The 57,671-nt window shown below is 50.3% G+C and carries 47 protein-coding genes (2 of these 47 cut by a window edge); 19 read left to right on the top strand and 28 right to left on the bottom strand.

The window, feature by feature from the left end; genetic code table 11:
- Together AC07OI_RS20205 and AC07OI_RS20200 are read left to right on the top strand one after the other, a co-directional pair.
- On the top strand, window positions 1-405 hold the end of the coding sequence (locus AC07OI_RS20205) for a nitrate reductase (RefSeq protein ID WP_495258500.1). Its footprint begins 2,358 nt before the window's first position; the window shows 405 of its 2,763 coding nt (coding positions 2,359-2,763); its start codon lies off the left edge, out of view; the stop codon is at window positions 403-405.
- 6 nt (window positions 406-411) lie between these two features.
- Window positions 412-882, top strand: coding sequence for a GNAT family N-acetyltransferase (locus AC07OI_RS20200; protein ID WP_495258499.1), 471 nt, complete (start codon window positions 412-414; stop codon window positions 880-882).
- A 12-nt stretch (window positions 883-894) separates the two neighbouring features.
- Here the strand turns inward: AC07OI_RS20200 and AC07OI_RS20195 are convergent, their stop codons facing one another.
- Both AC07OI_RS20195 and AC07OI_RS20190 read right to left on the bottom strand, forming a co-directional pair.
- Window positions 895-1,536 (bottom strand): LysE family translocator, encoded by a 642-nt coding sequence (locus AC07OI_RS20195; RefSeq protein WP_492706660.1) that lies wholly within the window; start codon window positions 1,534-1,536, stop codon window positions 895-897.
- Window positions 1,537-1,569: 33 nt separating this feature from the next.
- Window positions 1,570-1,941: a GFA family protein gene (locus AC07OI_RS20190; RefSeq protein WP_495258498.1), complete on the bottom strand. Its 372-nt coding sequence runs from the start codon at window positions 1,939-1,941 to the stop codon at window positions 1,570-1,572.
- A gap of 428 nt (window positions 1,942-2,369) precedes the next feature.
- Here AC07OI_RS20190 and AC07OI_RS20185 point away from each other — a divergent pair, with 428 nt between their 5' ends.
- The 5 genes from AC07OI_RS20185 to AC07OI_RS20165 are packed head-to-tail and all read left to right on the top strand — an operon-like array spanning window position 2,370 to window position 12,137.
- Entirely contained in the window at window positions 2,370-3,890 is a 1,521-nt protein-coding gene (locus AC07OI_RS20185) for a ShlB/FhaC/HecB family hemolysin secretion/activation protein (protein WP_495258497.1), read from the top strand.
- Window positions 3,891-3,901: 11 nt separating this feature from the next.
- The gene (locus tag AC07OI_RS20180) at window positions 3,902-6,211 is read left to right on the top strand and encodes a CHAT domain-containing protein (RefSeq protein WP_495258496.1); all 2,310 of its coding nucleotides are present in this window, start codon (window positions 3,902-3,904) and stop codon (window positions 6,209-6,211) included.
- A gap of 56 nt (window positions 6,212-6,267) precedes the next feature.
- Window positions 6,268-9,396, top strand: coding sequence for a beta strand repeat-containing protein (locus AC07OI_RS20175; RefSeq protein ID WP_495258495.1), 3,129 nt, complete (start codon window positions 6,268-6,270; stop codon window positions 9,394-9,396).
- Window positions 9,397-9,402: 6 nt separating this feature from the next.
- Window positions 9,403-11,241: a CHASE2 domain-containing protein gene (locus AC07OI_RS20170; protein WP_495258494.1), complete on the top strand. Its 1,839-nt coding sequence runs from the start codon at window positions 9,403-9,405 to the stop codon at window positions 11,239-11,241.
- A 41-nt stretch (window positions 11,242-11,282) separates the two neighbouring features.
- Entirely contained in the window at window positions 11,283-12,137 is an 855-nt protein-coding gene (locus tag AC07OI_RS20165) for a hypothetical protein (RefSeq protein WP_495258493.1), read from the top strand.
- Between the two features lie 53 nt (window positions 12,138-12,190).
- On the opposite strand, the gene AC07OI_RS20160 is transcribed toward AC07OI_RS20165, so the two are convergent.
- The 6 genes from AC07OI_RS20160 to AC07OI_RS20135 all read right to left on the bottom strand — a co-directional run bounded on the left by AC07OI_RS20160 (window position 12,191) and on the right by AC07OI_RS20135 (window position 17,946).
- Window positions 12,191-13,486, bottom strand: a complete 1,296-nt coding sequence (locus AC07OI_RS20160) for a GAF domain-containing protein (RefSeq protein WP_492706673.1) — start codon at window positions 13,484-13,486, stop codon at window positions 12,191-12,193.
- 199 nt (window positions 13,487-13,685) lie between these two features.
- Entirely contained in the window at window positions 13,686-15,761 is a 2,076-nt protein-coding gene (locus AC07OI_RS20155; protein WP_495258492.1) for a M13 family metallopeptidase, read from the bottom strand.
- A 123-nt stretch (window positions 15,762-15,884) separates the two neighbouring features.
- Window positions 15,885-16,253 carry a hypothetical protein gene (locus AC07OI_RS20150; RefSeq protein WP_492706677.1) on the bottom strand — a complete coding sequence of 123 codons (369 nt, stop codon included), beginning with the start codon at window positions 16,251-16,253 and terminating at the stop codon, window positions 15,885-15,887.
- A gap of 93 nt (window positions 16,254-16,346) precedes the next feature.
- Window positions 16,347-16,808 (bottom strand): GNAT family N-acetyltransferase, encoded by a 462-nt coding sequence (locus AC07OI_RS20145; RefSeq protein WP_492706679.1) that lies wholly within the window; start codon window positions 16,806-16,808, stop codon window positions 16,347-16,349.
- 22 nt (window positions 16,809-16,830) lie between these two features.
- On the bottom strand, window positions 16,831-17,481 hold the full coding sequence (locus tag AC07OI_RS20140; RefSeq protein ID WP_495258491.1) for an FMN-binding negative transcriptional regulator: 651 nt from the start codon (window positions 17,479-17,481) through the stop codon (window positions 16,831-16,833).
- A 3-nt stretch (window positions 17,482-17,484) separates the two neighbouring features.
- Window positions 17,485-17,946, bottom strand: coding sequence for an OsmC family protein (locus AC07OI_RS20135; RefSeq protein ID WP_492706682.1), 462 nt, complete (start codon window positions 17,944-17,946; stop codon window positions 17,485-17,487).
- A gap of 103 nt (window positions 17,947-18,049) precedes the next feature.
- On the opposite strand from AC07OI_RS20135, the gene pdxR reads away from it, so the two are divergent.
- Window positions 18,050-19,549 carry a MocR-like pyridoxine biosynthesis transcription factor PdxR gene (pdxR, locus tag AC07OI_RS20130; RefSeq protein WP_495258490.1) on the top strand — a complete coding sequence of 500 codons (1,500 nt, stop codon included), beginning with the start codon at window positions 18,050-18,052 and terminating at the stop codon, window positions 19,547-19,549.
- Between the two features lie 3 nt (window positions 19,550-19,552).
- Here the strand turns inward: pdxR and leuA are convergent, their stop codons facing one another.
- From leuA to AC07OI_RS20100, 6 genes are all read right to left on the bottom strand, one after another.
- Window positions 19,553-21,265, bottom strand: coding sequence for a 2-isopropylmalate synthase (gene leuA, locus AC07OI_RS20125; RefSeq protein WP_492706835.1), 1,713 nt, complete (start codon window positions 21,263-21,265; stop codon window positions 19,553-19,555).
- Window positions 21,266-21,855: 590 nt separating this feature from the next.
- Complete coding sequence (locus tag AC07OI_RS20120; RefSeq protein ID WP_495258489.1) at window positions 21,856-22,602, bottom strand: substrate-binding periplasmic protein; 747 nt, start codon at window positions 22,600-22,602, stop codon at window positions 21,856-21,858.
- 91 nt (window positions 22,603-22,693) lie between these two features.
- Entirely contained in the window at window positions 22,694-23,716 is a 1,023-nt protein-coding gene (locus AC07OI_RS20115; RefSeq protein ID WP_495258488.1) for a BMP family ABC transporter substrate-binding protein, read from the bottom strand.
- A gap of 238 nt (window positions 23,717-23,954) precedes the next feature.
- Entirely contained in the window at window positions 23,955-24,752 is a 798-nt protein-coding gene (gene lgt / locus AC07OI_RS20110; RefSeq protein WP_495258487.1) for a prolipoprotein diacylglyceryl transferase, read from the bottom strand.
- Between the two features lie 11 nt (window positions 24,753-24,763).
- Window positions 24,764-25,663: a LysR family transcriptional regulator gene (locus tag AC07OI_RS20105; protein ID WP_495258486.1), complete on the bottom strand. Its 900-nt coding sequence runs from the start codon at window positions 25,661-25,663 to the stop codon at window positions 24,764-24,766.
- Window positions 25,664-25,749: 86 nt separating this feature from the next.
- The gene (locus tag AC07OI_RS20100) at window positions 25,750-25,983 is read right to left on the bottom strand and encodes a TIGR04438 family Trp-rich protein (RefSeq protein ID WP_492706692.1); all 234 of its coding nucleotides are present in this window, start codon (window positions 25,981-25,983) and stop codon (window positions 25,750-25,752) included.
- A gap of 152 nt (window positions 25,984-26,135) precedes the next feature.
- On the opposite strand from AC07OI_RS20100, the gene AC07OI_RS20095 reads away from it, so the two are divergent.
- Window positions 26,136-26,444: a c-type cytochrome gene (locus AC07OI_RS20095; RefSeq protein ID WP_495258485.1), complete on the top strand. Its 309-nt coding sequence runs from the start codon at window positions 26,136-26,138 to the stop codon at window positions 26,442-26,444.
- Window positions 26,445-26,643: 199 nt separating this feature from the next.
- On the opposite strand, the gene AC07OI_RS20090 is transcribed toward AC07OI_RS20095, so the two are convergent.
- Window positions 26,644-27,789 (bottom strand): branched-chain amino acid ABC transporter substrate-binding protein, encoded by a 1,146-nt coding sequence (locus AC07OI_RS20090; protein ID WP_492706696.1) that lies wholly within the window; start codon window positions 27,787-27,789, stop codon window positions 26,644-26,646.
- Between the two features lie 145 nt (window positions 27,790-27,934).
- Between AC07OI_RS20090 and AC07OI_RS20085 the strand changes: the two genes are divergently transcribed.
- The gene (locus AC07OI_RS20085; protein WP_492706698.1) at window positions 27,935-28,453 is read left to right on the top strand and encodes an Lrp/AsnC family transcriptional regulator; all 519 of its coding nucleotides are present in this window, start codon (window positions 27,935-27,937) and stop codon (window positions 28,451-28,453) included.
- A gap of 211 nt (window positions 28,454-28,664) precedes the next feature.
- On the opposite strand, the gene AC07OI_RS20080 is transcribed toward AC07OI_RS20085, so the two are convergent.
- From AC07OI_RS20080 to folD, 6 genes are all read right to left on the bottom strand, one after another.
- A complete protein-coding gene (locus AC07OI_RS20080; RefSeq protein ID WP_492706700.1) occupies window positions 28,665-29,969 on the bottom strand; it encodes a D-amino acid dehydrogenase in 1,305 nt (434 codons plus the stop codon).
- A 154-nt stretch (window positions 29,970-30,123) separates the two neighbouring features.
- Entirely contained in the window at window positions 30,124-30,525 is a 402-nt protein-coding gene (locus AC07OI_RS20075; protein WP_492706702.1) for a DUF2486 family protein, read from the bottom strand.
- A gap of 1 nt (window position 30,526) precedes the next feature.
- Window positions 30,527-30,946 (bottom strand): DNA polymerase III subunit chi, encoded by a 420-nt coding sequence (locus AC07OI_RS20070; protein WP_495258484.1) that lies wholly within the window; start codon window positions 30,944-30,946, stop codon window positions 30,527-30,529.
- Window positions 30,947-30,952: 6 nt separating this feature from the next.
- Window positions 30,953-31,558, bottom strand: coding sequence for a DUF4124 domain-containing protein (locus tag AC07OI_RS20065; RefSeq protein ID WP_495258483.1), 606 nt, complete (start codon window positions 31,556-31,558; stop codon window positions 30,953-30,955).
- Window positions 31,559-31,575: 17 nt separating this feature from the next.
- On the bottom strand, window positions 31,576-33,639 hold the full coding sequence (locus tag AC07OI_RS20060; RefSeq protein WP_495258482.1) for a M3 family metallopeptidase: 2,064 nt from the start codon (window positions 33,637-33,639) through the stop codon (window positions 31,576-31,578).
- Between the two features lies 1 nt (window position 33,640).
- A complete protein-coding gene (folD, locus tag AC07OI_RS20055; RefSeq protein ID WP_495258481.1) occupies window positions 33,641-34,486 on the bottom strand; it encodes a bifunctional methylenetetrahydrofolate dehydrogenase/methenyltetrahydrofolate cyclohydrolase FolD in 846 nt (281 codons plus the stop codon).
- A 370-nt stretch (window positions 34,487-34,856) separates the two neighbouring features.
- Here folD and AC07OI_RS20050 point away from each other — a divergent pair, with 370 nt between their 5' ends.
- The 6 genes from AC07OI_RS20050 (at window position 34,857) to AC07OI_RS20025 (ending at window position 48,202) form a co-directional block, all read left to right on the top strand.
- The gene (locus tag AC07OI_RS20050; protein WP_492706711.1) at window positions 34,857-37,646 is read left to right on the top strand and encodes a TonB-dependent receptor; all 2,790 of its coding nucleotides are present in this window, start codon (window positions 34,857-34,859) and stop codon (window positions 37,644-37,646) included.
- 263 nt (window positions 37,647-37,909) lie between these two features.
- Window positions 37,910-38,380 carry a DUF4265 domain-containing protein gene (locus tag AC07OI_RS20045; RefSeq protein ID WP_492706713.1) on the top strand — a complete coding sequence of 157 codons (471 nt, stop codon included), beginning with the start codon at window positions 37,910-37,912 and terminating at the stop codon, window positions 38,378-38,380.
- Between the two features lie 452 nt (window positions 38,381-38,832).
- Complete coding sequence (aceE, locus tag AC07OI_RS20040) at window positions 38,833-41,529, top strand: pyruvate dehydrogenase (acetyl-transferring), homodimeric type (RefSeq protein WP_495258480.1); 2,697 nt, start codon at window positions 38,833-38,835, stop codon at window positions 41,527-41,529.
- A gap of 123 nt (window positions 41,530-41,652) precedes the next feature.
- A complete protein-coding gene (gene aceF, locus AC07OI_RS20035; protein ID WP_495258479.1) occupies window positions 41,653-42,990 on the top strand; it encodes a dihydrolipoyllysine-residue acetyltransferase in 1,338 nt (445 codons plus the stop codon).
- Between the two features lie 14 nt (window positions 42,991-43,004).
- The gene (gene lpdA / locus AC07OI_RS20030; protein ID WP_495258478.1) at window positions 43,005-45,107 is read left to right on the top strand and encodes a dihydrolipoyl dehydrogenase; all 2,103 of its coding nucleotides are present in this window, start codon (window positions 43,005-43,007) and stop codon (window positions 45,105-45,107) included.
- A gap of 206 nt (window positions 45,108-45,313) precedes the next feature.
- Window positions 45,314-48,202 carry a M16 family metallopeptidase gene (locus AC07OI_RS20025; protein WP_495258477.1) on the top strand — a complete coding sequence of 963 codons (2,889 nt, stop codon included), beginning with the start codon at window positions 45,314-45,316 and terminating at the stop codon, window positions 48,200-48,202.
- A gap of 83 nt (window positions 48,203-48,285) precedes the next feature.
- Here the strand turns inward: AC07OI_RS20025 and AC07OI_RS20020 are convergent, their stop codons facing one another.
- The gene (locus AC07OI_RS20020) at window positions 48,286-49,341 is read right to left on the bottom strand and encodes an SAM-dependent methyltransferase (RefSeq protein ID WP_495258476.1); all 1,056 of its coding nucleotides are present in this window, start codon (window positions 49,339-49,341) and stop codon (window positions 48,286-48,288) included.
- A gap of 286 nt (window positions 49,342-49,627) precedes the next feature.
- On the opposite strand from AC07OI_RS20020, the gene AC07OI_RS20015 reads away from it, so the two are divergent.
- The 3 genes from AC07OI_RS20015 to AC07OI_RS20005 all read left to right on the top strand — a co-directional run bounded on the left by AC07OI_RS20015 (window position 49,628) and on the right by AC07OI_RS20005 (window position 52,494).
- Window positions 49,628-50,734, top strand: coding sequence for an HD-GYP domain-containing protein (locus AC07OI_RS20015; RefSeq protein ID WP_495258475.1), 1,107 nt, complete (start codon window positions 49,628-49,630; stop codon window positions 50,732-50,734).
- Window positions 50,735-50,755: 21 nt separating this feature from the next.
- The gene (locus AC07OI_RS20010; protein ID WP_495258474.1) at window positions 50,756-51,304 is read left to right on the top strand and encodes a GNAT family N-acetyltransferase; all 549 of its coding nucleotides are present in this window, start codon (window positions 50,756-50,758) and stop codon (window positions 51,302-51,304) included.
- 212 nt (window positions 51,305-51,516) lie between these two features.
- Window positions 51,517-52,494: a GGDEF domain-containing protein gene (locus AC07OI_RS20005; RefSeq protein WP_495258473.1), complete on the top strand. Its 978-nt coding sequence runs from the start codon at window positions 51,517-51,519 to the stop codon at window positions 52,492-52,494.
- Here the strand turns inward: AC07OI_RS20005 and AC07OI_RS20000 are convergent, their stop codons facing one another.
- The 6 genes from AC07OI_RS20000 to AC07OI_RS19975 form a co-directional block, all read right to left on the bottom strand.
- Window positions 52,495-53,115, bottom strand: a complete 621-nt coding sequence (locus AC07OI_RS20000) for a hypothetical protein (RefSeq protein WP_495258472.1) — start codon at window positions 53,113-53,115, stop codon at window positions 52,495-52,497.
- Window positions 53,116-53,200: 85 nt separating this feature from the next.
- On the bottom strand, window positions 53,201-54,463 hold the full coding sequence (locus AC07OI_RS19995; protein ID WP_495258471.1) for a hypothetical protein: 1,263 nt from the start codon (window positions 54,461-54,463) through the stop codon (window positions 53,201-53,203).
- A 2-nt stretch (window positions 54,464-54,465) separates the two neighbouring features.
- Window positions 54,466-55,206 (bottom strand): outer membrane lipoprotein-sorting protein, encoded by a 741-nt coding sequence (locus tag AC07OI_RS19990; RefSeq protein ID WP_492706733.1) that lies wholly within the window; start codon window positions 55,204-55,206, stop codon window positions 54,466-54,468.
- A gap of 13 nt (window positions 55,207-55,219) precedes the next feature.
- On the bottom strand, window positions 55,220-56,437 hold the full coding sequence (locus tag AC07OI_RS19985; protein WP_495258470.1) for an ABC transporter permease: 1,218 nt from the start codon (window positions 56,435-56,437) through the stop codon (window positions 55,220-55,222).
- Window positions 56,434-57,111 (bottom strand): ABC transporter ATP-binding protein, encoded by a 678-nt coding sequence (locus tag AC07OI_RS19980; RefSeq protein ID WP_495258469.1) that lies wholly within the window; start codon window positions 57,109-57,111, stop codon window positions 56,434-56,436. The genes AC07OI_RS19985 and AC07OI_RS19980 overlap by 4 nt, the downstream gene beginning before the upstream one ends.
- On the bottom strand, window positions 57,108-57,671 hold the 3' portion of the coding sequence (locus tag AC07OI_RS19975; protein WP_495258468.1) for a hypothetical protein. 84 nt of this gene lie beyond the right edge of the window; the window shows 564 of its 648 coding nt (coding positions 85-648); its start codon lies off the right edge, out of view; its stop codon occupies window positions 57,108-57,110. The genes AC07OI_RS19980 and AC07OI_RS19975 overlap by 4 nt, the downstream gene beginning before the upstream one ends.

Below are 57,671 nucleotides of genomic sequence, written 5' to 3'. Positions count from 1 at the left end.
GGCGCGGATGTCTTGCGTTATGACGATAAGCGCCGCAGTGTTTCGCGCCATATCCTGGTGAAAGGCGGCAGTCTTGCTGCTGTGGCGCTGGCAGGGGACGTTTCTGCCGAAAGCTGGCTCAAGGACTTCCTGCAGGCACAGGAGCCAGTCGCCAGACTGGGCCGTCTCTTGCTCATGCCAAGTAACACCGCACCGCAGGGTTTTGCCGCGCGCGGCAAAGTGGTTTGCAGCTGCCTGAATGTGACTGATACCGAAATCAATAAGGCGCTTGGTAACATGGATGGTTTGCCAGCCGATATCCTGACTGGTTTGCAGGCTAAACTCAAATGCGGTACGAATTGCGGATCTTGTGTACCTGAGCTCAAAAAAATGATCAGCCTCAACATGCAAGAGAAAGTAGCATAAAAGAACATGAAGATAGAAAGAATAGATCCAGCTTCAGAGGCCGCAGGCAGATTGATAGCCATGTCTGATGCTTATATGGCTGCATTGTATCCAGCCGAGAGTAATCACTTGTTAAGCGTGGACGCATTAGTGCAAGATAATGTGATTTTTCTCGGTTGTCACATAGACGGACAACTGGCTGCCTGTGGTGCTGTGACTATTCTGTTTGATGACGATGAACAACTAAGTTATGGTGAAATCAAGCGGGTGTTTGTACCTGAAGAATTCCGCGGCAGGGGTTTGTCCAAGCACATCATGCGTGCGCTGGAAGATTACTTGCTGGACCAGGATATCCGCGTAGCCCGGCTGGAAACCGGTATCAGGCAGCCTGAGGCGCTGGGCTTGTATTTCCGCCTTGGATATGCAGAAAGGGCTGCTTTTGCTGATTATGAAGAAGACCCTTTGAGCGTCTTCATGGAAAAAATCTTATCTGCCTGAACCCTCAGACCCTCAAGCGGTTTGTCTGCGTAAACTCAGCAACATCGTCCCGAAGGTGATGAAGGCCGCGCCGACTATGCGGTTAATCCACTTCACAAAACGCGGCTTGACCAGCACATGCATGGCACGCGCAGCCAGTTGGGCATACATCAGATGGGTCAGGTAAGACAGGCTCATGAAGATCGCCATCAATGCAAAAAACTGTGGCGCCAGAGCTTCACCTGGCGTAATGAAGTGTGGGAACAAGGCTGTAAAAAACATCAGGGCTTTGGGATTGGTAGCCGCTGTCAAGAAGGCTTCTGAAAATAATTTACGGGGACGTGGCTGCTTATCTGCATGCCCGTTCTGGACACCATGTGTCAACGCACTACTCTTTCCAAACAACTGTTTTGCACCGATATAAAACAGGTAGATCGCACCGATGATCTTGACGGCAGTAAACAGCATGGCTGACGAATTCAGCAATGCACCCAGGCCGAGGAAGGCAGTAGTGGACAGGCAAAAGATGCCGCACACATTGCCAAAGGCTGACCACATGACAGCGCGCGTGCCATAACTTGCGCCGTTTTTTAAAGACAGCAAAGTGGCGGGGCCGGGGCTGAGTATAGCCAGGCTGGCCATGGCGGTAAAGGCAAGCAGGGTTTGGGTTTGCATCGCTAGTTCCTGGTTTGATTAAAAAATGTCGTTCTATGTCATCTTTGCGCCAGTGGCTTGTCGTACCGGGATACCGGCAGGGTCAAAATCCTCCAGACAATAGACATTGATACCAAAATTATCTGGCGTCACGCGCTTGCGATGAAAAGGATAAATGCCGCAAGTCTTGCAAAAATAATGATGGGCGGTGTTGGTGTGAAACCGGTATTCGCTCAATGATTCCGTGCCCGCCAGCAGCTTGAATTTGCTTTCATGCACTTTGACCATCAAGGCATTTTTGCGGCGACAGATAGAACAGTCGCACATCGTCAGCTCAGGAAAATCCGTCTCTATTTCAAAACGCACAGCACCGCAGTGGCAACTGCCCTGATATTTTTGCATGGGGCGGGAACCTGTTATTTGCATTTTTTGCTACTCCTGAGTCTTCATTAATATTCATCTTAGAGCATGGCAGACCAGGTGTACCGGTACAATTCTCTGCAAGATACTGTGCTGCCATGGTCAATTCACCATGACAATTCTGTGTATATTTATTTAAGCTTGCTGCAAAGCCTTGTCTGCCTGTTTCAGGTGTGTCCAAATGTAAGCCATACCTTGGTATCGTTGTAATGATTTGGCAATAGACTTATCATGCCGGGTCTGCTCAGCAACACTGTGCTCCGTTTATTTTTCAACCATCTCATGCAAGCCATTCTTCAGACTATGACCGCACATCGATATATCAGTACTGGCGGCCAATAATCATGCAGAATTCTTTTTTTGGAAGACCTGTAGTTTCAAGAATATCGCTGATTGCTGCCTGTATTGCTTTGGCGTGGTTAAAGCCAGCTTCCGTGTTTGCAAATGATCTGCCTGTGGTACAGACTGTCGCCAGGGATGTGATGATCAGGGAGTTTCAATTCAATGGCAACGCAGTCATCAGTACTGCAGAACTGCAGGGCATGTCGGCAGCCTATCTCGGCAAGCGCACCACTTATGCTGACCTGGAAGAATTGCGCACCCGTATTTCGCGCCTGTATGCAGAACGTGGTTACCTCAATTCTGGGGCCGTTCTGGTCGTGGCAGACGGTAGTGAACCTTTTCCATCAGGCATAGTCAGCATACGTTTGATAGAAGGACGCATTTCTGAAGTCCGGCTAAAAGGTGAAGAAAGGCTGCGGCCAGCTTATTTGCAGCAGCGCTTGCTCCAGGATGATGAAGTGTTCAATATGCCAGTCTTGCAGCAGCGTTTCCAGCTCTTGCTGACTGATCCGCTGTTTGAAAAAATCAATAGCCGCATCATCCCCGGTGACAAGCCCGGTACTGCGATACTGGACATCGATGTCATACGCGCCAAAGCCTATGGCATGAATATCTATACCAACAATTACCGTGCGCCTTCGATAGGATCAGAAGTGCTGGGCATGTCAGGCTGGGTGCGCAATCTGAGTGGTTATGGTGATTATCTGGATGCCAGTATCGCTCATAGCGAAGGTGCTGACCCAGTACATCTTGGATGGACCATGCCGGTAAATAGCCGTGGCACTGCACTGAAGCTCAGCCTTGATAAAGGCAGCTCCTCTGTTGTTGGTGAATCCATGGCAGCTATTGATATAAAGAGCCGTAGCTCGGGTTATGAACTGGGCATGAGCCAGACTTTGGTCAATAGTCTGCAAACAAAAATCGAGTTCGGTCTCAGCTATAGCCAGCGCGATAGCCAGACCAGTTTATTGGGCGAGGCATTCTCCTTCACGCCCGGCGAGCCTGATGGTTATTCAAAAACCAAAGTAGTACGCTTTTCCCAGGAATGGACAGAACGCTGGGAAACCCAGGCGCTGGCTTTGCGCAGTGTGTTTGCTTTTGGCCACAATAATATAGACGGCAGTGATACCAGCTTGCAGGTACCTGATCAGCATTACCGCATCTGGACAGGGCAATTGCAGTATGTCAAAAACCTCGGCAAGACTGGTGATCAAATCATCTTGCGCGCTTCTGCGCAGCAAACACCAGATCGATTATTGCCTATGGAAAGATTCTCGCTAGGCGGTGTTGCTACTGTGCGTGGCTATAGGGAAAACGCTGTCGTACGCGACCGTGTCTGGTTGCTGAATGCAGAATACCATTACTCCTTGCCAGTCTGGCTGGAAGCCGGACACAAATTCAAGCTCATTGCTTTTACTGATCTGGCGACAGCCAGCAACCAGGGTGAGGTTGCACAAAGACTGGCTTCGATAGGCGTGGGCATGAACTGGCAATGGCAAAACTGGGCTGCCGACTTGTTCCTGGCCAGGAAGCTTGTCAGTCTGCCGGGGCAGAGCAATGGCAATTTGCAAGACCATGGTGTGCATGCCCAATTGACTTACCATTTATTTTGAGAGTGTGGCATATGCGTAACAAATTTGCCTCACCAGCCAAATGCATCTTGATTGCCAGTGTGCTGGCAATGTCTATCCACATGCTTGCATCTGCAAGCGATGTTGCGCTGGATCAGGGGTTGCATGAGTGTGCCAGCGGTAGTTATACGCAGGCACTGTCGGCTTTGCAAACTGCTTACGCCAGGGCTGATCAGACAGCAGATAAAGTCAAGGCCGCGTCTGCACTGGCGCAGACTTATGTGCAAATGCATCAGATTGCCAAGGCAGAGCCCTACCTGGTATTTGCCTTTGATCATGCCAGCAATAAACTGGACAAGGCTGGCTATGCAATTGATGTTGGCAACTGGCAGCAGCAACAGGGGCATGCAGAGCAGGCGCGCTACTACTACGATGCGGCGTTGCAATTGGCTGATTCTGATGCCGCAATCGCAATCAGTGTCGGACTGAACCGGCAAAAGCTGGAAGCAAAAAAACAGACCCCGGCAGCCAGCCTGAAAAACCTGCAGGCATTGTGGCAAGGTCTGCAGCGAGCAGGAGAGCAGCCACATGCTGCCCGCTATAGTTTGAATCTTGGTGCGCAAGCCAAGCCTTTTGGCGCAGAGGGACAAAGCCTGGCTTTTCAGGCTTTTGACTATGCACGTAAACTCTCTGCAAAGCAGGGCCAGGCAAGATTGCAACTGGAAGCACTGGACCAGCTTGCACAGCTTTACGAAGATGCACATCGTTATGATGATGCCCTGGCATTGACTGACCAGGCCTTGCTGGCTTCACAGGGACTGGAAGCGCATGACTTGCTCATCAATATCGAATGGCGTCATGGCCGCATCTTGCGGGCGCAAGTAAAAAATACTGAGGCAATCGCCGCCTATCAAAGAGCGCTCGACCATATAGAAGTCATACGCACTGACATACCGGTCGAATATCAGGATGGTCGTTCTTCTTTCCGTGCAACTCTGGAGCCTGTGTATCTGGGTCTTGCAGATTTGTTACTGCAGACATCTGCGCGATTGAATGATGACCAAAAAAATGCACAATTGCGCCGCGCCCGCGATGTGCTGGAATTGCTCAAGCAAACCGAATTGCAGGACTATCTGGGTGACCGCTGTGCTGTTGATAACGCCAGGGCCAATCGTAAGAACAATAAGAATGATGTGATCGCTCATGACACAGCAATACTCTATCCCATCATCTTGCCCGACAGGCTGGAGCTTTTGCTGGAAACAAGCAAGGGTATGTACAGCCATAGCATACCTATGTCTGCAGCAAAGATGCGCGCCGACGTGCTCGATTTTGGTGTTGTACTGAAAGAGAATCTTTCTTTTAAACCGCAGGCAAAGCATCTGTATCAGGCCTTGCTGGCGCCAGTTGATGCCGAACTCTCTCAGCAGGGCATACGCACATTGGTTATTGTCCCAGATGGTGTATTGCGCCTTTTACCTTTTGCGGCCTTGCATGATGGCCAGCAATTTGCCATAGAAAAATATGCGATAGCGGTTGTACCTGCTTTGAGCCTCACCAATACCAGCGTTCGCAACCTTGGCGATACTGCATATAAAACGCTGCTGGCAGGCATGAGCGAGCCTGGTGCTGTTGTTGATAAATTGCCCGGCACCATGGTTGAGCAATTGCTGGCAGCTAATCCACAAACGACAGCAAATGGCAGGCAAGTTGCCAGAGCCGTGCTGACGCGCAGCCTGCGTAATATCCCCAAGGCAAGCGAAGCCGCTATCCTGAATAAGCCAGTCCAGCATCAGCAACTGCAGCAAATGCTGGCGCTGGCTGGTGTTGATGAAGAAATCCGTACGCTGGAAAAACTGACTATTAGCCAGACTTTGCTGAATGCGAATTTTACCGTTGCAGCATTCAGCCAGAAGGTCAGGACGGGTGATTACCAGATTGTGCACATCGCTTCACATGGTGTGTTTGGCGGCACTGCCGACAGCACCTTTGTCATGGCGCATGATGATCTGATCACCATGGATAATCTGCAAGGATTTTTACGGTCAGGTGGTATGAAAAATCAGGAACTGGAGTTATTGACACTGTCGGCCTGTGAAACGGCAGAAGGTGATGACAGGGCACCGCTGGGCTTGAGTGGAGCGGCTCTAAAAGCCAGGGCCAGGAGTGCGCTGGGTTCATTGTGGCCTGTATCTGATGATGCGGCGACTTTGCTGATGGGCCAGTTTTACCGTCGCCTGGCAGAACCTGCCACCAGCAAGGCGCAGGCCTTGCAAAAGGCGCAGTTGGAATTGATGAAGAATAATCAGTTCAGTCATCCATTTTATTGGGCACCATTCATCATGGTAGGGAGCTGGTTATGAAGACTAAGCGATTGCATAAGGTGGACTTGCTCAGGTTAAGCCTTCTCAGAGTAAGCTTGTCCTTGGCTTTTGGGAGTATTCCTGTATTTGCTTACGCCGGTGCCACCACTGACGGCACCGTTGGTGCCGTACAAAACCTGAGTGGCAATTTCGTCGTCCCACAAAGTCTGGGTACGACCAAGGGTGGTAATTTATTTCATAGCTTTAAAAACTTCAGTATAGAAAATGGTGAATCGGCCACATTTACCACTTCGACGGCTTTGCAAAATGTAATAGCCCGCGTCACTGGCGGCGTAGCCTCGAATATAAATGGTTTGTTGAAACTCAGTGCAACTGCGGGTAACCAGCCGCATTTTTATTTCATCAATCCTGCTGGTGTGATTGTTGGTGCAGGGGCTGCCATTGATGTACCTGCAGGTTTGCATATCAGTACAGCAGATTATGTGAAATTTGCAGATGGGAATTTTTATGTCGATACGGCAAAAGCCAGCACCCTGTCCGCTGCCGCGCCTGAAGCTTTTGGATTTTTGGGAAATACTTCTGCCACTCTTGAATTCAAAAATGGCGCAACAGTTAATGTCCGCCCGCAACAGGCGCTGACGCTGGCTGCTGGCGATATCGCTATCAATGACGCAAGCTTGCTCGCACCCGGCGCAACAGTGCGCGTGGCTGCCATAGGCAAGGGCAAGTTGGAAGTTGGCTTTAATGGTGAGTTGCCCAAGGCGGATGGCAAATTGAGTATAGTCAATGGTGGCAGTCTCAATGCATCGGTGAGTGGTAATGTCGATGGAGCTCAGGTGCGTATACAGGCAGGTGATATTCTTGTCGACGGACAAGATGCACGCAAACCTACCGGCATTTTCAGCAATGCTAACGATGGTGGTGCAAAGTCGGGCGATATTCTTATCGCGGCAAACCAACAGCTCAGCATAGTCAATGCTGGCCGTATTTCCACTTCTACCTTCAGTTCTGGCACTGCCGGTTCCATCAGGCTTGATGCAGCCAATGTCAGTATGGATGGCAAGGGACAAGTGACAGGTATTTTCAGCCAGGCTAACGAAGCTTATGGCAATGCGGGCAATCTTGACATCAATGTGGCAGGCAAACTCAATATCCTGAATGGCGCAGTCATTTCTTCATCCAGCTATACATCGGGCAATGCTGGCAATGTGCGTGTGAACGCCAGTGAAATAATGCTCGACGGGGCAGAGGCCAATGGCCCTTATACAGGTTTGCTCAGCACCACCAATAAAGGAACGGGAAATGCAGGCAATGTTGAGGCCATAGTCAAAGGCAAGCTCAGCATATTGAATAGCGCACAAATCTCTTCTGCCACTTATGCGGCAGGGCAGGGTGCCGATGTCAAAGTCAGTGCTGCAGAATTGCTGATCAATGGCAATGGCATTTCTACCGGCATTAACAGTATTTCTGGTGCTGTTGGCAATGCCGGTAATGTCAGCGTCAATGTCAGTGGAGCCACCACCATTTTTTCTGAAGGTGGTATTTCAACTTCCGCATTTGATGCAGGTCAGGCTGGCAAGATCAGGTTTGTTGGCAATAGCCTGCACATTGATGGTCAGGGCTTGGAGGCGGGCATCTATAGCGACGCCGGTGATTTTCGTGCTTCTGCCAATTTCCGTGGCGGGAACGGTGGTGATATTGATGTCAGCGTGGCTGACAAGTTATCACTGGCTGGTGGCGGGCGGATCTCGACTACTACGTACACGCGCGGCAATAGTGGTTCTATTAATGTGGCTGCCAATACCCTGGCTCTGGATGGTGACGGCAGTGGCATCCTTGCTGAGACCATAGGTGTGGGTAATGCTGGCAATATTGCAGTCAAAACCAATCAGTCCATACAGATGCAAGATGGTGCGAGAATATCTTCTGCCACCCGCTTTGTGGGTAATGGTGGCAGCGTCAAAATTGATGCTGCCAGTCTTGATGTCAATGGCAAGGGAGCGGCGACAGGTATCTATAGTGATGCTGGTACGCAGGCGCAAGGCAATGCCGGTAATGTTGATGTCAATATCACTGGTAATCTGTCATTGAAGGATGGCGGTCAGATATCGTCAGCGACGATCAGTTACACCACCGGTTCGGCTGGTACCGTGAAAGTGAATGCCGCCAGCATCAGTCTGGATGGCAAGCTCAGCAATCCCATCAAGGAAGATGACGTTAATGCGAAGATTCTGAGTACGGGTATCCTCAGCAGCGCTAATGCAGGTGGTGAATCTACCAGCAGGTCAGTCGGCAATGCCGGTGCGGTGAATGTCACTGCGGGCCAACTGCAGATGGGCAATGGCGCACAAATTTCATCGAGTGCTTATGCCAATGGCAAGGCTGGTGAAGTCAATGTCAATGCAGGTAAGATTCGTGTGGACAGCAATGCCATCATCAGTTCAGAAGCTGGTGCTGCATCCAGCGGTTATACAGGTAATGTGAATATCAAGGCGACCGATAGCCTGGATATGAATCAGGGCATACTGTCGATACGCAATGCTGCCCAGGTCAGCGCCGACAAATTGCCTGTCAAAACCCTGCTGGCAATTGATGCCTCGGATATCACGTTGCAGCAGGCGCAAATCACTGCCTCTGCCAGCGGCAATGCGGCTGCCAGTGATATTCGTCTCAACTATGCTCACCGCCTGCTTGCAAAAAATAGTAATATCAACACCAGTGCCTTTGAAGGGAATGGCGGTGGTATCAATGTCCATGGTAAAGGCGCTTTGATACTTGAGCGCTCACAAATCACCACTTCCGTTACGGGTTTGCAGACAGGCAATGGTGGCGATATCAGCATCAGTGCACCAGCCTTGATACTGCGTAGCGGTTTTGTGCAGGCAAATACTGCGGCCAAGGCTGCCAGTGGCGGTAACGTGAACATACAGGTGAACGCCACCATCGCCAGTGGCAATCAGTTGCTGCTTGGCGGTGCGCCGCAAAAATTTGATGGTAGCGGCAAGAATTTGATACAGGCTGCAGCACCTGATGGGGTGAATGGACTTGTCAGCTTGAGTAGCCCGCAAGTCGATTTCTCTGCCAGTCTGGTGAATTTGAATGCGCAAGCATATGAGTTTGCAGACCTGGCAGCCGATTTGTGCAGGCTGGGTAGTGGCAGTTCATTGAGTCTGGTCGGACGGGGTGGCTTATTGCCCACCGCGACGAGTTTGTTGAGATATTGAGTTGCCATGACCACGTCCAGACGCCTGCAGGATTTTTTTACCCCGCGCTTGCTGCAAGTGCTGGGTTTGCTGGTGTTGCTCGTTTTGTCTGCGATCTTGCTGCGTTTACCTGCGGTGATTGCGATAGACAACAAAATTCTCGATTTGCAATTCAAAATATCGCGTGAATACTCTCCTCAAAAAATAGTCATAGACCCCATCGTAGTAGGGATTGATGAAGCTTTTCTTGATGAGGTTGATGAGCCATTGAGTCTGAATCATAGGCATCTGGCCAATTTTTTAAGAGCCATGAACCAAGCTGGAGCCAAGGTAGTCGGCATGGATCTTAGTTTGCCTGAAAAACGCTTTGATACCTTGATCTCAACACGCAAGGATGCACTCGATTTTCATAAAATATTGCTGACGGGACTGCTGGAAAGCATACAAACTACGCCCGTGGTCGCAGCCAAAATCTGGGATTTGAAGCACGCGCACTATCGCGACATCCAGGTGGATTATGCTGCGGTGCTAGACATGCAGGGTGAGAAATTCCAACCTGTTGCCTCAGCTGAATTTTGCCGCGACAGTGACCAGCGTATACGTCGTTTCCCGGGGCGGGATTGCCAGCCTGATCGCAGTGAACGTGGTCTGGCGACTGAAATAGCGGCAGCTGCAGGTGTACGTCAGGACTGGAATGGTCTGATCAATTACCGTCTCGGTGAGCGCTTCAGGTATATCCCGCTACAAGACATACTGAAACTCGCCGAGCAAGGCAAAACAGCAGAATTGCAACAAGGCTTTGCTGGCAAGATCGTCTTGCTGGGGGCGACCATGGACGCAACCGATCTGGTCGATCTGCCTGTATCACTGGCGGCCTGGTTGCCAGAGAATGATCCCAATCCAGGCGTACTGGCGCACGCGCAGTTATTGCGCAGCATACTGAACCAGCGTTTATTGCAGCAGGCAGGCACGCCTGGTCTGTTTGCTCTGTCTGCCTTGTTTGCCCTGTTCTGGCTGGGGCGCAGCATACGCATCAAATTGCTGGCATTCACAGTTGCCACGCTGGGCTTATTTATGACCAGCAGCATCGTCATGCAATATGATTTCTGGTTGCCGCCAACGGCAGTTTTCCTGACAGGTTTGCTGGCCATGAGCAGTAGCAGCGCCTGGCAAGCATGGCAGCACTATGTTGACAAACAACGTCTGAGCAAAGCTTTTTCTGGCCGCGTCAGCCCGGCTGTCATGCAGGAGATAGTGGAGGGCCGCATAGACCAGACTTCACAAAGCAGGCGTTTGCCTGTCTGCGTTTTGTTCTCTGATATCCGCGGTTTTACCACTTTGTGTGAGCATGCACAGGCTGAAGATGTGGTCAGCCTCTTGAACCGTTACTTTGCCGTCATGAGCAAGATTGTGCATGAGCATGGTGGCACCATAGACAAGTTTATTGGCGACGGCATGATGGCATTTTTTGGCGCACCCAAGCAACTCGATAATCCGGCGCAAAATGCTTTCAATGCCGCGCGGGCCATGCTGTTTGCACTGGATGCATTGAACCTTGAATTGCAGGCGGAAGGTGAAACTGCATTGCAGATAGGCGTTGGCCTGCATGCCGGCGATGCGGTGATTGGTCAGGTCGGTTCGGCAGAGCGGCATGAATACACAGCCATAGGAGATACTGTGAACACTGCAGCAAGGATAGAGGGCTTGTGCAAGGATGTGGGGTATCCTGTCGTCTGTTCTGAGACAGTAGTTGCCAGCCTGGCTGAAGCAGATACCTTGATTCCGCTTGGGGATAAAAATCTCAAGGGGCGTTCTGCTATTGCCGTATGGGGCTGGCAGGCTGTATCTGCTGTTACTGAAATTTAAATACCACAATCTAATTGATGAGTGTGAATATGAGTAAAAATATGAACGCATTGAGAACTTATATGACCATCATGATCAGTCTTGTCACTGCACTGACTTGTGGTCTGGCACATGCCGAGGCAGCCTTGGGCATGGTGCTGGATGTACAGGGCAATGGCAAGATGGAAGTCAATGGCGCGACGTCCAAACTGCAGTTGCTGGCTTACCTGCAACCGAAAATGCAAATCACTCTCGAGGCTGGTGCCAAGGCTTCGCTGTCCTTATATGCGACACGCTCCGTGTATCAGTTGACAGGCCCCGCAACGGTAACGATAGAAAAAGACGGTGTCACCAGTCTGCAGGGACAAAAAGCGGTAGTCCGGCCCATGGCAGAAAAACTCGTGCGTGCAGCGGAAACCAGCAATGTGATTGCAGGTGCCGTGCGCATGCGCCAGGTACCGCCACGTATTGTTACCGTCACGCCCGAAAACAATTCCTTGTTACTCGGCAAGCGTCCAGCATTTAACTGGATTTCTGCTGAAGCGGCAGAGTTTGACATCAGTATTTCTGACATGGATGAGAAGCTCATCGTCACTGAAAAAACCAAAGAGAATAACTGGCTGATGCCAGAGGCGATAAAGCTGGAAGAGGGCGCGACTTACCGCTGGCAAGTCGCTTATATCTCCACCAAAGACGGCAAGACATATACTGCCAGGGCTGAATTCAAAATGGCCAGCAAGGCAGAAGCTATTAGCCTCAATGAACTGAAGCCTGAAGATGGTGCAGGCGTCGAAGACTGGGTCATGTATGCAGCCATGCTGCAAAGCAGGCGGGCTTTTGGTGAGGCCAGACAAGTCTGGCAACAGATCGCCAGGCAGCGGCCAGACTTGCAAAAACTGTCTGAAGCTGCACCTTAAAAAAAAACGTCACGCTCCTAACAGGGCGTGACGTTTTAACGAAGCACGGTATTTTATGCTGCCGTATTCATGCCGGTATCAAGAAAATCGACATGGAAATCAACAATGACCTGACCTGCAATACGCTGGACAGAACCATCCTTGTGCATGCGGCTGACAGTTTTATCTTCGCGTGAGCGCACATCAATCTGGAATTCAGGGTGGCTCTTGGCAAATGCATCCTGTATGGTTTCCCTGACTTGCGCGATCAGGGCTTTTTCAGCAGCGGATACAGTATCAATCGCATCCTGCGCATTTTGCTCAGTCATGGCAATAGCGGCCTCAGTGTCGCCAAAGAACTGATCCACTGTTTGCCTGAACTCTCTTTGTGTCGTCACCACATATTGTATTTTGGCGATAGGGAAAAGGCTATGCACGATGCGTGAAGCCATGACACGTTCAGGGTCCGTCGTCATGACAGTCAGGCTGTCGGCATTTTCTTCCAGTATGACCCAGTGATGATCTTCAACATAGGCGCGTTTGAAATTCTTCAAGGCATCCGGGCGTGCGCGGTCTGCCTTGTAAGGCTGGTATTCGCACTCAAAGAAAGTCGCCAGGGAATTGCCTATATCAGACAAGTTAACTTCAAATTCATCGATGAGGATTTCTTCCACATCCACACCCTTGCGGCGTGCTGCACGCGCAGCCAGGCCCAGTTCAGGTATGGACAGTATTGATGACTTGATCAGGGAATCAAACTTGGTATGAATAACCTGTGGCGACATCAGGCGCTGGGCAAAGGCCACAGCCAGGGTATTGCGCAGGTATTTGAAACCTTCTTCCAGCAACGGCGGGAACTGGCAATCATTGCGGTTATTGATGAGCTGCAGCACGCCCAGCAATTCATTGCTTTGCTCGTGGATCAGCGGGCCAACCATCATGTGCTTGGTACGAAAGCCAGTGCGTTGATCAACGCGGCGCAAGAATTCCAGTTTGGGCGAATGTTTCCTGAGTTCAGCCTCGTCATACACATTCAGAATATTGACAGTCTGCTTGCTCATGGCGACAAAGCCAGCCACGCTCTTTTCAGAAATAGGCAGGGCAAAATCCTTGAATGAGGTCAAACCAGTCTTGACTTTGGATTCGATGGCGTTTTTCTTGTAATTCACTGAGTACAAGGTCAGGCGTTCACAATCAAACAGATTGCAGATGTCGTGCGACAGATCGAGCATGATTTGCTCGATATTACTGGTCGAATGGATGGCATTCGTGATGGTTTGCAGATTCTTGAAGAAATGTAAGCGAGCATGCACGTCCTCTTTATCATAGACATCATACTTATCTTGCTGGACACGGCGTACAAAACTCATAAATTTGCTTTCATCGATGGGAATTCAATCCCAGCTATTTTGCCACAGCCGGGCTATATCGTCATTGCGACACTGATAAGCTTGGGCTCGTTTTTTGCAAAAAGCCAGTGGCAGGTATTGCCGCCGGGGGAAATATTGATAATTTATGGCTATTTCCATTAAAAAAGAGGCATTGCTGCCTCTTTTGTCTGAATGTTAATTACCAGATCGTAATGCGTTTTTCAGGCGCCACGTACATCTTGTCACCTTCCTTGACACCAAAGGCAGAGTAAAACTCTGGCAAATTCGTCAAGGGGCCGTTGCCACGGAACATGGAAGGGGAATGCGGATCAGTATTCACCCTGAGTATGGTTTCGCCATCGCGTGACTTGCCGCGCCAGACTTGCGCCCATCCCATGAAGACACGCTGGTTGCCAGTATATCCATCGATTACCGGGGCTGGTTTGCCACCCAGGGAAATCTGGTAGGCCTTGTAGGCAATTGACAGGCCGGAATTGTCAGCAATGTTCTCACCCAGGGTTAATGCGCCATTGACCTTATAGCCAGGCAAGGGGCTGTAAGCGCTGTACTGGGCGATCATGGCTGCGGTCAGCTTGCCAAAGTTGGCCTTATCTTCCTTGGTCCACCAGTCACGCAAATTACCGTCGCCATCTGACTGGCTGCCAGAATCGTCAAAGCCATGGCTGATTTCATGGCCTATGACTGCACCTATGCCGCCATAATTGACTGCATCGTCAGCTGCTGCGTTAAAGAATGGCGGCTGCAATATTGCCGCAGGGAAGACGATTTCATTCTGACGTGAGTTGTAATAGGCATTCACGGTTTGCGGGCTCATGCCCCAGTCAGTGCGGCTGACCGGTTTGCCCAGTTTTGCCAACTGGCGCTGGTATTCATGTTCACGGCCACGTATGACGTTGCCGACCAGATCATCCTTGGCAATGACTAGCTTGCCATAGTCGCGCCATTGATCAGGGTAGCCTATCTTGGGATTGAATTTTGCCAGTTTTGCCAGGGCTTCTTTCTTGGTTTCGGGGCTCATCCAGCTCAGGGTTTCTATGCTTTGCTTGTAGGCCAGTAGTAAATTGTTGACCATGGTTTGCATGCGCGCCTTATTCTCTGGCGGGAAGTATTTTTCTACATACAACTGCCCCAGGGCTTCTGACATGGCTTCTTCTACCCGGCCTACGCCGCGCTTCCAGCGTGCCTGGTTAGCGGGGACGCTACGCAAGGTCTTGCTGGAAAATTCAAAATCCTGGTCAACGAAACGCTGGCTGAGGAAAGGTGCATAAGCACTCAGGGTTTGCCATTTCAGATAAATCTTCCAGGTATCCAGAGGTGTGGCGGCGATGATCTTGCCCAGGCCGCTGAAAAATTCAGGCTGACGCACGATGACGTAGTCCATTTTGCCTGCCATGCCTATTTCACTGAAATAAGCGTTCCAGTCAAAGCCAGGCAGTAATTGCTCAAGCTGTTTCAGATCTGTCTTGTTATAGGTTTTGACAGGATTGCGGTTTTCTACCTTGGTCCACTGCACCTTGGCGATCTCGGTTTCCAGCGCCATGATGGCAGCGGCCCCTTGTTCAGGCTTGGCCTGGCCACTCATGCCCAGCATTTTTTCCAGGTGCTTGAGATAGGCTTCGCGGAAGCCTTGCAACTTGGCGTCATCCTGTTTCAGATAATAGTCACGGTCTGGCATGGTCAGGCCATTTTGGCTCAGATACACCGCATAGAGGCTGGAGTCACGCGCATCCTGGTTAATGCCGGTCGCGACTGGCACGTTCACGCCTAGTTTGCTGAGCTCTGCCATCAAGGCAGGCAGTTTTGTCTTATCTGTAAGTGCATCTATGCGGGAAAACTGGCTTTGCAGTGGTTTGATGTCAAGCGTATTGGCGCGTGCTTCATCCATGAAGCTATTAAACAGATCGGCAATTTTTTTCTGGTTTGAACCTGCGGCCAGCTTCGTGTTTGCAGCCAGGGTCTGGATGATGTCGTAAGACCTTTGTTCAGACAAATCACGCAACTGGTCAAATGAACCAAAGCGGCCACGGTCCGCCGGTATTTCTGCAGTTGCCAGCCACTTGCCGGACATGTGCTGGTAAAAGTCGTCCTGCGGTCTGACAGTTTTATCTATCCACTGCAAATCTATGCCAGATTGCAGTTTATGCGCGACGATAGTGCCGGTGCTGCCAGCATTTGCATTTTGTGCAAAGGCTGGCGTTGCCAGCATATTTGTAAACAGGCTGGCAAGAGCGAGAGAAATCAGGGTACGTGACATGGTATGTCCTGGCTATGAAGCTTGTTGTGTGGAAAGATCTATAGATGCTCTGTTTTAGCTAAAGTTCAGGAATTTTAGAGAAACTTATGCTGCAGAACGGCAAATGTGAGCTTGAAGGCAATATCAAGGCAGGCGGGTTAATTCAATAGCCAGGAAAACCACGCTAATCGTCAATATAGCAAATGGCTTGATGATGGAAATGGGAAAACGAGGGTGTTCAGGCATGGATGGTGCTATGACCATCCATAGGGCATCCGGCAAATGCCTGTGCTGCATCAGGTCGACACGCCATTGAACCTGGTATTTTCGTGATTCATGCCAATACTCAAGCTCGGCATGTAGCCAGCCAGTAGCACAACCATCATCGTCGCCAGTGATCTCTTGTCTGGTGCTCAAGACACGCACTTGCACTTTGGGCCACAAGGCTATTTGTAATAGCCTTGCACCGTAAACCAGGCCAAGTACGCAGACGAGCAATAAAAGCAGTTTCATTTAAAGACCAGGGTGGATATCGATCGCTTGCATATTGCCCACTCGTACCACTCTTGTAAATGAATGAATGAATTTCTTTATTTGTTATGTCTGTTATGTCAGGCTTTTTCTATACACGATAAATCCCGACCTGTCTGCCACCTGGCGATACAGTTTTTGCGCAGTCTCGTTAGTTTCATGAGTCTGCCAATACACGACGGTAGAACCCGCCAGTTTTGCTTGTTCATACACTGCTTCTATCAAGGCACGTCCCACACCCTGGCCACGTACATCTGGACTGCTGAATAAATCATTCAAATAGCAACTGGCTTCAATACGGCTGGTGGTTCTGTGATACAGGTAATGCGCCAGCCCCACCAGACGTCCATCCTGTTCTGCCACCAGGGCATGCACAGGTTCATAGCCATCAAAGAATCTGCCCCATGTCCTGAGCGTCACTGCTTCTGGCAAGGCATTTGGACCGGTACGCTCATAGAACTGGTTATAGCCTTCCCACAAGACAGACCAGTTGGCGAAATCTTCTTTGGTCACTGCACGGACTACTACTTTACTCATTTACTTTCCTTATCATTTTGTTTTAATCGGTTTTAAACAATTGCTGTTCCATGACATCTGCCAATGCGCGCGAAGCCGGGTCCTGTTTTTCACGCAAGCCATCCACTATATTCACCCTGTCCTGCGTGCTTTTGTTTTGGCTGGTTTTCCATTTTCCGCTGATGCGGCGCACGGGTATTTCTATGCCGACTATCAAGTCCATGATCCTGTCTATATATTCTGCTGGCGCATCGCTGACTTTCCATGGCTGGTCGAACTTGCTCTCAAAATTGTCACTGAGATCGCTGAGCAGGAGTAAAAATTCCTGCCTGTCTTCGACGATGCGCATGGGGCCGTGTGCATGAACGACCGCATAGTTATAGGTCGGTACGACGGAACCGCTGCGCTGCTTTTCTTCATACCAGCGCGGACTGATATAGGCTTGTGCGCCCTGAAAAATCAATAACGCATCCAGACCTGAGTCTGCTCCTTGCCAGACCGGGTTATTGCGGGCCACATGGCCGCGCAATACGCCATACGGTGCATCTGTCGTTGGTGGCGAGATGATGAAGGGAATGTGATTCGCCTCAAGTTCACCTGCTTGCAAGCTGACCAGAGCAGCCAGTGGATGCGCCTGTATCAGGGAGTGTAAGACTTCAATGCGTTCTTCAGAAAAATGACTTGGCATGTACATGGGCTATTCGATTTCTATGATGACTTCGGCATGGATGGAATTGGCGATATAACAGTGTTCATGCGCCATATGATGCAGTTCTTCGCGCTCCTGCAAATTGGGTTGCTTGTCACCACTATAGCTTTCCTGCGGGCGCAGGTGGATGCGGGTAATGGCTGTCTTGCCCTGGGTATTTTTATCCATGATGCCTACCGCCAGGTCACGGTATTGGTCCACCACATAACCACGTTTGGCAACGAAGGACAGGTAAAACAGCATATGACACGATGCCAGCGCCGCAACCAGTGCTTCTTCGGGATCGACATTTTTTTCTTCTGACATGGGTACAGGGACGGATAAAGGGGATGAAGATGCTGGCACTACCAGACCGCCATCAAATTCCCATGCATGCGCGCGGCTGTAGCGATTGTCGCTAAAAGCCTGTTCGCCACGCTCCCATAAAATTTTCGCCTGGTATTGATGCATTTGTTTACTCCGTTGCCATGAATATGCGTTAATCTTATTCTTGGTATTGGCTATTGAAAAGTACCAATTTTATAAAAAATAAGAATGCCAATTTGGTGTAAGCATGCATATTTCACAAATGATTGCCAGTATCGTCCTCGACCGACAAAGCGGGCTGCCCTTGTACCGGCAGTTGTATGCCGAAATACGAAAAGCCATCCTGACAGGCCAGATGCTGCCTGGCATGCAGTTGCCACCCAGCCGCGAGTTTTGTCAGGTGCTGAATATTTCCCGGCAAACTGTCTTGAATGCCTATGATCAATTATTGGCAGAAGGATATTTGCGCGGCTCGGTAGGGCAAGGGACTTTTGTGAATGAAGAATTACCAGCAATTGCTGAACGTAGCAAAGCACTGGTCAGCAATATACCTGCGGCACAGGTGATGGACAGGATTTCAAAACGCGGATTGCAACATATAGATCCACGCGGCAGCACGCGTTTTCATCATGGCAGTGTAAGGGCGTTCAGGGTCAGCATGCCTGACCTGGATTTATTCCCATTTGATATATGGGCGCGACTGAAAGCGCGCCATTGCCGTCATCCCAAAGGACAATTGGGCTATGGTGACCCTGCTGGCCACCTGGCTTTGCGCGAGTTACTCGCGGTTTATTTGAAGGCAGCGCGTGGTGTGAACTGCGCGCCAGAACAAATCCTGATTACCTCCGGTTCGCAGCAGGCCCTATATCTGCTGAGTACCATGTTGCTTGATCCGGGTGAAAAGGCCGTGGTGGAATATCCTTGCTACCGGGGCACGACAGCCGCTTTGCATGCGTCGCAAGCTGATATCTGCGCTGTACCTGTTGATGATGAAGGCATGGATGTCGCGTATGCGGCTATGCATTATCCGGATGCGAAAGTCGCTTTCGTCACACCTTCCCACCAGATGCCGCTTGGCATGACGATGAGCCTGCAAAGACGCATGGCCTTGCTGGAGTGGGCGCAGGCAAATGCGGTATGGATAGTGGAAGACGACTATGACAGTGAATACCGTTTTGGCAGTTCACCACTGGCATCCCTGCAGAGTCTGGATACACATCAGAGTGTCATTTATGTAGGCACTTTGTCCAAGGTGCTATTTCCTGGCCTGCGTCTCGGCTATCTGGTGCTGCCAGAAAAATTACTGGAACCAATGATTGAGGCCAAGGCAGTCATCGATAAACATACCAGCATCATGCCGCAAATGGCACTGGCTGACTTTATTGCGGAAGGCCATTTCGGCAGGCATATCAAGCGCACCAGAAAAGTCTATGCAGAACGTCAGGCGTGCTTGGTGAATTGTCTGGAAAAGGAATTGGCAGATGAACTGGTCTGCGGTGCGCAAGATGGCGGGCTTGATCTGGCTGTGTATTTCAAACAGGCTTACGATGAAGAGCAGATCATAGAAGCAGGGCAAGAAATCGGGCTGGAGTTGCGTGGCCTGGGGCATTACGCTGACGTACCGGGAAAACTCAACAGACCGGCAGAAAGCCCTGACGGTCTGTTACTGGGTTTTGCTTCACTGACTTGTACAGAGATAGAGCGCAGCGTCAGCAAGCTGGCTACGCTCTTCAAAGCTGCTCATTAGCGATCAGGCCGCAATCATTTGCATTGCCGTATCTGCATTTGCATGGCGGTTAATCACACTGATGATGGCGCGCATGCTGGCAGTTGCCGCATCGTCAGCTATGCCCGCACCATGCTGGCTGCTGCCATCATTGATGCGTGCCTCGATGATGCTGATGTACTGTGAACGGCCATGCCGCGTCAATTGCTGCTCTTGTTTGTCGATGATCCTGACTTGATAGCCAAGTACCTGACAGGCATTGACCTGGGCTTCAACAATACCATGACCTGTACCCTGGATAGCTTGTGGCTGTCCGTGGTGCAGCAGATCGACATGCAAGGATACTTGTGCCGGATCGGATGGTGATGTCCTGTGATGCAGGACGGGGTTTGCATGATGAGCTTGATAACTGATGGGTGTTGCTGGCGCGAGATAGCTGTCGCTGAAAATCTGGTGTATCTGTTGTGCCGTCATTTCTTTGCCACTGTCGTCCGCTACCGCTTGCACGACACGGCTGAATTCAATTTGCATGCGCCTTGGCATGCTGATGCCATATTCCTGCTCCAGCAAGAAAGCCATGCCACCTTTGCCAGACTGGCTGTTGACGCGGATCACGGCGTCATAACTGCGGCCAAGGTCAGCCGGGTCTATCGGCAAGTAAGGCACTTCCCAGATGGCGTCTTTCTGTTGCTGGGCAAAACCTTTTTTAATCGCATCCTGATGAGAACCGGAGAAGGCAGTGAACACGAGGTCGCCGACATAAGGGTGGCGCGGATGCACAGGCAATTGATTGCATTCTTCCACGCACTGTCTGACGCTATCGATGTCAGAAAAATCCAGGCCGGGATCAATGCCCTGGGTGTACAAATTCAAGGCCAGTGTGACGAGGTCCACATTGCCGGTGCGTTCGCCATTTCCAAACAGGCAGCCTTCAACCCTGTCTGCACCGGCCATGACAGCAAGCTCCGCTGCGGCGACGGCCGTGCCTCTGTCATTATGTGGATGCACGCTGAGGATAATGGCGTCGCGTTGCGCCAGATTCCTGTCCATCCATTCTATCTGGTCAGCATACACATTCGGCGTTGCACATTCGACAGTGGTCGGCAAGTTGATGATCATCTTGCGTTCAACTGTGGGTTGCCAGATGGCGGCAACTGCATCGCAGACTTCCTTCGAGAAATCCAGCTCGGCCATGCTGAAGGTTTCTGGAGAATATTCAAATACCCATTCTGTCTCAGGCATGGTATCGGTAAGTTGCTTGATGAGGCGGGTGCCATCAGTGGCAATCTGTTTGACTTCTTCACGCGATTTGCCAAAGACGATGCGGCGGAAAGCAGGTGCTATCGGGTTATACAAATGAACGATTGCCCGCTTGGCACCACGCACTGAATCTATGGTGCGGCGTATCAAGTCTTCGCGGGACTGCGTCAATACTTCTATCGTTACATCATCCGGTATCCGTTGTTCTTCTATGAGTTTGCGGACGAAGGCAAAATCAGTTTCTGATGCAGAAGGGAAGGCGACTTCAATTTCTTTAAGACCTATCTTGACCAGCATTTCAAAGAACCTGAGTTTTTTCTTCGCATCCATGGGTTCTATCAGCGCCTGGTTACCATCGCGTAAATCCGTGCTCATCCATATCGGCGTTTTGTTGATGCTGCGGCTGGGCCATTGTCTGTCGTGCAAAGCGATAGTCGGGAAGGCTTGATATTTATTAGCTGGATTACTCATCATGATGTTTTTTCCTTGGGCTGGCACAGTGCCTCAGCAAGGCGCTGATATTTTCAAATTGGTGAATGGATGCTGATGTGGCGGCGCTAAGCTAACCGGCTGCCACAAAGAACGCGAGGCCGGTTAACCGATCAGTAGTCGTAGCGCTAGCAGTTTGTGATTAAGAAGCTTGTAAGCAAGTGACAGCGCAGACTGTGGGCGTGCAAAGCCAGACATGACGCTGATAGCGCCTGCTGAATTCTCTGCTGATGTGCCTGATGGTGTCATGCTATTTTTCCTGATGTCAGGAAGCCTGTGCTGGGTACTACTGGGATATAAGGGTAATTTTTGATACTGGTGTTTCAGGCTGGCAGGTATGCCGCTTAAAACTGGACAAGACGCAACTTATAGTAGCGAGCTTGCTAGAGATGGTAGTAGAACTAGTACAGAAGCAGACACAGACGGCAGCACTGCTTGCAGCTTGGCGCTGTCAGCAGTTTTTCTTGCAGATGTCGATGTCAAAAAAGAGTTCATGTAAATACTGTAAGAGAAATTGGCTATCTTCGTCAAGCGAAATTTTCTTCATCATAAAGAATATTCAACACTCAGCAATAATGTCAGCGATAGGCATTGATCAGTTTTTGCCAGATAGGGTCATTGACAGCATTCCTCAAAATGACATTGATCTGCTGTTGAACCTTGGGCATGTTCAAGGGAACCAGAATCTGTCTGTCATACTGGTCATGCGGTTTTTTCGAGATATAAAACTGCCCCTTCAAATCTGGATGATTCTTCATTTCATAATCGTAGTTGGAGCGACTGATGATGGCCGCATCTATGCGACCTGCCATCAATTTGCGAAAACTATGCTCTTCACTGCTGGCATCGTCACGTTGAATTTTTCCTTCAGCAATGAGTTCATTGACACCGTAATAGTAATAACCCAGCACCAGGCCTATGCGCATGCCAGCCATCGACTTTGCACCTGCGAACTCGAAAGGATGATTTTTGGATGAGACGACATCGTCGATATCGTTCATGACGGGCAGGGTCCACAAGAATTTCTGTTCTTCCCGGTCATTAAACCAGACCGGGCTGACACCAATCACCAGGCCATCCAGATTGCCGGAATTGACCAGCAGATCGAGACGGCGACGCGGCAGATAAATGAGTTCAAAGCGATACGCTGTGTTTTCTTTATTCAGATAACTCAGTATGTCGTTATACAAGCCCCGCCCTGTGACTTGATCCAGTATCAGCGGTGGCTTCAGATGGTAGCTATACACTTTCACCATCTCGACGGCACCAGAACTCTGCCAGCACAGGCAAATCATCAATATCAATGCTGAGCAGATTTTATGCATTGTCAAAGTATTGTTTTACTGTTAACTATATAAAGATGCTGCGATGGAATGTAGTTTAGCCTGCTTCTTCAACTGAGCAAGCATGGCTTCGTTAATTTTGTTGTGCTGGCACACTGCCATGTACCCCTTCTACCAGATAGTACATGCGCTTCAGATTGAACTCACTCATGGGGCCTTTTTCCAAACGCATTTTGCCGGTATTGTCTTTCAACGGCCCAACGAAGGGAACCAGGCTTCCATTGACTATGTCGGCCTCTTTTTCCGCCAATAACTGCCTGACGTCTTTGGGCACACTGCTGTTGATGAATTCCAGCTTGACCATGCCCTCCTTGATGCCGCCATAGACACTGTCAGACTTCCACTTGCCGTCCAGGACATCCTGTGCCTCTTTTGTAAAGTAACTACCCCAATGGTGAGTGACGGCGGCCAGTTGTGCCTTGGGACCATACTTTTTCATGTCGGAATGGTAGGCTATGGCGTAAATCCCCTTTTCCTCTGCCGTTTGAACGACGGCAGTAGAGTCAGTATGTTGTGTCAATACATCAGCACCCTGTTTGCTCAACGACAAGGCGGCTTCTTTTTCCTTGATGGGATCAAACCAGGAGTTGACCCACTGCACCCTGACTTCAGCCTTGGGGTTGACACTGTTCATGCCTCTGGCAAAAGCGTTGATGCCCTGAATGACTTCGGGTATCGGAAATGCTGCAACATAGCCCGCCACCCCTGATTTGCTCATTTTGCCCGCCAGTACGCCTGCAAGGTAACGTCCTTCATAAAAGCGGGCGTTTGCATTTGAGACATTGGCCGCGTTTTTATAGCCTGTCAGATGTACAAATTTGACTTCAGGGAATTGTGCTGCGACCTTCAAAGTTGGTTCCATATAACCAAATGAAGCCGTGATGATGAGTTTATTGCCTTTTTTGACCAGTTCGGCAATGGCTTTTTCTGCAACCGCGCCTTCAGGAACATTTTCCTGATAATTGCTGCTGACTTTGGTACCGAGATTTTTTTCCATCTCTTTCCTGCCAAGGTCAATTTGCCTGGTAAAGCCAGCATCGCCAATAGGGCTGACATACAGGAAGCCGACCTGCAAGGGATCGGCTGCCAGTGTCACGCCGGGAAGCCCCAGACTAAACAACAGAAGACAAAGCAGTGAACGCAGATGGAAACGGAATAGGTGAAAGCAGGGTAGGCTGGACATCATTAATCTCCAAAATTTTATACAAAGATGAGATAACAAAATGCCTGAAAAGCTTAACAAGTACTTTTAGTCCGCTTATGCCTGAATCTTTATGCTTCTTATCTCCTGAAGTCTATATGAATTTGAAAAAGAGAATAGTCGAGTTTTTAATTCAAGATTTTTTGTTGAATTTATAAGAGAACGTTAGCAGCAAGAGACCGATGATGATCATCGGGAATGACAGCATTTGTCCGGCAGAGATGGTCATTCCAAGGATGCTGACTTCGTAGTCGGGGGTGCGGAAATATTCAGTGAAGAAGCGTGTGCAGCCATACAGCGTCACATACAAGGCACCGACGGCCAGGCGCGGGCGGGCTTTGGCAGCATATAGCCAGAGTATGACGAAGACCAGCAAACCATCAACCAATGCCTGATAGATGGGCGAAGGATGAACCGGGTAATTGATGCCGGGCCAGATCATGGCCCAGGGCAAATCTGCCGAAGCTACGCGCCCTGGCAATTCATGGTTGATGAAATTACCCAGGCGACCGGCAGCATAGCCCAGCGGAACTAGCGGAGCGATGAAATCATACACATCGGCAAGATGAAACTTTGCCTTGCGCGCCCACAGGAACATGGCGATCAATACGCCAATAAAACCGCCATGGAAGGACATGCCGCCTTTCCAGACAGCAAATATTTCCAGCGGATTAGCCATGTAATAGGAAAATCCATAAAAAAATACTTCACCCAGGCGGCCACCGAGTATTACGCCGAGTACACCAAAAAACAACATGTCGTCTACGTGCTCACGCGTCCATCCCTGAGCGGCGATATGCGGCTGCCTGAGTCTGAAGCGACCGAGTGCGATAAACTGGGCAAAGGCGAGCAGGTACATGATGCCGTACCAGTGGACAGAGACAGGGCCCAGGTGAAAAGCGACAGGGTCAGGATTGGGATGAGTCAGCATGGATGAATTGGTTAGTTAAACAGGTGGGCAAATGCCGCCAGCACTGCAGAGTGATTGTCCTTGCGCCAGGCCAGGCCAATTTCTACTGTGGCACTGGCTTCTGGCAAATCAAAATACAATACGCCGGGGCGCTGCAGATTTGAGACGGATTGTGGCACAAGTGCGATACCCATGCCAGCCGACACCAAACCGACGATGGTTTGCATCTGTATGGCTTCCTGGCCTATGGCTGGCGTCAGCCCCGCAGCATGGAAGCAGCCAAGGATGGCATCATGCAAAGCCGGGGCAATTTTTCGTGGAAACAGGATCAGAGGCAAGTCAGTGCAGTCGCTCAGACGTAATTGCTGACGCCCCTGGGCCTGGCTTTCAGGTACTGCCAGCATCAGTGGTTCAGACAGTACTTTTTGATAGTTGAATAAGCCTTGCAGCTTTTCAGGGAGTGGTGGTATCAAAAAACCCGCATCAATTTCACCATTTTCGAGCGCCGCCAGCTGTACGTCTGTGGTTGCTTCACGCAGTTCTATGTGGACGTCGGCATGGTGGCGGCGAAATTCGCGCAATGCTGGCGGCAGCACGCTATAGTCGGCAATGGAGACAAAGGCCAGAGACAGATGGCCATAAGTGCCACTGGCGGCTCTTTGTGCCAGCTCTGGCAAGGATTGCGCCTGTTGCAATAGTCGCCTGACTTCGGGTAAGAGTGCCTGTCCGGCTGATGACAGCGAGATATTACGGGTATTGCGGATAAACAGCTCTGCTCCAAGTATGGCTTCGAGTGCCTGTATGGCTTGCGACAGGGGCGGTTGGGTCATGTGCAGACGTGTTGCTGCCCTGCCAAAATGCATTTCTTCCGCAACGGCAAGGAAGTAACGTAACTGGCGTAACTCAAGATTTCGTAATTCAGGTAAAGACATCGGGCAGGTGCCGGTATTTGCGGTATTTTGTATTGAGGCAGGATGCAAGTCCGGAAAAATAATCCGGACACATCCGCACGCAGAAATTAACGGCGATGGGTCTTTTTGTCGAAAGCGCGTTTGACGCGTTCTTTCTGGATTTTTTCAAAGTGCGCATGGTCTTTGCGTTTGTCCAGGCCCAGCATGCGCTCAAGAATTTCAAACCAGACAAAGGCTGCACTCGCACCGCCTATGATCCACCACCAGGACATAGTGGCAAAAATCCACACATCTGCCAGCTTTAGTACCAGCATGATGAATAAAACGATGATGATGAACATGGGAGACATCCTTTTTTGGAAAAACTATCAAACTCACTGTTATGGATCATTGAGTTTCCTTAATTTTACTGCAGGTCAACCCCGGCATGGGGATAAACGTTAAAATTGTCAAAAAGCGGTAGAATGAATTAGTTTTTAACCTGGAGAAAGCAATGAAATATTCTTTATTGGTAGGTTCGGTATTGGCAATAGTGGTTTCTGGCTCGGCAATGGCGAATGCGGATCTGGCAAAAGCAAAAAACTGCATGGCCTGTCATGCCGTCGATAACAAGGTTGTTGGCCCTGCTTATAAGGAAGTGGCCAAGAAATATGCTGCCGATAAGACAGCTGAAGCCAAGCTGGTTCAGAAAGTGTTGAAGGGCAGCTCCGGTGTGTGGGGTGCTATCCCCATGCCAGCAAATGCCCAGGTGTCTGAAGCAGAGGCGAAAACCCTGGTTAAATGGATTTTGAGCCTTAAATGAGTCTTGCTTGATGCAGATACTTTGATCTGCATCAAGCCTGTGTCAATCATCAGGCAATAAAAAAACCTGGCAATTGCCAGGTTTTTTATTGCTCATAAGAACTCTTGAATCTTGAAAGAGCATTGCAACGATAAAACTGCAATGCTCTTCGTCAATCTCAGCTCAAATAAGCTTGTACTGAGCAGCTGTTACTCAGCTATTACTTAACTACGCGCAGCAGTTCACGTTTGCCGCCTTTGTATGTGTACAAAGTCAGTGTGCCGTCTTTGATATCGCCTTTGTCATCAAATGCGATATCGCCTGTTACGCCTTTGTAGTTGATTTTCTTCAACTCTGGCAGGTATTTGGCTGGGTCAGCAGAACCAGCTTTTTTCATTGCTTCTACCATAACCATGACGGAATCATAGACATATGGTGCATAGATCTGGACATCCAGATTGAATTTTTTCTTGTAGGCAGCTTTCCAGTCATCATTGACTTTCTTCTGCGCTTCAAGAACACCACCAGCTTCAGCACAAACTACCTGGCCTTCGCCAATGCCGTTGTCAGCCAGTTTAACCAGATCAGTTGTACAGATACCGTCGCCGCCCATGAACTTGGCTGTAATGCCCAGTGCTTTCATCTGACGCAGCATAGGACCTGCAACAGCGTCCATACCACCGAAGAAGATTACATCTGGGTTTTTAGCTTTGATTGTGGTCAGGATGGCGCTGAAATCTGTAGATTTGTCAGTGGTATGCTCTTGCACGACAACTTCTGCACCCTTGCCTTTGGCGCCTTTGATAAACTCAGCAGCTACACCTTCACCGTAGGCTGTTTTGTCATCAATAACAGCGACTTTTTTCGCTTTATTGATTTGTACAGCGAAGCGGCCCAGTGTGCCACCCAGTTGACCGTCATTGGCCACTACACGGAACGCGCCTTTGAAGCCTTGTTGTGTGTATTTAGGGTTAGTTGCAGATGGGGAGATTTGAACGATACCGGCATCATTGTAAATCTTGGATGCTGGGATAGTTGTACCGGAGTTCAAGTGACCGATAACGCCGTTTACTTTCGCGTCAACCAGTTTCTGTGCTACGGTTGTACCTTGTTTTGGATCGGCACCGTCATCTTCAGCCAGCAATTCGAATTTGGCTTTTTTGCCGCCGATCATCACGCCTTTGGCGTTCAGTTCTTCGATCGCCATTTTGGCGCCGTTTTCATTGTCTTTACCCAAGTGGGCGATCGCGCCGGAGATAGGGCCAACGTGACCAATTTTTACAACCAGATCTTGAGCTGCCGCAGCACCAGCGAAAGCGAAAGCAATTGCGCCAGCCAGTGGAATCATTTTAGTTTTGAACGACATGAACATACTCCTAAGGATTAAAAAGTAGGATAACAATACTGCATCTCTGACTTATTCAGATAACTGAACAGCAAGAAGGTACAACAGAAAAAATATTTCGCAAAGCTATTTTGTGTGGTTTTTTCTCCAAACTGACGTTTTTTATATGCCCCAATATCGCACCCTTGACAAGCTTGATCGCAAGCTTTTGAACCTCCTGCAAAAAGACAACCAAACCCCTACCAGGATACTGGCAGACAAGCTGCATATCTCCCAGCCTACCTGCCTGCGCCGCATACGTGAATTGCGTGAAGCCGGAGTGATCAGCGCCGAAGTGGCGATGGTTGACAGCTTTGCCCTTGGCTATGGCATGCTGGCTTTTCTGGAGGTATCGCTGATTAATCAGTCTGACGAATTCATGCGTGAATTTGAGACCCGCATGAACAAAGAAGCCGAGGTCATGCAATGCTATTTTGTGTCTGGGGAGTACGACTATTTTCTGGTTGTCCATATTATTGATATGGACGCTTACTACCAATTTGTGCGGCGCGCCATTTCTGGCTCTGGCAATGTAAGGCATTTCCATTCCCGTTTCCCCATGAAGCGCGCAAAATTTACGACACGCATTTCGTTTGATGAAAAAGCTGAAGAGTTGCCTGTGCGTATCAGTGGCAAAGGCAAATAATTAAGGCTGTTGATCAGTAAACGCAGGATGTCGCATTAGGATGACAAAAAGAACGCAAGTTGTTGCAGATAGGAATTCCATTTGGCAACTTGCGTGAGGGGAAACTGGTTCATAACGCTCCGTGGGAGGCGCGTTTTAGCCTGCAAGGCAGGGCTGAGCCTGCCTGTTTGTCTGTGTTTGAGATCAGGTCTTGGGATTAAATTTGTGTACTTCAGGCAGGTTGCAGGATGACTTTGTCTGTCTTGCGCTCCATGCCGGTAAATGCAAAATCTACTTCTGGCTGCAAACCTGAAACGATATCGGCAATGGCGCGGCCAGAACCTGCACCCATGGTCCACCCCAAAGTACCGTGACCTGTATTGAGGAAAAGGTTGCTGATGCGGGATTTGCCTATGTAGGGCACGTTGGAAGGCGTCAGTGGCCGCAAGCCTGTCCAGTAGACCGGATTGTCATAGTCGCAGGCATGCGGGAACAACTCGCGGGTGCGCCTGGTGATGGCTTCGCAACGGGCAGTATTCAATTCACGGCCATAGCCATTGATTTCACACGTGCCAGCGACTCGCAGGCGGTTACCCAAGCGTGACACTACCAGCTTATACCCGTCATCCGTCAGCGAGATGACTGGAGCCTGGTCAGGGTTGGTGATTTGATAAGTTGCTGAATAGCCTTTACCCGGATAAATCATCAGGGAGATACCCAAGGGTTTTAACAGTGTTTGTGAATGGCTGCCCATCGCCATAACGAAAGCGTCGGCGCGCAAGGTCTTGTGCCGTCCGGCTGCATCGATGATTTCTACCCCGGTAATTTTGGCGCTGGCACCCGTACCTTCTGATAAAAGCCGGGTCACCGTGGTGTTGAACTGGAACTGCACGCCCGCTGCGGCTGCCTTATCGGCCAGGCCTGTCGTGAATTGATAGACGTCGCCTGACTCATCGGTTTCAGTATAGTCGCCACCAACGATTTTATCGCGTATGCCTGCCAGTGCAGGCTCTCTGCGTACCACTTCATCAGCATCGATAGAGTCGCGCGGGCAACCCAGATCGCGCATGAGTTTTGCTGCGGGCAGGGAAATGTCGAACTCCTTTTGATCTGTGTAGAAATGCAATATGCCTTTTTTCAGGCAGTCATACTGTATGCCGGTTTCCTCACGCAGACTGCGCAAAGTCAGGCGGCTGTATTCAGAGATGGCGACGATCTGGCGGATGTTCTCTGCCGTACGGCCTGGTGTGCATTCACGCAAAAAATGCATGCCCCACAGCCACTGCAGCCATTCTGCACGCGGGCGAAACAGCAATGGCGCATCTTCTTTCCCTAGCCATTTCAAGACTTTCAGCGGTGCAGAAGGATTAGCCCATGGTTCAGCATGGGAGACCGAAATCTGGCCACCATTGGCAAAGCTGGTTTCTTGCGCAGCGCCGGGCTGACGATCAATGACGATTACTTCATGCCCCTGCTTTTTTAAAAACCATGCGGAAGACGTGCCAACAATGCCGGAACCGAGAACGATGACTTTCATGGGTAAATCTCCTGTGTTTCATCTTGTATGTGATGAAGGAGATTGTAGAAATACTTTGCTTTCTCAGGTAATCAGAAATGCATTCGGTATTTTTATTTTTAAACGAGAATTTGTTTTTTATGTTTAAAAATAAAAATATTATTAATTATTTTGATTATTTAGGTGTTTTTACCTTGGTGATTTCCTGGGTCACGGCGCGGGTGATGACTTCTTCCAGGGTTTTATGCAAACCGGAACGTATTTCTGTTGATAAATTTGCCACGGCAATTTGCAAAACATCGGCCAGATTGTCCCTGATCCTGTGCTCGAGGACAAAATCGATGCGTGTCAGAACCTGGCGCAAGACATTTTCGCGCAGGCTTTGCTCCAGCGCTTGCCAGTCTTCTTCCACTTTACCTGGATAGTTATTGGCAGCCATTTCGTTGGCCAGTGGCGTCACACCCTCTGCGCCCGGTTGATCGGCTGCAGCTGCTGACTTGCCTGCGGGAGTGAGTAGTTCTTCCGGCTTGATGACCTCAGTCAAGACAGGAATGCTGGCGTCTATTTGATTATTCATTTTATTTCGCCACGGAATGGGTAAGGGTATGGCCTTGCTGCTGGTAGTGGCGATAGCGTTCGCGTCCGGCCAGTTTGTCTGCATCATCGGCAGAGATGACTTCTATCATGCGCTGAAACTGAGCAAAGTTGGCTGGCGTAGCAGAAGTCAGGTTGATCAGTAATTCGTAATGCGGACAAGCAGCATGCTCGTCGTGACTGAGTACGATAGGTGTCATGGCTGACAGTGGATCGCTGAGCATGACGTGCGGCAGGAAGTCAGCTTCAGTAAGCGTCCACAAGGCCTCATTCAGCCGCTGCAGATACGCACGGTCATGGTGGTATACCACCATCTTGCAGTTGGCTGCGTGGGCCTTGCGTATCAGGCGGCAAGAGTAATTCAGCTTGTCCGCTACATTACTGTGAAAATCTATACGTGTCATGCGAACTTAAAATTTAAAGCCATCATCCGGTTTTTTGGGCTGAGGAGCGGGAGCTTGCCTTGCCGCTTCCGGTGTTTTGGGTGCAACTGGTGGCGGCGGTGGGGACGCAGGTTCAGCAGCCGCGTAACGGTAATCCTTGGGCAGCTTGCTGGTGGCTGGGTAGCCAGCTTTGCTCAGAGCATCTTTCCAGTCATCCATGCTATAGCCACGGAATTTGACATTGGCAATCACCAGTAGTGGCAATTGCAAATCGCCACTGACCTGCTTCATTTTTTCCTGGTCCGCTGCGGTGTTAACGGTTTTTTCGGTGAATGGTATACCCATGCTTTTAAGCAGGCTGCGGCCATCATTACATGGTGAGCAGCCGTTGGCAGAGTAAAGAGTAACCGGGTTTTTTGCGACCACGATCGCCAGTTCAGAAGGCAGATTGCCACCTTCCAAAGTATCAGGCAGTTTTTTCTTCTCTACCTTTTGATTTGCCGGTGGTGGCTGATCGCTGTAGGTAACTTTGCCGTCCGGCCCGACCGATTTGTACATTTGTGCCTGCGCTGTTGCCACCATAAAAATGCTGGAAATTACGCTACAGATCAGGATCTTTTTATTGAATGTCATATTTTTCTCCTAAAGACTCAGGCACTCATGCCATTGTGACGCAACAAGGCATCGATGTTCGGTTCACGACCACGGAATGCCTTGAACGAAGCCAGGGCAGGGCGGGAACCACCAGCTTCCAGAACTTCGGTTTGAAATTTTTCGCCTACCGCCCGCGACAAGGTGCTGCCCGATTCAGTCGCATGTTCTTCAAATGCAGCATAAGCATCGGCTGATAAAACTTCCGCCCACTTATAACTATAATAGCCTGCTGCATAACCACCAGAAAAGATATGGCTGAACGAATGCTGGAAACGATTGAATTCTGGTGGCTGCATGACAGACACCTGAGCACGTACCGCCTGAACAATGTCTTGCACGCTTTGTGTACCATTGGGTTCAAAGGCATCATGCAAACGCATGTCAAACAGCGAAAATTCAACCTGGCGCAGGGTTTGCAAACCAGACTGGAAATTTTTGGCGGCAATCATCTTGTCATACAGTGCACGTGGTAATGCTGCACCAGTATCCACATGGGCAGTCATATGCTGCAACACATCCCATTCCCAGCAAAAATTTTCCATGAACTGTGAAGGCAATTCAACCGCATCCCACTCAACACCGGAAATGCCTGAGACAGACAAGTCATCCACCTTGGTCAGCAAATGGTGCAAGCCATGGCCAAATTCATGGAACAGGGTGATCACTTCATCATGACTGAACAGGGCAGGTTTTGCCACGCCATTCATGGTCACTGGCGCGCTGAAATTACAGGTCAGATAAGCAACTGGTGTTTGCACGCCATGTGCGGTCAATCTGCGGCCACGGGCATCGTCCATCCATGCACCGCCACGCTTGCCATTACGGGCATACAGGTCCAGATAAAACTGACCGACCAATGCACCATTTTTTTCAAGCCGGTAAAACTTGACATCCTTGTGCCAGGTGGTCGCCTGATCCGGTTTGATATCAACTGCAAACAGGGTCTGGATGACACGGAACAAGCCATCGACAACCTTGTGTTCAGGGAAGTATTCTTTTACTTCCTGTTCAGAAAAAGCATAGCGTTGCTGGCGCAATTTTTCGGATGCGTAGGCAGTATCCCAGGCCTGCATGTCGCTGATGCCCAGTTCACCGGCAGCAAAGGCACGCAATTCTGCCAGATCTTTTTCTGCATAAGGACGCGCGCGTTTTGCCAGGTCTTCCAGGAACTGATTAACCAGTGCGGGAGACTCAGCCATCTTGCTGACCAGAGATACTTCAGCAAAATTCTGGTAACCCAGCAGCGAGGCTTCTTCCTTGCGCAGACGTAACAGCTCCGCCATGATGTCGCTATTGTCCCACTCTGCTTTGCTGCCCAGTTCAGAGGCTTTGGTCGCATTTGCACGGTAAATGGTTTCGCGGATATGACGATTTTCTGCGTATTGTAATAACGGGAAATACGAAGGGAAGTGCAGGGTGAATTTATAGCCGGTTTTGCCATCGGTTTCTGCCGCTGATCTGGCTGCCTGCAAGACGTCTTCAGGCAAGCCTTTCAGCTCGGCGACATCTTCTATGAACAGGCCATAGTCATTGGTTGCATCCAGCAGGTTTTCAGAAAATTTGGTCGACAAGGCGGCCTGTTTTTCCTGAATTTCTGCATAGCGCAGTTTCTTGTTCTCTGCCAGTTCTGCACCACTTAACCGGAAGTCGCGTATGGCATTCTGGATGATGGTTTTCCTGGCCTGTGGCAGATAGTCAAATTCAGGTGCTTGCAGCAAGGCTTTATAGCCGGCAAACAAGGCCAGGTTCTGCCCCAGTTCTGTCCAGAACTCGGTGATGGCCGGTTGGTTCTCATTGTAGGCGGCACGCATTTCTGGCGTATCCACAACTGCATTCAGGTGACCGACTATTCCCCAGGCACGCCCCAGTTTTTCTGTGGCGTTTTCCAGTGGTTCAACGAAATTGTCCCAGCTAACCTGGCCAGTGTTTTTTTCGAGTTCAGCGATGACAGCACGATTCTCCTCCAGCAGGGCTGCAATGGCAGGGCCAACATGCTCGGCCCGGATATCGGCAAAACGTGGCAAATCACTAAAGTCCAGCAGAGGATTATCTTGAGTCATATTAAGTTCTTTCAGCAGCTTCTATGGTATTGACCAGTAACATGGTGATGGTCATGGGACCCACACCGCCTGGTACAGGCGTAATATAACCCGCAACTTCTTTACTTGGCAGATAATCAACGTCGCCGCACAGCTTGCCTTCATCGTCTCGGTTCATGCCTACGTCGATGACGACTGCGCCAGGCTTGATCATGTCTGCCGTGACGATATTGCGCTTGCCTGTCGCCACTACCAGAATGTCAGCATTGTGTGTATGCGCTGCCAGATCACGGGTCTTCGAATTACAGATGGTGACAGTAGCGCCCGCTTGCAAGAGCAACATGGCCTGTGGTTTGCCAACAATATTCGAGGCACCGACCACCACAGCATTAGCGCCACGCACAGGGAAATCAATGGATTCCAGCATCTTCATAACGCCATAAGGGGTGCATGGGCGGAACAGAGGCTGACCAGTCATCAGCAGACCAGCATTGCTGATATGGAAACCATCCACGTCTTTTTCTGCCGCGATGGCTTCAATGACCTTGTTGGCATTAATGTGAGCAGGCAGGGGCAATTGCACCAGGATGCCGTTGATCTTTGGATCATTATTCAAACGGGCAATGTGCTCAAGCAGAGCCTGCTCAGTCAAATTTGCATCATATTTTTCCAAAACCGAGTAAAAACCGCAGTCTTCGCAAGCCTTGACCTTGTTGCGCACATACACCTGCGACGCTGGATTTTCGCCAACCAGAATGACTGCCAGGCCTGGCTGCTTGCCAGCAGCGGTCAGTTTGGCGGCTCGTTGTGTTACATCGGCACGGATTTGTAGGGAAAGCTGGGTTCCACTGATAATTTGGGCAGTCATGACTTTATGTATTGAGCAGTAGTTAGAGGTAGGTAAACCAAGATTATAAAGGATGGCGGAGCATGGGCTCAGCTCTGCAGATTTAACGAATATTTTTTGTATTAATTTGCCATCTTTTCCCATAGATATTTAATTGTCTTTTAAATAAAAAATATCGACTTGAGATTACCCTTGTGTAAGTGATTTATTTCATTTGGTTATGGAATTGTATCGCTTTGTTGTTTTCTGTCCGCATTCTCTGCGTAGTGATTGACTTCAAAATTCAAGAATGGCTTCATACATATTGTGAAAATTAATTTTCAAAATATTTTTCATTGTGGCTGGTTTAGCCGCGATGTAACACAAGACACAAACCCCCTAGGAGAGAGATATGCTGAAGGAAAAGGTAATTTCAAGATCGCTGCGCGTGATGTTTTCTGGCGGCTTGATGATGACAGCCGGTATGCTGGCACAACCTGCATTTGCTCAGGATGACGCCAAAATACAGCGTGTAGAAGTAACTGGTACCAGTATCAAACGTGCAGAAGCTGAAACTGCATCGCCGATACAAATCATCAGCCGTGCGGATATCGACAAGGCTGGTAAAACAACCGTTGCTGAATACCTGCAAACCCTGACTTCCGATGGCGCGGGTTCTCTGCCAACCAGCTTCGGTAATGGTTTTGCTGCCGGTTCTACCGCTATCTCTCTGCGTGGCCTCGGTGCTACTTCCACACTGGTGTTGTTGAATGGCCGCCGTATGGCGCAGTTTGGCCGTGCCGATGACGGACAAAAAGCATTTACTGACATCTCCACTATCCCTATGGAAGTGGTTGAGCGTATCGAAATCCTGAAAGATGGCGCGTCTTCCATCTACGGTGCCGATGCGATCGCCGGTGTCGTCAATATCATCCTGAAAAAGAATTACGAAGGCGTAACCGTCAGCGCCAGCGCTGGTACTTCCGGTTCCCGCGATGCGAATCAGACAAAAGCTTCGATCACCGCAGGTTTTGGTAATCTGGAAAAAGACAAATACAACATCATCGTCAATGCCGAGGCATACAAGTCCAACGAGTTGATGAACAGCCAGCGTTATGACCGTGACTGGATCGGCACAGGCGACTGGCGTCGTTGGGGTTACCCTATGGTGACCGTAGGTTCTTTCACTTCCGGTTATATCGCCGGTAATAATAGCGCGCAACCAAATCCTGCAGGTTCCCTGCGTGATCCAAAAACATTGAATTATGTTTCCTTGCCAGGCTGCTCGACTTTGTCGACAACCAAGGTGCAGGATCCGGGCGGTGGCTGTCTCTGGTATGCAGATCAGTTCCGTACCATGCTGCCACAAATTGATGGCGTCAACCTGTTCACCCGTGGCACATTCCAGATCAATGATGATTTGCAAGCGTATGCTGAATTTGGCTATTCCCAGCGCAAGGCAGCGTTCACTGTAACGCCTCCTTCTACATCCGCCAACGTGTTCTTCCCTTCAAATCCAACCAATTTGAACGGTAACATCAACTACGGCAACACCATCCTGATGTCAGCTTCGCATCCGCAAAATCCGTACGGTGCTGATGTACGTCTGCGCTATTCCATGTTTGACGTAGGTGCTAACCGCCGTATTGCTGATAACTCCTTCTACCGCGCCGTTGCAGGTTTGAAAGGTACGATGGCTGGCTGGGATTTCGATACAGCTATTTTGCATTCTGAATCCAAGCTGCATCTGGACTACACCAATACCATCAACATGGCAGTATTGAAGTCTGCTCTGGGCGATCCTAAGAGCCCATACTTCCCATACTACATAGGTACTCAGGCCAGCAAAAACAATCCAGCTTTGTATGCAGCCATGGTCAAGACAGCGACTATCGATGCACCTACCAAGATGGACATCATCGACTTCAAGGCATCCCGTGAGCTGGTAGCTTTGCCGGGCGGTATGATGGGCCTGGCGGTTGGTGCTGAATATCGCCGTGAATCCTATGACATGCCTTCTCTGGACGGTAGCAAAGATGGTTCCATCAATGCCAGCTATGTAGCGGCAAAGGGTAATGAGACAGTATCTGCGATCTATGCAGAGTTGCTGGCTCCGGTCATCAAGTCTCTTGAATTGTCCGGCGCTCTGCGTTACGACAAATATTCTCACTTCAATTCCGTGACACCAAAAGTCGGTGCCAAATGGACGCCAGTGAAAACATTTGCCTTGCGCGGTACTTACTCTGAAGGCTTCCGTGCACCTAGCGCACCAGAATCCGGTACAGAAAGCTTCAGTGCTGGTACTGCTTCCGTCAGGGATCCGGTACGCTGCCCTAATGGCACACCACTGCCGGGTGCACAGTCTTCTGATTGCGCGGCCACTTTCACAGGCTTCAAAGTCGGCAATCCTAACCTGCAACCAGAAACATCCAAAGGTTACACTCTGGGCGTAGTCTGGGATCCGCTGCCAGACACCAGCTTCGCGATTGACGCATGGAAGATTCGCCGTAACAACGAAATCAACTCCATGTCCTTCCAGCAAGCAGCTGCCTTGCCAGGCGTATTGCGCCAGGATAACAACCTGACCATCAACGGCGTGGTGACACCAGGTACAGGTACTATCATCGGCGGTGCCGCTCCTTATGCCAACTCCAGCTACACTGAAGTCAAGGGTGTGGATCTGAACGCCAAACAGCGTTTCAACCTGGGTGAATACGGCAAGCTGACTGCTGACGTCAACTGGACACATGTTAATTCCTGGTTGCGTGTTGATGGCACCGTACAGCATCAATATGCCGGTACTCATGGTAACTGCGATACATCCAACTGCGCAGGTACACCAAAAGACAAAGTCAACTTTGTACTGGGCTGGGATAGAGGTCCATTGAACATCACTGGCGTTGTCAGCTATCGTGGTTCCATGAAAAACATCCCAGAAGAAGGCCAGCCTTGCGCCAACAAATTTGCTGACGGCACTGATGCGCCAGCAGGTTGCACACTGGCTTCCTTCACGACTCTGGATGTGTCTTTCCGCTACAAAGCAATGAAAAACCTGGAAATCTTTGGTTCCATCGCCAACCTGTTTGACAAGGTTGCACCGCTGGATCCTCTGACTTACGGCGCAATGGGCTTCAACCCTATGGACGGCAGCGGCGCAATCGGCCGTTACTTCAAAGTTGGCCTGAAATACCAATTCAAATAATAAGTAGTTGTAATAAGTAGTAGCGCTGATTAAGGCGATTGAGAGGGCGATGATTTATTCATCGCCCTTTTTTTATCCTTATGCCAAAACCGCCCCGCAAGTTACCAAAGTGCTGTAGTTTCAGATAGGCGTCACACCCACCCGTATCAGACAAGTCAACCTCGCAAACTGCGGGGACACGGCCTTGGATTTTAATTGGGGCGACTACTGAATTAAGTAGTGCTATTATTAACAAATCATATCTTGAATAAAAATGGAGATACATGTCTGCTAAAGCTGATGATTTGTATCGAACACATCAATCCCCAGTATGGCGTGCAGAAGCTAATTTTCTAATAATGGCTAGAGTCGATGACGATGGAGAGTCCCAAAAATGGGAGCAGCTATGGACCAAGAAAATTGATGAACATAAATTTGTTATATGTTGCATTCCCTTTTTTACCTGGGATATGGATTTGGGTGATGAAGTAGAAACTACAAATGACTATGTATTTACCCGCGTCCTAAGGCCATCGGGATATAAAACTCACCGTATCTGGTTTGGCAATTCTCTGGGCACGGATACGAACGAGGTAGCTCAGACTTTGCAGAATGTTGGCGCAGAAGTAGAGTGGTCTTCCAGGAATCTGCTTGCTGTTAGTGCAGCAAGTAAAGATATCAATTGCAATGTATTGAAATATTTGCTACATCAGCATAATCAACAACGGTTGATCTATGAGTCGGTAAGGCCCTGAAATGATTGGGATATTTTAAAGCGGTCTGAAATATCGATTCAAAGAATAAGGTTTGCACCGATTAAGATGATTGGGAGGGCGATGATTTATTCATCGCCCTTTTTTTGTTGTCTTTGGAAAAGCTTGCGATCAATTGCAACAACTTACTAGCCGATTGATAATCAAACAAGTATTGCAAGCAATAAGCGTGCTATTAATTTATTTCAAGGATTTTGCACTGCACACCAAGCGCTATGAGCTAAGTTTTAATAGAGAACTTATGAATAAAATAAAAGAATTTTTCAGTTTATTTGCTGCGTTGCGGCGTAAATTTCACATTATGAAATCATATATCGCTATTTGAAAAATTAAAAAGTCCTGTTAAAATACTTGCGAGAACAAAAAACTAGCCGTAATTTGTCGATTCGCCCCGCGCGTTTCACCCAAACGCGCACCAACAGGAGACCCCTTCTATGTCACCCCAGATAGACCAGGTGCTGGCCCAGGCCGCCAACGATCCCGATGTAGTTGAAACAAATGAGTGGCTGGATGCGCTTGAATCCGTCATAGAGGCCGAAGGCCCTGAACGTGCGCATTACCTGATGGAGCGCATGGTTGACCTGGCGCGTCGTCGTGGTGCCCATATCCCGTTTTCCAGCAATACTGCCTACGTGAATACCATTCCTGCTGACCAAGGCGAGCATTGCCCGGGTAACCTGGAAATTGAAGAGCGCCTGCGCTCTTATATGCGCTGGAATGCGATGGCCATGGTGGTCAAGGCTAACCGTGTTGATGGCGATCTTGGCGGCCATCTGTCCAGCTTTGCTTCGCTGGCGAATATGCTGGGCATAGGCTTCAATCATTTCTGGCATGCGCCGACGGAAGATCACGGTGGTGATTTGCTCTACATACAAGGCCATTCTTCCCCTGGTATTTATGCACGCGCTTTCCTTGAAGGTCGTTTGACTGAAGACCAGTTGCTGCATTTCCGTCGCGAAGTTGATGGCAAGGGCCTGTCTTCTTACCCGCATCCAAAACTGATGCCAGACTTCTGGCAATTCCCTACAGTCTCCATGGGCCTGGGCCCGTTGATGGCGATTTATCAGGCACGCTTCCTGAAGTATTTGCATGCACGCGGTATTGCGGACACTGAAAAACGTAAAGTATGGGCATTCTGTGGTGATGGTGAGATGGATGAACCAGAATCCATGGGCGCGATCGGCATGGCTGGGCGCGAACAGCTGGACAACCTGGTCATGGTCGTCAACTGTAACCTGCAACGTCTGGATGGCCCGGTACGTGGCAATGGCAAGATTATCCAGGAGCTGGAATCTGATTTCCGTGGCGCAGGCTGGAATGTCGTCAAAGTCATCTGGGGCAGCGGCTGGGATGAGTTGCTGGCGAAAGACAAAGACGGCATCCTGCAAAAAGTGATGATGGAAACCGTTGATGGCGAGTACCAGAACTACAAAGCCAAGGATGGTGCCTATGTACGCGCCAACTTCTTTGGCAAACATCCAAAATTGCTGGAAATGGTCAGCAAAATGTCGGATGACGACATCTGGCGTCTGACTCGTGGTGGGCATGATCCACACAAGATTTACGCAGCATTCAAAGTCGCCCAGGAAAACAAAGGACAGCCTACCGTCATCCTGGCGAAGAGTATCAAGGGCTTTGGCTTTGGCAAATCTGGCGAAGCACGCAACACTGCACACAATACCAAGAAGCTTGACGACGAAGCCATCAAGGCCATGCGTGACCGCTTCCAGTTGCCGATCGCTGATGCTGAATTGCCAGCTATCCCATTCTTCAAACCGGCTGACGACACGCCAGAAATGCAATATCTGCATGCGCGCCGTAAAGAGCTTGGTGGTTATTTGCCACAACGCCGTCAAAAAGCCGACGAGGCTTTGGTGGTGCCAGAACTGACAGCCTTCCAGGCCATGCTGGAACCAACGGCAGAAGGCCGTGAAATTTCCACGACTGCCGCTTATGTCCGTATCCTGACTGCCTTGCTGCGCGATGCCAGCCTGGGTCAGCGCGTGGTGCCTATCATGGTCGATGAATCGCGTACTTTTGGTATGGAAGGTCTGTTCCGCCAGATCGGTATTTTCAGCCAGGTGGGGCAGTTGTATGAACCGGTCGATAAAGACCAGGTCATGTACTACCGTGAAGACAAGGCCGGTCAGATTTTGCAAGAGGGTATCAATGAAGCCGGTGGTATGAGTTCATGGATCGCTGCGGCGACTTCCTACTCGACCAATAACCGCGTGATGATCCCGTTCTATACCTATTACTCGATGTTCGGTCTGCAACGTATTGGCGATCTGGCCTGGGCTGCTGGCGATATGCGTGCACGTGGCTTCCTGCTCGGCGGTACTGCCGGTCGTACGACACTGAATGGTGAAGGCTTGCAGCATGAAGATGGTCATAGCCATGTATTGGCATCCACCATCCCTAACTGTATTCCTTACGATCCGACCTTTGCGCATGAAGTAGCAGTCATCATGCATGATGGCCTGCGCCGCATGGTGACCGATCAGGAAGATGTGTTCTACTACATCACTCTGATGAATGAAAACTATAGCCACCCAGGTTTGAAAGCCGGTCAGGAAGAGGGCATCATCAAGGGTCTGTACCAATTGCAAAAATCCGAACAAACCACCAAGCATCGCGTGCAACTGATGGGCTCAGGCACTATCTTGCGCGAAGTGATAGCCGGTGCTGAGTTGCTGCAAAATGACTGGGGTATTGCTGCCGATGTCTGGTCTGCACCATCCTTCACCCTGCTGGCCCGTGATGGCCAGGATGCTGAACGCTGGAACATGCTGCACCCGACTGCAGAAGCACGCGTGCCTTATATCGCCCAGTGCCTGAAAGACACGGCTGGCCCTATCGTCGTCGCGACCGACTATATGCGCACCTTTGCTGAACAGGTACGTGCCTTTATACCGAAAAACCGTAGCTACAAGGTCTTGGGTACGGATGGTTTTGGCCGTTCTGATTCCCGCGCCAAATTGCGTGAATTCTTTGAAGTCAACCGTTACTTCGTGGTCATCGCTGCGTTGAAGACATTGGCTGATGAAGGTGCCTTGTCTGCATCTGTAGTGGCGCAGGCGATTGCCAAATACGGTATCAATGCAGATAAACCTAATCCGGTTACTGTGTAATTTTACGTCTGACACCCACTAACATTTCCTGCCTCTCTCATTTTCAGGGAGAGGCAGGATGAGCGTGAAGACAGGGTAAAACCTGGCTTCACCCCAACCGCCCTGTGACAGCGCAGGGCGACAATGGAGAAAACTATGAGTAGCGTAGAAGTCAAAGTACCGGATATTGGTGATTTCAAGGAAGTTGAAGTCATTGAGCTGATGGTCAAAGTCGGCGACACCATCAAGGTGGATCAGTCACTGATCACCGTAGAATCAGATAAAGCCAGCATGGAGATTCCATCCAGCCATGCCGGTGTAGTTACAGAAATTAAAGTCAAAGTGGGCGACAAGGTTGCTGAAGGTTCTCTGCTGGTCGTGGTTGATGCTGCGGCAAGTGCTGCAGCTCCAGCAGCGACACCTGCGGCTGTTCCGGCTGCATCACCAGCGCCAGTAGCTGCAACGCCAGCACCAGCGGCTCCGGCACCTGCAGCCTCCGCACCTGCTCCAGTTGCAGCGACGGCAGCACCTATAGCAACAGCCAGCGCAGGCAAGGCCCATGCTTCACCATCCATACGCAAATTTGCGCGTGAACTGGGTGTTGATCTGAGCCGCGTCGCCGGTTCCGGTCAAAAAGGCCGTATCACGCAAGAAGATGTACAAAACTTCGTCAAGGGCATCATGGCTGGCAGCACTGCTGTTGCTGCGGTTTCTGCTCCGGCAAAAAATGGTAGTGGCGTCGGTCTCGATGTATTGCCATGGCCATCGCTGGATTTCAGCAAGTTTGGTGCGACCACGACGTCACCTTTGTCACGCATCAAAAAACTCAGTGGCCCGAATCTGCACCGCAACTGGGTGATGATCCCGCATGTCACGCAATTTGATGAAGCAGATATCAGCGACCTCGAAGAGTTCCGTAAATCTTCGAATGAAGCCTTGGTCAAATCCGGCGTCAAACTGACGATGCTGGCTTTCGTCATCAAGGCCAGTGTTGCAGCGCTCAAAAAATTCCCGGCATTTAATTCTTCGCTCGATGCGACAGGTGAAAACCTGATCCTGAAGCAGTATTACAACGTCGGCTTTGCAGCAGATACGCCTAACGGCCTGGTCGTGCCTGTTGTTAAAAACGCAGACCAGAAAACCCTGTCGCAAATCGCTGTTGAAATGGGTGAGCTGTCAGCCCAGGCGCGCGATGGCAAGTTGAAACCTGCTGACATGCAGGGCGCAACCTTCACCATATCTTCACTCGGTGGTATCGGTGGCACGGCGTTCACGCCTATCATCAATGCGCCTGAAGTGGCGATCCTGGGCTTGTCCAAATCCAGTATCAAGCCGGTGTGGGATGGCAAGCAATTCCAGCCGCGCCTGATGCTGCCTTTGTCGTTGTCATATGACCATCGCGTCATTGATGGTGCCATGGCTGCCAAGTTCACCGCTTATCTGGCTGATGTATTGGCTGATCTGCGTAAAACCTTGCTGTGAACGGAGAACAGACTATGAGCACTATCGAAGTCAAAGTACCCGATATCGGTGATTTCAAGGAAGTTGAAGTCATAGAATTGCTGGTCAAGGTGGGCGATACCATCAAGGTTGATCAATCACTGGTCACTGTAGAATCCGACAAAGCCAGTATGGAAATCCCGTCCAGCCATGCCGGTGTCATCAAGGAATTGAAAGTCAAACTCGGTGACAAGATTGCCGAAGGCAGTTTGTTGCTGGTCATAGAAGCTGAAGGAGCTGCGGCAAGTGCAGCGCCTGCTCCGGCAGTTGCGACCGCTCCTGCGCCAACATCAGCACCCGCCGCCGCGCCTGCCGCAGCAGCACCTGCCGGGCCTGTCGGCATCGTCGAAGTCAAAGTCCCTGATATTGGTGATTTCAAGGAAGTTGAAGTCATCGAAGTCATGGTCAAGGTTGGCGACAGCATCAAGGTTGACCAGTCGCTGATCACCGTTGAATCTGACAAAGCCAGTATGGAAATTCCATCCAGCCATGCCGGTACTGTAAAAGAAATCAAGGTCAAGGTTGGTGACAAGGTTGCTGAAGGAAGCTTGCTGTTGCTGGTCGAAGCCGCAGGCCAGGCAGCGTCTGCTCCTGCTGTTGCCGCTCCAGCAGCAACTGCACCTGCTGCTGCTCCAGCTGTCCCTGCGCCAATCGCTTCCGGTTACACCGGCAAGGTCGATGTTGAATGCGACATGATGGTATTGGGCGCTGGCCCTGGCGGTTACTCCGCCGCCTTCCGTTCTGCTGATCTGGGCATGAATACGGTGCTGGTCGAGCGTTATTCTACGCTGGGCGGCGTTTGCCTGAATGTAGGCTGCATCCCATCCAAGGCACTGCTGCACGTGGCTGCCGTGATTGATGAAACTGCATCCATGGCAGCACATGGCGTGACATTTGCGAAGCCAGAAATCGATATCGACAAACTGCGCGGCTACAAGGAAAGCGTCATCAAGAAAATGACGACTGGCCTGAATGGCATGGCAAAAGCCCGCAAGGTCAATGTAGTGCAGGGTGTGGGCCAGTTCCTCAGCCCTAACCATATCGAAGTCACCGCGGCGGATGGCAGCAAGAAAACCGTGCAGTTTAAGCAGGCAATTATTGCCGCTGGCTCTTCTGTCGTGAACCTGCCTTTCGTACCCGCTGATCCACGCATTGTTGACAGCACAGGCGCGCTGGAATTGCGCCAGATACCAAAACGCATGCTGGTCATCGGTGGTGGCATCATCGGCCTGGAAATGGCAACTGTGTATTCCACCCTGGGTTCACGCATTGATGTCGTCGAAATGCTGGATGGCCTGATGCAGGGCGCAGATCGTGACATGGTCAAGGTTTGGCAAAAATTCAATGAAAAACGTTTTGACAACATCATGTTGAAGACCAAAACGGTTGCTGTTGAAGCGCTGCCAGAAGGCATCAAGGTCACATTTGAAGCGGCAGAAGCAGGCGGGACTGCACCGGCACCCCAAGTCTATGACCTGGTACTGGTGGCGGTAGGCCGCAGCCCCAACGGCAAGAAGATTGCCGCTGACAAGGCGGGTGTGGCAGTGACTGACCGTGGTTTCATCAATGTCGATAAACAAATGCGCACCAATGTGCCGCATATCTTTGCGATTGGTGATCTGGTTGGTCAACCCATGCTGGCACACAAGGCTGTGCATGAAGCCCATGTCGCTGCAGAAGCAGCTTCCGGTGAAAAAGCTTACTTCGATGCCAGTGTCATTCCATCAGTTGCCTACACCGACCCTGAAGTCGCATGGGTAGGTATGACAGAAGATGAAGCCAAGGCCAAAGGCGTCAAGCTTGAAAAAGGTCATTTCCCTTGGGCGGCGTCTGGCCGTGCAGTGGCCAATGGCCGTGATGAAGGCTTCACCAAGTTGCTGTTCGATGCAGAGACCAAGCGCATCGTCGGTGGCGGCATCGTTGGCACGCATGCCGGTGACATGATAGGCGAGATCGCCCTGGCTATAGAGATGGGCGCAGATGCGGTGGATATAGGCAAAACCATCCATCCTCATCCTACCCTGGGTGAATCGATAGGCATGGCGGCTGAAGTGTATAAAGGTGTCTGTACTGACTTGCCACCGCAGCGCAAGAAATAAGTGAATTTGCTGTAAAGATAGCCCTGATGCATAAAAAGCATCAGGGCTTTTTGTATTCATGGCCATTGAACTCTGGTTTTCTGAACTTGTTCTGCAAACGGTAGTCAAAACGCTGCTTTTTGAGCTATCTTTGCGTGTTGGTAAAACGTAGCTCCATAGAATCTGATCAAGCTCCCTTACAATAAAATATTACAGGTGGTGCAACCATGAAAACCTTTGTACGCAGCACGCTGGCCATTACGCTGGCAACTGCATTTCTCCCTGCTATTTCTGTTCATGCACAGGATAAAGCTGCTCCGACAACTACGGCAGCTAAAGCAGCCAAGCCAGGACAAAAAATGGCAGACCTGCTGCCATTTCACGCAACAGAAAAGCTCTTGCCCAATGGCCTGAAAATCATCATCGTGCCGACTGGCTTGCCTAACATCATCTCTCTGCATATCCCGGTACAGACGGGTTCGCGCAATGAGATAGAAGAGGGCAAATCCGGTTTTGCCCATTTCTTTGAACACATGATGTTTCGCGGTACCAAGGATATTCCGGCAGACAAGTACAAAGACATATTGACCGCCACTGGCGCACGGCAAAATGCGTATACCAGCGACGACCTGACCAACTATCACACGACATTTTCCAAGGAAGACCTGGAAACCATGCTGAGGGTAGAAGCAGACCGTTTCCAGAACCTGTCCTATAGCGAAGCTGATTTCAAGACAGAATCGCGCGCGGTACTGGGTGAATACAATAAAAATAGCGCCAATCCCATCAGCAAGCTGTTTGAAGTCATGCGTGATGCGGCTTACCAGAAACATACCTACAAACACACCACCATGGGCTTTCTCAAGGATATTGAGGATATGCCCAATCAATATGCTTATTCCAAGGTGTTCTTTGACCGCTGGTACCGCCCTGAGCGTACCACCGTCATCATCGCTGGTGATGTAGAGCCGCAGAAAGCCATTGCCCTGGTCGAGAAATACTGGGGTAAATGGCAGCGAGGCAAGGTGCAGCCTGCTGTCCCGGCAGAACCACCAGCGACAGGTGCGATCTACAAACATGTGCCATGGCCCAGCCCTACCTTGCCGTATGTGACGGTGGCTTTCCATGCGCCAGCTTTTTCTGAAGTGAACAAAGAACATGCCGCCCTTCGTCTGCTGCTGAACCTGTCATTCGGTTCTACCTCAGCCCTGAACAAGCGCTTGCAGCAGGATGAGCAAAAGGTCGATCAGTTGTTTGACTTTACGCCAGACAATGTTGACCCTGGCCTGGCGACCATAGGTGCACGGGTCAAGAAGCCGGAAGACGTGGTGTATGTGCGCGATGCCATCCTCAAAACCGTTGCTGGTATCACGACGAAACCATTGTCTGACAAAGAACTGGCCGACGCCAAGTCTGCACTCAAATATGGTGTGATACGCACGCTGGACAATACCGAGCAAATCGCCTCTACCCTGGTGCGCTTTGTTCATTACAAGCGTTCTTACGCGACCATGAATCAGTTCTATCAGCTCATGGACAGCCTGACGCCAGCCGACTTGCAGGCTGCGGCGAAAAAATACTTGAGCGATGACAGCATGATCGTCACCACGCTGTCGAATGCAGCATTGCCTGCCGAGGTCAGCCAGTTGCCCAAGCTGGCCAGCTTTGCCGACAAGAGCACAGGCAGCAAGCTCGACATGCTGGTACAAAAATCAGCTTTGCCACAGATACGCTTCAAGCTGGTGTTCAATGCCGGTGCTGCCAATGACCCGGCAGGCAAGGAAGGTCTGGCAGCCCTGACCGCAGCCATGGTCGATGCGGCCGGTTCCAAAGATCGCAAGATTGATGAAATCAAGAAGGCCTTGTTTCCGCTGGCGGCCAGCTTCAATGGCCTGACCGACAAGGAAATGACGACCTTTAGCGGTTCCGTGCACAAAGACAAATGGGATGATCTGATCAATATCGCCCTGCCGCAATTGCTGGAACCAGGTTTCCGTGAAGAAGATTTCCGCCGTCTCAAGGATGCGCAAAAGAATGCCCTGACACTGGATCTGAAGGACAACAACGAAGAAGAGCTCGCCAAAGAACGCCTGCAAACCAATGTGTTTGCAGCATCACCGTATGACCACCCTGTGCTGGGTACGATCAAGGGCATAGATGCGATTACGCTGGATGATGTCAAACAGTTCTGGAAACAAGCTTATACCAAGGGCGCGCTGAAGGTCGGTATTTCCGGTGATGTTACAGAAGCGATGCAGGTTTCCTTGCAGCAAACCCTGGCGAAATTGCCAGAAGGCGCAGGCATTGCCCGCATTGCCGCACCTGTGGGCAAGGTCAGCAAGGGGCTGGAAGTGGAGATCATAGAAAAGAATACGCGGGCAACCGCTATCTCTTTGGGGCAGCCCATCACGGTGACGCGTGCGCACCCTGATTTTGCCGCTTTGTGGCTGGCCAAGACCTGGTTGGGTGAACACCGTGCCAGCTCATCCCATTTGTATCAGCGCATACGTGAAGTACGCGGTATGAATTATGGTGACTATGCCTATATCGAAGCCTTCCCTGGAGGCATGTTCCAGTTCTTCCCGACTGCCAACAGGGCGCGTCAGTCGCAACTGTTCGAAATCTGGATACGTCCGGTCGCGCCGGAAAATGCCCAGATGGCCATACGTGTTGCGCTTACCGAGTTCGACAGAATGGTCAACAATGGACTGAGCAAGGAAGAGTTTGAGATTACCCGTGCCTATCTGATGAAGAATGTTTTCATGATGACGGCCACCCAGGACCAGCAGCTAGGCTATGCCATGGATTCGCAATGGCACCATACGCCAGAATTCACCAAGATGATGCGTGACAACCTGAGCAAGCTGAGTCTGGCAGATGTCAACGCTGCCATCAAAAAGCATTTGTCGGCAGAAAACCTGTCCGTCGTCATCATCGCCAAAGATGCTGCCGACCTGAAGGCAAAACTGGTGGTGGATGCTGAATCGCCGATCAAATACAATTCCGACAAACCCAAGGAATTGCTGGATGAAGACCAGATCATAGGCAAGCGCAAACTCAATATCAAGGCAGAAGCTGTCAGCATTACACCAGCAAGCAAGGTGTTTGCTGATTAAATACGATTAGCCAGGAGTAGTAAAAAAGCCCTGCGATAAATCATGATCGCAGAGCTTTTTTTACATGTGGATATGGCTAAAAATTAAGCTGCTTTTTGCACGATCAAACCTATGGATGTCACCACGTATTTTTCTATCTGCAAACGCAGGTGCGTATCTTGTATGTAAGGTGCCATGTCTACATGGCCATCTGCATAGCCATCGCCTTCATCCCAATCCATGTCTATCTGGTGACCTTGTGATTGCAGGGTAGTGATGATATCTTCGATATCGCGCTTCCGGAATAAGACAGTTGAGCCAGCATCAACGGTATCCTCATTCGATGACATATTGAATTCTGTCGTGTGGACTGCAATGCCGCCAGGCTTCAGGCAGTGCATGGCATTGTAGACAAATTGCTTGCCATGTTCGAGTGAACCCAGATGCTCAAAGGCGCAGGATGACCAGAGGAAATCGAATTTGCCATGCAGTTCTTCACTGATATTGTTCATATCGGCAAATTTGAATTCAACCAGCCTGCGTAATTCTTTTTCATCACAGAGATTACGCTGGTTGATGGCTTCAAAGCCATTCGCATGCTGGGTGGAGTCGACCCAGCCCTTGGCCTGTGCTTCTTCAGTGAACAAATCTGTGGCGATGATGTTCGCTCCATGTGCCGCGAAGATGGCGGTCAAAGGTTCAGTGCCGACAGCAAATCCCAGACCCAGCTGTCCTTCCTGCAGCATGCCGCGCTCTTTTAACGCCTGAGTGATAAAGGCCCACTCCCAGATTTTTCTGTGCATGTGACCTGGCCTGTCGCCCATGCGCGCGGTCCAGTACTGGAAAACTTCCGTGCGCATCATCTGTTCTGTGCACATGGATGATTTCAGCACTTCTGTGCGGGCGGGTGGAGGTGACTCCAGATAGTCGTGGCTTGGTTTGAAACCATCTTGCCAGGCACGTACAGGGACGAGTGGGTCTTCACGCTCAACATGCACTGGTGCTACAGGCTCAACCGGAGTCACGACAGGCGCAGGCATTTCTACCGGTGTTGGCCTCACAAATTGCTGCCGGATTTTTGCCGCCAACCCGGATTGCCGGAATTCAGTCGGGAGTGCACGCCAGACCGGTAAAACCAATTTCAAAATACTGGATTTCATGAGGTAAATCTTAGCTTGAATTGAGTAAACTGCGCTTATGCCATATCCGGCCAAGTCGAGCGCCTGATACCATTCTTCCTATAATAGCAATTGATTTGCCAGTCTGACTATTAAATTTTTCAATTGACAGAGTAATCATTAAGATGGGCTGGAGTTAATAACAAGGTGAGCATTGGATGGATGCTGAAAAGTATCCTCAAAATAAATCCCGTACTTCGTATAAGAATGCTGCCTTGAACTATAATTTTTAGTAATATTGATCTACGACAATCAGGAAAGCCACAAGATGAATACAGCCACTAGCGTTGACAGTTTCACTTGTCCTGAATTTCTGGCAATGGAGCGTAGCATTATTGACGACTTTGTCGATTGCACACGCGAAGCTTGCGAAGAAGCCGAGGCCTGCGTCAAAGAATTGAATAATCAAGGCGGTACTGCTTATGTGCACCGCCTTTTCCGCGCCATGCATTCACTCAAGGGCAATTGCCAGATGGTGGGATTGGTTCCCTTCGTTGAGTTATTGCACAGGGTTGAAGAGATCGTCGCCAGGGTCAGGGCTGAACAAGACCCTTATTTTCGCGAGTTGGGTGAATTTCTGTTGCTGGCCATCGATGAAGTCGAGGATTTGCTCAACGACTTGATTGCCAATGGCCACACCAGCGATGTCAGGCTCAAGAAGTTGTATGAACTGTGCGATGCATTGCAAAAGACCAGCAGCAAAGGTTTTCAAGCGCAGCAATTCAAGGATGCGATTGCTTTGCTCGATGGTAAGGTCGCCAATAAGGAAAATACCCCGAAAGCTCCAAAGGTATTGCTGGAATTATCGGATGACATGGCAATGATGTACAAGTTTGCCCAGCAAATAGATAATCTCAGCATCTATAGAAAAAATCGCAGTGAGCAAGCCGCGCAATTAACCGAAGCCCTGAATGAGGCCCTGGGTTTGCCAGTAGATGCGAGGCAATTGAAGGCTGCCTCCTTGATGCATGATGTGGGTATGGGCTTTATCCCGCATAGTATCTTTAACAAGGAAGCGGGCTTATCCAGGGAAGAACTGAAAATAGTACAGGAGCATGTGGTGACCGCCAGCCAGATACTCTTGCGCTTTGGCGACTGGGATGAAGCGGCCCGTATCGTACTGGACCATCACGAACGCTATGATGGCTCTGGCTATCCAAATGGCTTGCAGGGACAGCAAATACATTCTGGTGCACGGATGTTGGCGATAGTAGATACCTTTTGCTCTATCACCAATGAGCGGTCTGACCGTAGTTACAAGCGTAGTTTGCTGAGTGCGATTTCCGAAATCAACGCCAATATTGAAAGCCAGTTCGACCCCGCCATGGTAGAGATGTTTAATGATGTGGTACGCAAGCTGATCGCCAGACAATAATTCTTTAATCATGCAGACAGTATGCAGATAAGTAAAGTACCTGACATTTCACACAAGGATGTGGCTCTACGCAATATACGCCGCAGTGATGCTGAAGCCTGGTATGCCTATCTCAAGAATCCGGATGTGATCAGACATACCAGTTGGAACCTCAGTGCGGCAAAAGATTTGTTGCCACAGTTTGATGTGTATGAAAGCGATGAGCCTGATACACCCGTTCGCCTTGCCATCGTCACCAAAACAGAGGACAGATTGGTAGGCACGATAGGTTTTCATACTATCTCCAGTGTCAATCGCAGTGCAGAGCTTGCCTATGATCTGGCACCTGAATACTGGGGTAAGGGCATCATGCAAGCCGCAGCAACGGTGCTTTGTGACTGGGGTTTTCATGAAGCTGTTTACAACCGTATCCAGGCAACTGTGCTTGAAAGCAATTTCCATTCAATACAACTGCTGGAACGCCTGAGCTTCGGGCGTGAAGGTTATCTGCGGGCCTTCCGCATGGTGCGTGGTACACCGGGCAATTTCTGGATGTATTCCCGCTTGCATCCCGATATTGCCAGCCAATAAACAAATTGCTGTAACGCTATGGTGAGATTGGGCAAGCTTGAGAAAGACAGAGCAAGACTGTTTTTTTCATGCAAAGCTTGTTGCTTAGTGTTGGACATATGCTTGTGGCTTGAGTTAGGCTGGCATAGAACAGTCTCGCAATCAATTTGAGATGCACTGATTCAATTGCCAGCAATCGCCTGCAACGGCCAGCAAAGACCAGGAACGCAAGCATGTTGTTAAAACGCTCAAAAGAAGAAGTGGTCTTGCTCATGCTTTGTGGTCTGAGCATACCTAGCATCCTTCCCTTTGGCATTGTGCGCTTGTTCCAGGGTAATTTGCTGATGGCAACGGTTGATCTCTTGATCGTGCTTGGCATGTTGTGCATCATGGTATTTGTCTGGCGCACACGACGCGTCCGTCTTGCCGGGATTGCCGTCACTGTGTTTTATTCCATGGGCATGTTGGCGGCTGTGTATGTCAAAGGCGTTCCTATCGTGTACTGGGTTTATCCCACGATGATTGCCGCCTTCTTCATACTCAGGGCTAAAGAAGCCCTGATGATCAATAGTGTATCTTTGCTATGTCTGATTGCTATCCTGCGTGGTGCGATGCTGCTACTGGATATATCCAGCCTCGTCGTCACGCTGGTGTTGATCAATCTGTTTGCCTACATCTTCTCTGACCGCACCAGTCTCCAGCATTTTGAATTGAACCAGCAGGCAGAAAAAGACTTTTTAACCGGAGCCGGTAATCGTCGCGCTTTTGACAAGCAACTGCAAACCATCTGCGCCAAGGATGGTGTGCAGGCTGACGTTTGCATATTGATACTTGACCTTGATCATTTCAAGAGAATTAATGATCAGTTTGGTCACATGGTGGGCGATCAGGTCCTGATACAATTTTGTGCGTTGTTACGCTCACGCATACGGACAGCGGACAGTTTTTTTCGCTATGGCGGTGAAGAGTTCGTCGTCATTGCCATGGGCATAGGTGATATTGCTGCTGCACGCTTTGCTGAAGAATTGCGCTCACTGGTAGAGAAATCACAATTGCTGCGTGACTATCCTGTCACAGTATCAATAGGCGTGGCAAAGAAAATGACCGGAGAAGATGGCGAAGCCTGGTTCCAGCGTGCTGACGCCAAGCTTTATGAGGCAAAGCTGTCCGGGCGCAATGCAGTACGCGTGGCCCGGGAGGACGGGGTTTGATTAATTCTGCTTGTCCGGGTTATCGACGATAGCCGTACCTTCATTTTCTATGACGATCTGCTTTTCCAGCTCACTGTCCGGGCGATAACTCCAGGCTGGCATGAATAGCAGCACAAATAAAGAAGCCAGTGCCGTAATGACACTGATCCAGATGACAAACTGGTTGGCAGCGACGCGTTCAGGGTAGATGTGGGTGACTGCACCCAGGCCTATGGCATTGGCGGCAGCCACCAGTACTGCACAGGCATAATCCTGAAAGCGCCTGGCCTTGTTGGCGCTTTTGGCCCAACGCGGGTCGGTGTTATAGCTGGGCAGATGCAGGTGGGCGTCTTCCAGTCTTTCCAGCGTGGCCAGGAAATGGCGCAAATTCGTGATTGAGCGTTCTGCTTTGTAATTCAAGAATGTCAGGCAAATCGACGCCACGGGAAAACCCATGACCAGCCATTCTACTGGCAACTTGCTGCTGGGCTCACCCGGTTTCAGGGCCACCAGCGCGGCCAGCAGGCTCACTACCAGCGTTACGTACAGGGCCAGCGCCTGATGTCTTTGTGCTATGCGGGTATTGACTTCCTGGTTGGCGGCGATGAAACGATAATTGGCATCAACATGGGATTTTGACATGGGCGGCTTTCAGCGATTTGGAGCAAGCCGCCATTATCGCTTAATTTTTCGCTGAAATTCATACTGAAACTGCCCATCCCTACACTCAAAATGCCCAGGTAGCAGAAATGTAGGCTGTTTTGCTATCTGGTAGTTGCGCGATTATTGCTTTGCTGGGTCCGCCATAAATACGCAAACCACCATTGATACTGATGCGGTCACCCTGCCAGCCCAGTGCCGCGGTGATGATGCGGCCATTGTCCTCTGGCGTCCACAATACGTCCAGCGAGGGTTGCCAGTCATTCTTTTGCCAGCTCCAGCGTGCAAACACATTCTTGCTACGGATATTGCCAGAGGCCGACAGCGCCTGGTTTTGCCAGGCCAGGTTATAGCCAATCACTTGCTGCATTTGCGGTAAATAATTGACGCTGCCCTGCAAAGCCAGGTTGCGCTTGTTCCAGTCTTGCCACTCGCGGTCTGACAAGGCTGTGCCATCCCACCAGACTTCGAGGAAAAAACTGTGCTGAGATTCTGTAGTGTAGTTTGCACCCAGCATGGCTTGCGCGACATTGCTTTGTGTATTGTTTTGCCATGGGCTGGTACGCTGTAATAGAGTAAGCGGGGTAGTATCTGCATTCATGCGCAGGCCCGTATTTTTTTGCATGAAACGTAAGGAGCCGTGGACCTCCATTTCATCTGTTGCCACCCAGGATGCAGCAGCTCCCAAGCTACCACCACTCTTTTGACCATAACGGCCAAAGCCATGCAAATCAACGCCACCAGCATGGTGATAAACCCGTGCTGCCAGTGCCTGTTCATCTGCTACGTCCGTCGTCGCAGCGTGACCTGGATTGACCCAGACCATCGTCACTGAGGTATTCGCGTTGAAGTAATCAAGGCTGGCCAAAGGTTTGCCTATGACGGTAGTGCTGATCAGCGAACGACGCTTTTCCTGTGCCACCACGTCATTAGGGCGAAAGCCATAACCCACATCCCAGGCGATGGTTTTTTTGCCCGCGCTGAACTGCCATGCACCATCGCCAAGGCTGCCGTACAGTTCATTGAGCCAGGCTGTGGACTGGGTACGCCCGCCATCATTCATCTGCCCCTGCAAGGTGGCGACAGCGTTAATGCCTTTGCCACTGGCGCGCAATTCGGTTTCTACTACACCCAGTTGTGTATTCTTGCTGGATAAGCCAGGTGCCAGTTGATTGGCAATTGCCAAAGGACTGGCGCTGTTGCTGGAATAGCTGTTGACCAGGCCACGTACTTGGCCACTGAAGTCTGCATCCTCAGCCATGACACAAGCTGGTGCGCACAGCAGGGCAGCCAGCACACTGCTCAGTGCTTGGGTCTTAAGATAGTACATGATTACTCCAGGCTGGGATTTTTGGCCAGGAACATGGGATTCAGCCATTGTTCAGGTACGGTTTTTTGCTTGCGGCCCAGATAGCGCACCCGCGTTTCTTTGTGGCTGCTCAATTGGTCAAGCAAAAACATTTCTGTCACTGCTGTTGGTGCCTGTGGTTTGTCAAATACAAAGCGGGCTTGCTTCGCGAGTTTTTCTGACTGCACATATAAATCTGCCTTGATGGGTTCATGACGGGTCTTGCCCAGCCATACCTCGATGCGCTGATAGGCGACAGACTTGCGTACTGCATTCAGGCTCAGGTGCACACAGACTTTGTCGTCGCATTTTTCTTCGCCTATGATTTTGCCCGTGTAATCCTGGGCCCAGCTCATGGTGGCGACGTCGCCTATGGACGCATCCCCCAGTAGTTTTTGCATGGGTGTAATGCGCAAAGGTCGCTGGCTGCCGGGCAAAAGCATCCAGAAATCATCACCCAGCATCAAGACTTTTTGGCCTTTTTCTGCCGGGCTTTTCATGAGCACCAGAGATTGATGATTGACCTGTGAAAACACCAGGTAATTTCTTTCTTTTTCCTTGCTGCCATCCTTGGCAAAGGTAGTGATTTCAGTCTCTACCTGCATGTTTTCTGTACCGACCCTGAACTGATCGGCAGCTTTCAAGATATCACTGACTTCATCTGCCCTGGCGAGACCTGTTGTTGCTGCCAGCAGTAAAGCAGCAATATGTATAGTTGTTTTCATTTTTATTCCTGTCTTAGTTATGTGCCAGCGCATCGACAATAGGTTGGCGCAGGGTTTTGCGGGCGATGAAAGCTGACGACAGCATCGACAAGGCAATCATCATGAACACGGTGATGGCATACATGGCTGCATCTATCGTGATCAGTAAGGGGTAGCCGCTGGAGCGTCCGGGTGGTGGTGGCATTTCTACGGGAAACACCATGAGCAGCAACGCAACGGTGATCGCCAGCAAGGCACCGGCGACGGCACCTGTGCCGCCCAGTATCATTCCTTCAAAAGAAAAGCTGCGTATCAGTTGCCCTGGCAAAGTACCCATGGCTCGCAGTGTGCCAACTTCACGTGTGCGTTCTATGATGGCCATGGCCATGGCATTGGCAACCACGAACACCACGATGACACTGATGATGGCACCGAGGGCACCAAAGATGCGGTTATATAAATCACGTACAGATTTATAAAAGAAGGCTTGTTCCAGCCAGTTTTGTACTGTCAGTTCCGGGAAGACTGTTGCCAGTCTGGCTTGCGCAGGCAAGGTCGCATTCATGGAGTTCAGGAATACACCGAGGCTGGAGATACGCTGGGTATTCAAGAGCTTTTGTGCAGTCTTGATATTCGAGTACACCAGACGCTTATCCAGGTCAGGCACACCGGTGGATACCAGACCCTTGACGGTGACATCAACCGCATTCAGGGCGCCATCGGTAGTACTGGCCATCAGTGTCAGACTGCTGCCGGGTTTGGCCTTCAGGCTGCGTGCCAGTGCGTCACCCAGGACGATTTCTGCCTCTGCTGATTCGGTTTGCAGGAGCTCCCCTTCTTTCAATGTCAGGGTTGGGCCCTTGACCGAGAATTCAGCATCGGGGTCTATGCCTACTGCCATCATGATGGTGGACTTGTCGCCATTGCTGATCAGGCCGCTATATTCTATGCGTGGCAAGACATAGCGCACGGCTGGGTCTGTCAGCAACTTGCTTTGCAGTGCCGCAGCATTCTCCAGACCATATTGCAGTGGCACATCCTGGTCACTGGTGAAGTGCTGGGGTTTGCCTATGGTCAGATGGCCGGTGCTGCGGGCAGATATCTGCGCCAAGCCTTCATACGTCGAATAGGCAAAACCACCAGCCAGCAGAATGGCCGCTGTACCTAGCGCAGCGATGACCACGGTAATGGCAGAACGGCGGCGGTTGCGCAGGGTATTGTAAAAGGCAAATTTGAGCCAGCTGAGTTTCATTGCAATCTCCCATCCAGCAGAGACACAATGCGGTCACTGCGGCTAGTCAGGCGGTTATCATGGCTGGCGATGATGAAGGCCACGCCTTCGGCATGACCACGCTCACGCATCAAGTCCAATACCTGGTCGGCGGTGTGCGAATCCAGGCTGGCAGTCGGTTCATCGGCAATCACCAGACTGGGGCGCTTGATGAGTGCGCGGGCAATCGCTACCCTCTGACGCTGCCCACCAGACAATGCATCTGGCAAATGCTGGGCATGTTCATGCAGGCCAACTGCCTTCAATTGCGCAGCTACACGCTCACGCCGTTCTGTTGCCGGTACACCGGTCAGGAAGAGCGGGTAATCGACATTTTCAGCCACCGTCATGACAGGCACAAGATTAAAGTTCTGGAAGATAAAACCTATGGTGTCGCGTCTTTGCAGTGTCTTTTGCGTTTCACTGTATTCATTGATGTTGACACCGTTGAGCAGGATGTCGCCAGCGTCGGCATGGTCTATCAGCCCGCACAGGTTCAGGATGGTGCTCTTGCCACTGCCGGACGGGCCGGTCAGTGCCAGCAATTCACCACGCTGCAGTGTCAGGTCTACACCTTGCAATGCCTTGACGACGTGGGCACCGAGTTGATAGGTCTTATGAACTGCATGCAGTTCTATTGCAGGTGCCAGGCTCATGATGGAATACCTTTCAACATGGCCTTGGCTGCTTCTGCCTGTGGTGCATTTTGTTTGACCACTTCATTCAGGTAACGCTTGGCATCTTCAGGGCGTTTTTGTTCATTCGCCAGACTGGCAGCGCGCATCAGCACCGAACCACGAAAACCTGGTTCTGCCTTGTCGAATTGCTTGTGTTCCAATACTTCGTTGAGGAGTTTTGCCCCACGCGGTCCGCGGTTCATAAAGGCAGGCACTGCCAGGAAAGTGCTGGCGGCAACATACTTGACTTCCAGTATTGCTGGTGTGCTGCCATGGCTCTGAGCGCTTTCGTTGGCGGCAGCGAGTTGCAGGGCTTTTTCCAGCATGGCCATGCCGTCTTCTGCATAAGACATTTTCTTCCATGGGAACATGGTGGTCACTGCCAGTTTGCCCGTGCTGGCACCAGCGTAAGCCATGATCAAAGGACTGGCAGGGTCTTGCTTGAGTAATTCATTGAAGGCATTGGCAGCAGCTTCTTCACTACCTTTGCCAGACTGGGTGAATTGCTGGAAGGCAGTTTTAAACTCTGGCTCAGAAAA

The sequence above is a fragment of the Undibacterium sp. GW821-FHT07F11 genome (assembly GCF_059418665.1).
The sequence above is the reverse complement of the archived record's forward strand: the minus strand, read 5'-3'. Positions and strand labels throughout refer to the sequence as shown.

What these genes read in the sequence shown, in the direction of transcription:
- AC07OI_RS20200 (WP_495258499.1), top strand. Translation starts at nt 412, where the DNA reads ATGAAGATAGAAAGAATAGATCCAGCTTCAGAGGCCGCAGGCAGATTG.
- AC07OI_RS20195 (WP_492706660.1), bottom strand. Translation starts at nt 1,536, where the DNA reads ATGCAAACCCAAACCCTGCTTGCCTTTACCGCCATGGCCAGCCTGGCT.
- AC07OI_RS20190 (WP_495258498.1), bottom strand. Translation starts at nt 1,941, where the DNA reads ATGCAAATAACAGGTTCCCGCCCCATGCAAAAATATCAGGGCAGTTGC.
- AC07OI_RS20180 (WP_495258496.1), top strand. Translation starts at nt 3,902, where the DNA reads ATGCGTAACAAATTTGCCTCACCAGCCAAATGCATCTTGATTGCCAGT.
- AC07OI_RS20170 (WP_495258494.1), top strand. Translation starts at nt 9,403, where the DNA reads ATGACCACGTCCAGACGCCTGCAGGATTTTTTTACCCCGCGCTTGCTG.
- AC07OI_RS20165 (WP_495258493.1), top strand. Translation starts at nt 11,283, where the DNA reads ATGAACGCATTGAGAACTTATATGACCATCATGATCAGTCTTGTCACT.
- AC07OI_RS20160 (WP_492706673.1), bottom strand. Translation starts at nt 13,486, where the DNA reads ATGAGTTTTGTACGCCGTGTCCAGCAAGATAAGTATGATGTCTATGAT.
- AC07OI_RS20155 (WP_495258492.1), bottom strand. Translation starts at nt 15,761, where the DNA reads ATGTCACGTACCCTGATTTCTCTCGCTCTTGCCAGCCTGTTTACAAAT.
- AC07OI_RS20150 (WP_492706677.1), bottom strand. Translation starts at nt 16,253, where the DNA reads ATGAAACTGCTTTTATTGCTCGTCTGCGTACTTGGCCTGGTTTACGGT.
- AC07OI_RS20145 (WP_492706679.1), bottom strand. Translation starts at nt 16,808, where the DNA reads ATGAGTAAAGTAGTAGTCCGTGCAGTGACCAAAGAAGATTTCGCCAAC.
- AC07OI_RS20140 (WP_495258491.1), bottom strand. Translation starts at nt 17,481, where the DNA reads ATGTACATGCCAAGTCATTTTTCTGAAGAACGCATTGAAGTCTTACAC.
- AC07OI_RS20135 (WP_492706682.1), bottom strand. Translation starts at nt 17,946, where the DNA reads ATGCATCAATACCAGGCGAAAATTTTATGGGAGCGTGGCGAACAGGCT.
- pdxR (WP_495258490.1), top strand. Translation starts at nt 18,050, where the DNA reads ATGCATATTTCACAAATGATTGCCAGTATCGTCCTCGACCGACAAAGC.
- AC07OI_RS20120 (WP_495258489.1), bottom strand. Translation starts at nt 22,602, where the DNA reads ATGCATAAAATCTGCTCAGCATTGATATTGATGATTTGCCTGTGCTGG.
- lgt (WP_495258487.1), bottom strand. Translation starts at nt 24,752, where the DNA reads ATGCTGACTCATCCCAATCCTGACCCTGTCGCTTTTCACCTGGGCCCT.
- AC07OI_RS20105 (WP_495258486.1), bottom strand. Translation starts at nt 25,663, where the DNA reads ATGTCTTTACCTGAATTACGAAATCTTGAGTTACGCCAGTTACGTTAC.
- AC07OI_RS20100 (WP_492706692.1), bottom strand. Translation starts at nt 25,983, where the DNA reads ATGTTCATCATCATCGTTTTATTCATCATGCTGGTACTAAAGCTGGCA.
- AC07OI_RS20095 (WP_495258485.1), top strand. Translation starts at nt 26,136, where the DNA reads ATGAAATATTCTTTATTGGTAGGTTCGGTATTGGCAATAGTGGTTTCT.
- AC07OI_RS20090 (WP_492706696.1), bottom strand. Translation starts at nt 27,789, where the DNA reads ATGTCGTTCAAAACTAAAATGATTCCACTGGCTGGCGCAATTGCTTTC.
- AC07OI_RS20085 (WP_492706698.1), top strand. Translation starts at nt 27,935, where the DNA reads ATGCCCCAATATCGCACCCTTGACAAGCTTGATCGCAAGCTTTTGAAC.
- AC07OI_RS20080 (WP_492706700.1), bottom strand. Translation starts at nt 29,969, where the DNA reads ATGAAAGTCATCGTTCTCGGTTCCGGCATTGTTGGCACGTCTTCCGCA.
- AC07OI_RS20075 (WP_492706702.1), bottom strand. Translation starts at nt 30,525, where the DNA reads ATGAATAATCAAATAGACGCCAGCATTCCTGTCTTGACTGAGGTCATC.
- AC07OI_RS20070 (WP_495258484.1), bottom strand. Translation starts at nt 30,946, where the DNA reads ATGACACGTATAGATTTTCACAGTAATGTAGCGGACAAGCTGAATTAC.
- AC07OI_RS20065 (WP_495258483.1), bottom strand. Translation starts at nt 31,558, where the DNA reads ATGACATTCAATAAAAAGATCCTGATCTGTAGCGTAATTTCCAGCATT.
- AC07OI_RS20060 (WP_495258482.1), bottom strand. Translation starts at nt 33,639, where the DNA reads ATGACTCAAGATAATCCTCTGCTGGACTTTAGTGATTTGCCACGTTTT.
- folD (WP_495258481.1), bottom strand. Translation starts at nt 34,486, where the DNA reads ATGACTGCCCAAATTATCAGTGGAACCCAGCTTTCCCTACAAATCCGT.
- AC07OI_RS20050 (WP_492706711.1), top strand. Translation starts at nt 34,857, where the DNA reads ATGCTGAAGGAAAAGGTAATTTCAAGATCGCTGCGCGTGATGTTTTCT.
- AC07OI_RS20045 (WP_492706713.1), top strand. Translation starts at nt 37,910, where the DNA reads ATGTCTGCTAAAGCTGATGATTTGTATCGAACACATCAATCCCCAGTA.
- aceE (WP_495258480.1), top strand. Translation starts at nt 38,833, where the DNA reads ATGTCACCCCAGATAGACCAGGTGCTGGCCCAGGCCGCCAACGATCCC.
- aceF (WP_495258479.1), top strand. Translation starts at nt 41,653, where the DNA reads ATGGAGAAAACTATGAGTAGCGTAGAAGTCAAAGTACCGGATATTGGT.
- lpdA (WP_495258478.1), top strand. Translation starts at nt 43,005, where the DNA reads ATGAGCACTATCGAAGTCAAAGTACCCGATATCGGTGATTTCAAGGAA.
- AC07OI_RS20025 (WP_495258477.1), top strand. Translation starts at nt 45,314, where the DNA reads ATGAAAACCTTTGTACGCAGCACGCTGGCCATTACGCTGGCAACTGCA.
- AC07OI_RS20020 (WP_495258476.1), bottom strand. Translation starts at nt 49,341, where the DNA reads ATGAAATCCAGTATTTTGAAATTGGTTTTACCGGTCTGGCGTGCACTC.
- AC07OI_RS20015 (WP_495258475.1), top strand. Translation starts at nt 49,628, where the DNA reads ATGAATACAGCCACTAGCGTTGACAGTTTCACTTGTCCTGAATTTCTG.
- AC07OI_RS20010 (WP_495258474.1), top strand. Translation starts at nt 50,756, where the DNA reads ATGCAGATAAGTAAAGTACCTGACATTTCACACAAGGATGTGGCTCTA.
- AC07OI_RS20005 (WP_495258473.1), top strand. Translation starts at nt 51,517, where the DNA reads ATGTTGTTAAAACGCTCAAAAGAAGAAGTGGTCTTGCTCATGCTTTGT.
- AC07OI_RS20000 (WP_495258472.1), bottom strand. Translation starts at nt 53,115, where the DNA reads ATGTCAAAATCCCATGTTGATGCCAATTATCGTTTCATCGCCGCCAAC.
- AC07OI_RS19995 (WP_495258471.1), bottom strand. Translation starts at nt 54,463, where the DNA reads ATGTACTATCTTAAGACCCAAGCACTGAGCAGTGTGCTGGCTGCCCTG.
- AC07OI_RS19990 (WP_492706733.1), bottom strand. Translation starts at nt 55,206, where the DNA reads ATGAAAACAACTATACATATTGCTGCTTTACTGCTGGCAGCAACAACA.
- AC07OI_RS19985 (WP_495258470.1), bottom strand. Translation starts at nt 56,437, where the DNA reads ATGAAACTCAGCTGGCTCAAATTTGCCTTTTACAATACCCTGCGCAAC.
- AC07OI_RS19980 (WP_495258469.1), bottom strand. Translation starts at nt 57,111, where the DNA reads ATGAGCCTGGCACCTGCAATAGAACTGCATGCAGTTCATAAGACCTAT.